Annotated in this window: 48 protein-coding genes and 1 tRNA gene (1 of these 49 only partly in view); 23 read left to right on the top strand and 26 right to left on the bottom strand. The window is 65.1% G+C overall.

Annotated elements, in window-relative coordinates; genetic code table 11:
• Positions 1-29: 29 nt before the first annotated feature.
• Complete coding sequence (locus GEV06_02990; protein ID MPZ16874.1) at positions 30-1,103, top strand: hypothetical protein; 1,074 nt, start codon at positions 30-32, stop codon at positions 1,101-1,103.
• A 26-nt stretch (positions 1,104-1,129) separates the two neighbouring features.
• Here GEV06_02990 and GEV06_02985 read toward each other — a convergent pair whose 3' ends face one another.
• From GEV06_02985 to GEV06_02970, 4 genes are all read right to left on the bottom strand, one after another.
• Positions 1,130-2,122 carry a trypsin-like serine protease gene (locus GEV06_02985; protein ID MPZ16873.1) on the bottom strand — a complete coding sequence of 331 codons (993 nt, stop codon included), beginning with the start codon at positions 2,120-2,122 and terminating at the stop codon, positions 1,130-1,132.
• Complete coding sequence (locus tag GEV06_02980) at positions 2,122-2,775, bottom strand: hypothetical protein (protein ID MPZ16872.1); 654 nt, start codon at positions 2,773-2,775, stop codon at positions 2,122-2,124. The genes GEV06_02985 and GEV06_02980 overlap by 1 nt, the downstream gene beginning before the upstream one ends.
• Positions 2,776-2,784: 9 nt before the next feature.
• A complete protein-coding gene (locus GEV06_02975; GenBank protein ID MPZ16871.1) occupies positions 2,785-3,735 on the bottom strand; it encodes a PDZ domain-containing protein in 951 nt (316 codons plus the stop codon).
• A gap of 75 nt (positions 3,736-3,810) precedes the next feature.
• A complete protein-coding gene (locus GEV06_02970; protein ID MPZ16870.1) occupies positions 3,811-5,946 on the bottom strand; it encodes a dehydrogenase in 2,136 nt (711 codons plus the stop codon).
• 220 nt (positions 5,947-6,166) lie between these two features.
• Here GEV06_02970 and GEV06_02965 point away from each other — a divergent pair, with 220 nt between their 5' ends.
• From GEV06_02965 to GEV06_02955, 3 genes are all read left to right on the top strand, one after another.
• The gene (locus GEV06_02965) at positions 6,167-6,499 is read left to right on the top strand and encodes a cupin domain-containing protein (protein ID MPZ16869.1); all 333 of its coding nucleotides are present in this window, start codon (positions 6,167-6,169) and stop codon (positions 6,497-6,499) included.
• A gap of 45 nt (positions 6,500-6,544) precedes the next feature.
• Positions 6,545-7,111, top strand: a complete 567-nt coding sequence (locus GEV06_02960; protein ID MPZ16868.1) for a LemA family protein — start codon at positions 6,545-6,547, stop codon at positions 7,109-7,111.
• A 108-nt stretch (positions 7,112-7,219) separates the two neighbouring features.
• Complete coding sequence (locus tag GEV06_02955) at positions 7,220-8,203, top strand: M48 family metalloprotease (protein ID MPZ16867.1); 984 nt, start codon at positions 7,220-7,222, stop codon at positions 8,201-8,203.
• A gap of 82 nt (positions 8,204-8,285) precedes the next feature.
• Here GEV06_02955 and GEV06_02950 read toward each other — a convergent pair whose 3' ends face one another.
• The 8 genes from GEV06_02950 to GEV06_02915 all read right to left on the bottom strand — a co-directional run bounded on the left by GEV06_02950 (position 8,286) and on the right by GEV06_02915 (position 17,856).
• A complete protein-coding gene (locus tag GEV06_02950; GenBank protein MPZ16866.1) occupies positions 8,286-9,038 on the bottom strand; it encodes a rhomboid family intramembrane serine protease in 753 nt (250 codons plus the stop codon).
• A gap of 166 nt (positions 9,039-9,204) precedes the next feature.
• On the bottom strand, positions 9,205-10,476 hold the full coding sequence (locus GEV06_02945; GenBank protein MPZ16865.1) for an MFS transporter: 1,272 nt from the start codon (positions 10,474-10,476) through the stop codon (positions 9,205-9,207).
• 83 nt (positions 10,477-10,559) lie between these two features.
• Positions 10,560-12,236 (bottom strand): murein biosynthesis integral membrane protein MurJ, encoded by a 1,677-nt coding sequence (murJ, locus tag GEV06_02940; GenBank protein ID MPZ16864.1) that lies wholly within the window; start codon positions 12,234-12,236, stop codon positions 10,560-10,562.
• A gap of 315 nt (positions 12,237-12,551) precedes the next feature.
• Positions 12,552-13,133, bottom strand: coding sequence for a GatB/YqeY domain-containing protein (locus tag GEV06_02935; protein MPZ16863.1), 582 nt, complete (start codon positions 13,131-13,133; stop codon positions 12,552-12,554).
• 39 nt (positions 13,134-13,172) lie between these two features.
• Positions 13,173-14,216, bottom strand: coding sequence for a GNAT family N-acetyltransferase (locus tag GEV06_02930; protein MPZ16862.1), 1,044 nt, complete (start codon positions 14,214-14,216; stop codon positions 13,173-13,175).
• 256 nt (positions 14,217-14,472) lie between these two features.
• The gene (locus GEV06_02925) at positions 14,473-15,570 is read right to left on the bottom strand and encodes a hypothetical protein (GenBank protein MPZ16861.1); all 1,098 of its coding nucleotides are present in this window, start codon (positions 15,568-15,570) and stop codon (positions 14,473-14,475) included.
• A 301-nt stretch (positions 15,571-15,871) separates the two neighbouring features.
• Positions 15,872-16,579 (bottom strand): glycosyltransferase, encoded by a 708-nt coding sequence (locus tag GEV06_02920; protein ID MPZ16860.1) that lies wholly within the window; start codon positions 16,577-16,579, stop codon positions 15,872-15,874.
• Positions 16,580-16,779: 200 nt separating this feature from the next.
• The gene (locus tag GEV06_02915) at positions 16,780-17,856 is read right to left on the bottom strand and encodes a glycosyltransferase (GenBank protein ID MPZ16859.1); all 1,077 of its coding nucleotides are present in this window, start codon (positions 17,854-17,856) and stop codon (positions 16,780-16,782) included.
• A gap of 178 nt (positions 17,857-18,034) precedes the next feature.
• Here GEV06_02915 and GEV06_02910 point away from each other — a divergent pair, with 178 nt between their 5' ends.
• The 14 genes from GEV06_02910 (at position 18,035) to ftsZ (ending at position 35,413) form a co-directional block, all read left to right on the top strand.
• Positions 18,035-18,475, top strand: a complete 441-nt coding sequence (locus GEV06_02910; protein MPZ16858.1) for a division/cell wall cluster transcriptional repressor MraZ — start codon at positions 18,035-18,037, stop codon at positions 18,473-18,475.
• A 6-nt stretch (positions 18,476-18,481) separates the two neighbouring features.
• Positions 18,482-19,372: a 16S rRNA (cytosine(1402)-N(4))-methyltransferase RsmH gene (gene rsmH, locus GEV06_02905; protein ID MPZ16857.1), complete on the top strand. Its 891-nt coding sequence runs from the start codon at positions 18,482-18,484 to the stop codon at positions 19,370-19,372.
• Complete coding sequence (locus tag GEV06_02900) at positions 19,365-19,781, top strand: hypothetical protein (GenBank protein MPZ16856.1); 417 nt, start codon at positions 19,365-19,367, stop codon at positions 19,779-19,781. The genes rsmH and GEV06_02900 overlap by 8 nt, the downstream gene beginning before the upstream one ends.
• Positions 19,782-19,934: 153 nt before the next feature.
• Positions 19,935-22,274: a PASTA domain-containing protein gene (locus tag GEV06_02895; protein MPZ16855.1), complete on the top strand. Its 2,340-nt coding sequence runs from the start codon at positions 19,935-19,937 to the stop codon at positions 22,272-22,274.
• Complete coding sequence (locus GEV06_02890) at positions 22,039-23,823, top strand: UDP-N-acetylmuramoyl-L-alanyl-D-glutamate--2,6-diaminopimelate ligase (protein MPZ16854.1); 1,785 nt, start codon at positions 22,039-22,041, stop codon at positions 23,821-23,823. The genes GEV06_02895 and GEV06_02890 overlap by 236 nt, the downstream gene beginning before the upstream one ends.
• Positions 23,708-25,243: a UDP-N-acetylmuramoyl-tripeptide--D-alanyl-D-alanine ligase gene (gene murF / locus GEV06_02885; GenBank protein MPZ16853.1), complete on the top strand. Its 1,536-nt coding sequence runs from the start codon at positions 23,708-23,710 to the stop codon at positions 25,241-25,243. The genes GEV06_02890 and murF overlap by 116 nt, the downstream gene beginning before the upstream one ends.
• On the top strand, positions 25,244-26,329 hold the full coding sequence (locus tag GEV06_02880) for a phospho-N-acetylmuramoyl-pentapeptide-transferase (GenBank protein MPZ16852.1): 1,086 nt from the start codon (positions 25,244-25,246) through the stop codon (positions 26,327-26,329).
• Entirely contained in the window at positions 26,242-27,810 is a 1,569-nt protein-coding gene (gene murD / locus GEV06_02875; GenBank protein ID MPZ16851.1) for a UDP-N-acetylmuramoyl-L-alanine--D-glutamate ligase, read from the top strand. Before GEV06_02880 ends, murD begins: the two co-directional genes overlap by 88 nt.
• A 323-nt stretch (positions 27,811-28,133) precedes the next feature.
• Entirely contained in the window at positions 28,134-29,234 is a 1,101-nt protein-coding gene (gene ftsW, locus GEV06_02870) for a putative lipid II flippase FtsW (GenBank protein MPZ16850.1), read from the top strand.
• 69 nt (positions 29,235-29,303) lie between these two features.
• Positions 29,304-30,428 carry an undecaprenyldiphospho-muramoylpentapeptide beta-N-acetylglucosaminyltransferase gene (gene murG / locus GEV06_02865; GenBank protein ID MPZ16849.1) on the top strand — a complete coding sequence of 375 codons (1,125 nt, stop codon included), beginning with the start codon at positions 29,304-29,306 and terminating at the stop codon, positions 30,426-30,428.
• 17 nt (positions 30,429-30,445) lie between these two features.
• Positions 30,446-31,849 carry a UDP-N-acetylmuramate--L-alanine ligase gene (locus GEV06_02860; protein MPZ16848.1) on the top strand — a complete coding sequence of 468 codons (1,404 nt, stop codon included), beginning with the start codon at positions 30,446-30,448 and terminating at the stop codon, positions 31,847-31,849.
• Between the two features lie 16 nt (positions 31,850-31,865).
• A complete protein-coding gene (locus GEV06_02855; GenBank protein ID MPZ16847.1) occupies positions 31,866-32,753 on the top strand; it encodes an FtsQ-type POTRA domain-containing protein in 888 nt (295 codons plus the stop codon).
• Positions 32,754-32,804: 51 nt separating this feature from the next.
• Positions 32,805-34,040 (top strand): cell division protein FtsA, encoded by a 1,236-nt coding sequence (gene ftsA / locus GEV06_02850; GenBank protein ID MPZ16846.1) that lies wholly within the window; start codon positions 32,805-32,807, stop codon positions 34,038-34,040.
• A gap of 41 nt (positions 34,041-34,081) precedes the next feature.
• On the top strand, positions 34,082-35,413 hold the full coding sequence (gene ftsZ, locus GEV06_02845; GenBank protein MPZ16845.1) for a cell division protein FtsZ: 1,332 nt from the start codon (positions 34,082-34,084) through the stop codon (positions 35,411-35,413).
• A 214-nt stretch (positions 35,414-35,627) separates the two neighbouring features.
• Here the strand turns inward: ftsZ and GEV06_02840 are convergent, their stop codons facing one another.
• Both GEV06_02840 and acpS read right to left on the bottom strand, forming a co-directional pair.
• Positions 35,628-35,930, bottom strand: a complete 303-nt coding sequence (locus tag GEV06_02840) for a hypothetical protein (protein MPZ16844.1) — start codon at positions 35,928-35,930, stop codon at positions 35,628-35,630.
• A 339-nt stretch (positions 35,931-36,269) separates the two neighbouring features.
• Positions 36,270-36,653, bottom strand: a complete 384-nt coding sequence (gene acpS, locus GEV06_02835) for a holo-[acyl-carrier-protein] synthase (protein ID MPZ16843.1) — start codon at positions 36,651-36,653, stop codon at positions 36,270-36,272.
• On the opposite strand from acpS, the gene GEV06_02830 reads away from it, so the two are divergent.
• Positions 36,616-37,689 (top strand): hypothetical protein, encoded by a 1,074-nt coding sequence (locus GEV06_02830; GenBank protein ID MPZ16842.1) that lies wholly within the window; start codon positions 36,616-36,618, stop codon positions 37,687-37,689. The genes acpS and GEV06_02830 overlap by 38 nt on opposite strands.
• Positions 37,690-37,691: 2 nt before the next feature.
• Here the strand turns inward: GEV06_02830 and GEV06_02825 are convergent, their stop codons facing one another.
• The 6 genes from GEV06_02825 to GEV06_02800 all read right to left on the bottom strand — a co-directional run bounded on the left by GEV06_02825 (position 37,692) and on the right by GEV06_02800 (position 45,580).
• Positions 37,692-38,183: a reverse transcriptase-like protein gene (locus tag GEV06_02825; protein ID MPZ16841.1), complete on the bottom strand. Its 492-nt coding sequence runs from the start codon at positions 38,181-38,183 to the stop codon at positions 37,692-37,694.
• Between the two features lie 12 nt (positions 38,184-38,195).
• Positions 38,196-38,996 (bottom strand): hypothetical protein, encoded by an 801-nt coding sequence (locus GEV06_02820; protein MPZ16840.1) that lies wholly within the window; start codon positions 38,994-38,996, stop codon positions 38,196-38,198.
• A 78-nt stretch (positions 38,997-39,074) separates the two neighbouring features.
• A tRNA-Ile gene (locus GEV06_02815) sits at positions 39,075-39,150 on the bottom strand.
• A gap of 243 nt (positions 39,151-39,393) precedes the next feature.
• Positions 39,394-41,106, bottom strand: coding sequence for an RNA polymerase sigma factor RpoD (gene rpoD, locus GEV06_02810; GenBank protein ID MPZ16839.1), 1,713 nt, complete (start codon positions 41,104-41,106; stop codon positions 39,394-39,396).
• A 59-nt stretch (positions 41,107-41,165) separates the two neighbouring features.
• The gene (gene dnaG, locus GEV06_02805; protein ID MPZ16838.1) at positions 41,166-42,995 is read right to left on the bottom strand and encodes a DNA primase; all 1,830 of its coding nucleotides are present in this window, start codon (positions 42,993-42,995) and stop codon (positions 41,166-41,168) included.
• Complete coding sequence (locus GEV06_02800) at positions 42,995-45,580, bottom strand: hypothetical protein (protein ID MPZ16837.1); 2,586 nt, start codon at positions 45,578-45,580, stop codon at positions 42,995-42,997. The genes dnaG and GEV06_02800 overlap by 1 nt, the downstream gene beginning before the upstream one ends.
• 305 nt (positions 45,581-45,885) lie before the next feature.
• On the opposite strand from GEV06_02800, the gene GEV06_02795 reads away from it, so the two are divergent.
• The 4 genes from GEV06_02795 to lepB all read left to right on the top strand — a co-directional run bounded on the left by GEV06_02795 (position 45,886) and on the right by lepB (position 51,238).
• The gene (locus GEV06_02795; protein ID MPZ16836.1) at positions 45,886-47,373 is read left to right on the top strand and encodes a glycosyltransferase; all 1,488 of its coding nucleotides are present in this window, start codon (positions 45,886-45,888) and stop codon (positions 47,371-47,373) included.
• Positions 47,374-47,423: 50 nt separating this feature from the next.
• Positions 47,424-48,578 carry a citrate synthase gene (locus tag GEV06_02790; protein MPZ16835.1) on the top strand — a complete coding sequence of 385 codons (1,155 nt, stop codon included), beginning with the start codon at positions 47,424-47,426 and terminating at the stop codon, positions 48,576-48,578.
• Positions 48,579-48,690: 112 nt separating this feature from the next.
• Positions 48,691-50,496 (top strand): elongation factor 4, encoded by a 1,806-nt coding sequence (gene lepA / locus GEV06_02785; protein MPZ16834.1) that lies wholly within the window; start codon positions 48,691-48,693, stop codon positions 50,494-50,496.
• Positions 50,497-50,539: 43 nt separating this feature from the next.
• Complete coding sequence (gene lepB / locus GEV06_02780) at positions 50,540-51,238, top strand: signal peptidase I (protein MPZ16833.1); 699 nt, start codon at positions 50,540-50,542, stop codon at positions 51,236-51,238.
• A 7-nt stretch (positions 51,239-51,245) separates the two neighbouring features.
• Here lepB and GEV06_02775 read toward each other — a convergent pair whose 3' ends face one another.
• The 6 genes from GEV06_02775 to GEV06_02750 all read right to left on the bottom strand — a co-directional run.
• Complete coding sequence (locus tag GEV06_02775; protein MPZ16832.1) at positions 51,246-53,012, bottom strand: carbon starvation protein A; 1,767 nt, start codon at positions 53,010-53,012, stop codon at positions 51,246-51,248.
• Between the two features lie 111 nt (positions 53,013-53,123).
• Complete coding sequence (locus GEV06_02770; GenBank protein MPZ16831.1) at positions 53,124-53,426, bottom strand: hypothetical protein; 303 nt, start codon at positions 53,424-53,426, stop codon at positions 53,124-53,126.
• 5 nt (positions 53,427-53,431) lie between these two features.
• A complete protein-coding gene (locus GEV06_02765) occupies positions 53,432-54,133 on the bottom strand; it encodes a YggS family pyridoxal phosphate-dependent enzyme (GenBank protein ID MPZ16830.1) in 702 nt (233 codons plus the stop codon).
• A gap of 62 nt (positions 54,134-54,195) precedes the next feature.
• The gene (locus GEV06_02760) at positions 54,196-55,200 is read right to left on the bottom strand and encodes a tetratricopeptide repeat protein (protein MPZ16829.1); all 1,005 of its coding nucleotides are present in this window, start codon (positions 55,198-55,200) and stop codon (positions 54,196-54,198) included.
• Positions 55,201-55,317: 117 nt separating this feature from the next.
• Positions 55,318-57,318: a DEAD/DEAH box helicase gene (locus GEV06_02755; protein MPZ16828.1), complete on the bottom strand. Its 2,001-nt coding sequence runs from the start codon at positions 57,316-57,318 to the stop codon at positions 55,318-55,320.
• Positions 57,282-57,671 carry the 3' end of a serine hydroxymethyltransferase gene (locus GEV06_02750; protein MPZ16827.1) on the bottom strand. It continues 882 nt past the right edge of the window, so only the last 390 of its 1,272 coding nucleotides appear in the window; its start codon lies beyond the right edge, outside the window — the gene reads right to left on this strand; it ends in the stop codon at positions 57,282-57,284. The genes GEV06_02755 and GEV06_02750 overlap by 37 nt, the downstream gene beginning before the upstream one ends.

Genomic DNA, 57,671 nt, shown 5'->3' with positions numbered 1-57,671 from the left:
GCGGCCTATTGCGTAGCCTCCACACCATCATGCTCAGGCACGAGGCCAGTCTGCTCGCCACCGGTGTGTCATCTGGATTGCTCGTCGGATTATTGCAAGCCCTGCCGCTTGCCTCTCCACAGGAAGGGCAAGGCGCGGCTGCGACCGAGATGAACGTGGAAAAGGTTTCCTGCCTCAGGGGCTTACCCAACTGCTTACGTTTGACCAACGGCGACGTCGAGGTGGTGGTGACCACTGACATCGGCCCAAGGGTGATTCAGTACGCGCTCGTTGGCGGCGAGAACATCCTGGGCGAGATGCCCGTCGACCTCGACGAGAAGACCCGTAGCGAATGGCAAGCGTGGGGCGGTCACCGGCTGTGGTTGGCGCCCGAGGCCATGCCGTGGTCGTACGCGCCGGACAACGAGCCCATCGAGCACGAGCTCGTCCCTGCCGTGGAAGGCAGGAGCGGAGAAGAGGGCGCGCCGGCCATCCGGCTCATGCGTGGCGTCGAAGAAGAGACCGGGATGGAGAAGGAGATTGTGGTCGCGCTCGACGAGAGCGGTTCTGGAGTGACGCTCACGCACCGCCTGACGAACCGCGGTCAGAAAGCCGTCGACGTCGCGGCGTGGGCCCTCACGATCATGAACGGCGGCGGTCGGGCGATCCTGCCACAGGAACCGTTCAAGTCACATGACGAGGAGCTTCTACCGGCACGGCCGGTGGCGCTGTGGGGCTACACGAACCTCGCGGACCCTCGTTGGTCCATTGGCCCGAAGTTCGTGCAGCTGTCGACCGATAGCACCATCGAGACCCCGCAGAAGATCGGCATCGGCAACAAGCAAGGCTGGGCTGCCTACCTACGCGAGGGAGCTCTTTTCGTGAAGCGGTTCTCTTATCAGGAGGACGCGACCTACCCAGACTTCGGGAGCAACACCGAGGTCTTCACAGAAGCCAACTTCATCGAAGTCGAGACACTGGGGCCGCTCGGTCGCCTCGAGCCGGGCCAGTCGCTGGAGCACGTCGAGCGCTGGTACTTGTTCAAGGACGTCTCGTTTGGCCAGGACGAAGACGCGGTTGAGCGCGCCCTGACGCCACTCCTCGAGCAAGCTTCGGCGCAGTAGGCGTCAGAAGCCGGCTGTCCCCTTTTTCACGCTCGCTCGCCCGGGACGATGGGAATGTGCAGGCGCTCGGTGCCGCGTAAGACATCGAGATGCGTCTCCACGCGCACTCGCTCTTCGGTCAGCAGGCGGTGTAGATCATCGATGCCGCTGATCTCGGCGCCATCGAGACCGACGATGACGTCGCCGCGCCTGAGAGAGGCGCGCGCTGCCGGCCCGTCTGGCTCAATCGAGAGAACCTGCACGCCAGAGTCCGTCGCGAGCTGGTGCTGGCGGGCAACGGCGCGCGGCAACGGCCTATTCTGTCCTGCCACACCTATGTAGCTGCGCCGGATGCGACCATCACGCATCAATCGACTGGCCACGTGGCGCGCGGTGTTGCTGGCGATCGCAAAGGACATGCCTTGTGCCGGCAGAATGATGGCCGTGTTGACGCCGACGACCTCCCCCGCGGAGCTGACGAGCGGCCCGCCCGAGTTACCGGGGTTGAGCGCTGCATCCGTCTGAACCACGTCATCGATCAGGCGGCCCGACCGTGCCCGCAAGGATCGCCCGAGCGCGCTCACAACACCGGCCGTCACGGTGCACTGAAACCCATACGGATTGCCCAGCGCGATGACGAGCTGCCCAACGCGGATGCCTCGTGAATCCGCGAAGCGGAGCGCCGGCAGGGCGTCACGTTCGGAGACCCGCACGAGCGCGAGATCGGTCTCCGGATCGTTTCCCACCAAATCCCCGGCGAGCGTTCGACCATCGGCCAGCTGCACCCGCAGCGCCGCTGCTCCAGAGACGACGTGGCTATTGGTCAAGATGAAGCCGTCTGGCGTGAAGAGAAAGCCAGAGCCGCTGTGAGAAGGCTCGAACGGCTCCGTGCTGCGGCCCGTTCGGCGGCGGGCCTGCTCTCCCTCGATCTTGACCACCGAGGGGGCGACATGGGCGACGGCCCGCGTCACGGCACGTGAGTACGCATCGAGCAGCTCCTCATCCGAGGGTCGAGAAAGCAATGAGTCGGCGACGTTCATTACAGCGCTACCAAACCGCGCCTCAGGGCACGGCGTACGAGCTCGGCGCGACTGCTCGCACGCAGCTTGCCGTAAATGGATGCCACGTGAAATTTGACGGTATGCTCGCTGATACCAAGCGCGGTGCCGATACGCCGATTCGAGAGACCTTCGACGAGCAGGTCCAGCACCTGGCGCTCACGCGGTGTCAACGACTCGTCGACGGGGAGTGTCGTCGAGCCGCGATGCTGGTCGACGTCGAGCGTGAGCTCCGCGATTCCGTTCACTGGGCCCGTTGGCCGACGCGGCACGTCACGTAGCCACCCCGGCAGCACCGTCAAGCCAGCGTCGACCGCCGCAGAAGCCGCGACAATCTGTGCGGCGGATGCCCGAGCAGAGATCACTCCGCGTGCTGCAACCGGCAATTCGAGAAGCACTTCAGCCGCCGCAGGGTCATCATCCAGGACCAAGAGCCGTGCGGAGCGTCCCACCGAGCTCGCAACCAGACGCGCGAGCTCGATGCCGTCGACGATGAGGAGGTCGTCCGCATCGGTCAGCCTCAAGCCCGCAAGGTCGGTCGACCACACCTGGAGCGAAGCGTCGGTCGACGCCACGGCGCTCACCAGCGCCTGTCGACGTGCTGCCGTGGATGCCACGACCACGACCGCTCTCATGTCGTTCGGTTATGCCGCACGACGTCCGCGCTCGCCAACGGTGACCGCGAGCCGAAGCGTCGAGCCGCCACGGAGCAGGTCGAGCTCGATCGACTGGCCGACGCGATCGGGCCGCAGGGCCGCCTGGAGCTCTTCGATGTCGGAGAGCTGTTCGCCGTCACAGCCAACGACGAGATCGCCGATCCGAACGCCGGCGGACGCGGCAGGGCCTTCTTCTTCGACGCCCACAACGAGCAAGGCGGTGCGTTTCCCTTCCGCGACGCGCTGGTCTGCGGGGAGTCGCACGCGCTGCAGTGCAACGCCGACATAACCGCGACGGATGCGGCCATGTGCCTGGAGCTCCTCGAGGGCATGGCGCACGACGGCGGCTGGGAGCGCAACGACGCTGCCGCGTGCGAGACCGGCCGTCGACATTCCCGCGACTCGACCATTCGCATCGAGGATGGCGCCGCCGGACACGCCGCGGGCCGGAAGGAGCGTCGTGCGAATGAGCACGTCGAGGCTGGTGCCTCGCGCCACCCGAAAGGGACCCGGAAGACCGGCGACCACGCTCAAGCCGGCCGCGACGCCACCACGCCAATCGCGCCAGAGCGCGAGGACGATCTCGCCGACTTGCGGAAGCGTTGCGGCGAGTGTCAGCGGTGATCCGCCTAGTCCGCTTGCACGTAGCACCACGAGATCCGATACCGGATCGCGCCCCACGACCGCACCGGGCACCCGCTGGTCGTCCCGTGTGACGGCCAGCTCATCATCGGCCGCTAGCGCATGATCGGCGGCAATGACCAGATCCGGCGCGACGATCAGGCCGGTTGCCGGGCGACCGGATGCCACGTCGATGCGGACCACGCTAGCCGCCGCCCGCTGAACCTGCGCGGCGATGTCGCCTGAAAGCTGTTGCCAAAGAGACTGAGAGCTCACAATGTCGTTCCTCCTCGACTCACGATAGCCAACGCCCGGCATGGATGGATCAGCCGATCGGCTAGGTCTTGGCTCAGTCTTGGCCCAGTCTTGGCTTGGGGCGGGTCTCTCAAACGGTCAGTACTTCGCAACCTGCTGGATGGCGGCGAGCACGTCGGCCGTTTGCGGCAGGATTTCCTCTTCGAGCTCGGGGTAGTACGCGACGGGGGTATCCAGCGCGCCGACGCGCGTCACTGGCGCGTCGAGGTATTCGAAGAGGTCCTGGGCAATTCGCGCGGCGAGCTCCGCGCCGAAGCCGCAGGTCAGCGCATCTTCGTGAGCGACGATAACGCGGCTCGTACGGCGCACCGCGTCGGCAATCGCCTCCCAATCGAAGGGCATCAGTGTGCGCAGATCGATCACGCTGACGCTGATCCCTTCCTTCTCGGCCTGCTGGGCGGCAAGCAGGCTGCGCTGAACGAGCGCGCCCCACGTGATCACGGCGACATCCGTGCCCTCACGCCTCGTGGCCGCCTTCGCAAACGGGATCGTGAAGGCGGTGCCTGGATAAACGCCCTTGTTGTAGGTCTGACGATAGAGATGTTTGTGCTCGAGGAAGAGAACGGGGTCGTCGCAGCGAATGGCCGTGCGCAACAACCCAGCGGCGTCGACAGCGGTTGATGGAAAGACGATGCGCAACCCAGGGCAGTGGGCGAAGATGCTCTCACCCGACTGACTGTGGTACGGCGCACCGCCGCGGAGGTAGCCGCCAATCGGCACGCGAATCACCACAGGACAGGCGAAGTTGTTGTTGGACCGGTACCGCAGCATCGACATCTCGTCGCGAATCTGCATCATGGCCGGCCAGATGTAATCGAAGAACTGGATCTCGACCACGGGCTTCAGGCCGCGCGTCGCCATGCCCATGGCCCGCCCGACGATGTTGGCTTCTGCGAGCGGAGAGTTGAAGACGCGATCGCTGCCATGTTGGCGCTGGAGGCCGTGTGTCACCTTGAACACGCCGCCCTTACCCGGCACCTCGGAGAGCCACTCCTCGTGGCTACAGTCGGCGACGTCTTGGCCGAAGACGACGATGCGTGGGTTCACCGCCATCTCGTCCTTGAGCGTACGATTGATTGCGGCGACCATCGTCTCCGGCTGGCCTTCCGCACTCGCCGCCGCCTCGAACTGGCTCGACGTCGGGTCGACGACAGGAGAGTACACGTAGAGCGCCGCCGAGCTGCGACGCGGCTTGGGGGCCGCCAGCGCACGTTCGGCAGCGTCAGCGATCTCGCGATCGAGCTCTGCAGCCATCGCATCGAGATCGGCTACGGTCGCCAGGCGCTCCTCGAGGAGCAAGGTCCGCAGACGCGGAATCGGGTCCTGCCGCGCCTCGTGCTGGCGGACTTCCGCGGTCTTGTAGAGCCGCTCGTCGTCCGAGAGTGAGTGGGAATACGGGCGGACCACGTGCGCGTGGACGAGAGCTGGGCCGCGCCGTGCACGCGAGTGCTGCACCGCGTCGCGCATCGCGCGGTAGCTTGCCATGAAGTCCGTGCCGTCGACACGCAACACCTTGAGTCCCGGGAACGACTCGACGAGACGCGAGATGTCACCACCCGGCGTCTGGACGTCGACCGGCACCGAGATGGCGTACCCGTTGTCCTCGACGAGAATCACCAAGGGGAGCAGGCGGGTACAAGCCGTGTTGAGCGACTCCCAGAACTCCCCTTCGCTGGTGGCGCCGTCGCCAACGGAGAGATACGTCACCTCGTCTGGGCCGTACAGCGCCTCGCGCCCATCGATGTTACCGATGCGATCGTAGAGGAGCGCCGACTCGGCGCATCCCACTGCCTGTAAGCACTGCGTGCCGGTCGGACTCGACTGCGAGACGATGTTCCATTGGCGGTGGCCCCAGTGCGAGGGCATCTGGCGACCACCGGACGCGGGATCATCCTTCGCGCCGACACCCTGCAGCAGCATCTCATACGGCGTCACGCCGAGCGTGAGACACAACGCACGATCGCGATAGTAGGCGTAGATCCAATCCTTGCCCGGATGCAGGCAGAGCCCGGCGGCCGTGGTGACCGCTTCGTGCCCGGCGCCGCTGATCTGAAAGAAGATCTGACTCTGGTTCTTGAGCTGAATTTCCTTGTCATCGAGCTTCCGCGACAGAAGCATCGTGCGATAGGCGCGGTGCAGGTCCTCGCGGGTGAGGCCTTGGTACTTCGAGGCCGGAGCAGGGGCGACGCCGGTCGTAGCGGCCGATGCTTTCATAGCGCGTTGGTTTCCTCCACCGCGTGGTGAGCGCCATGGTAGGGGTCGGCGAGCGCGCCGTCACGGCCGCCTCGGCGAGGCGGCCCTACCCAGGGCCACCGGGCAATTTATACCAGCCGGCCGGATGGCGCAATTCACGAAGTGTCCACAGATGGTCAAACCACTAGTAGACATCAGCCTGGGATCTGTGTTCATTTGTAGAATATCCGCAGCGGAACCCATGTCCTCATCGCCGCGTCTGTATCAATGGGACGAGATCGCCCTGGAAAAGGTGACCGAAATGGTCGCGCGCAAGGTGGTCGTGGGCGATCGCGAGATGTTGGCGCAGGTGTACTTGAAGCAGGGAACGCTCGTGCCACTGCACGATCACGAGAGCGAGCAGATGACGTATGTTCTGCAGGGTTCGCTCCGCTTCTTGCTCAACGGTGAGGAGATGACCGTACGCGAAGGGGAGGTGCTGCGCATTCCCGGAGGCCTGGCGCATCAAGTGGTGGCGCTCGAAGATACCTTCGTCCTGGGTGTCTTCAGCCCTGTGCGGGAGAAACCGGGATAGAGGCTGTCCGCGCCCGCGTCTGATGACTCTGAGGAGGCTGCATACATGATCACACTCCTGGTTCTCGTTGCCATCGTCGTCGTCGTGGCGGCGTGGGGCGTCATGGCCTATAACCGTCTCGTCGGGTTGCGCAACCAGACACAGAATGGCTGGCGGCAAATCGACGTGCAGCTCAAACGGCGGCACGACCTCATTCCCAATCTCGTGAACACGGTTCGCGGTGCGATGGAGTTCGAGCGCGACACGCTGACCCAGGTGATCGAGGCCCGGAATCGTGCGGCGAGCGCCCGGGGACCGGCGGACGCCGCGCGCAAGGAGGGGGAGCTCAGCCAGGTGCTTGGTCGCCTCTTCGCGCTCGCCGAGAATTATCCGCAGCTCAAAGCAAACGAGAACGTGAAGATGTTACAGGAGGAGCTGGCGTCGACCGAGAACAAAGTGGGCTTCGCGCGGCAGTTCTACAATGACATTGCGACGAAGTTCAACACGGCGCAGCAAGTGTTCCCCACCGTCATCTTTGCACGCCTTCTCGGCTTCGAAGACTCGGAGCTCTTCGAGATCACCGACGAGGCGGAGCGCGCCGCACCCACGGTGGACCTCTCCATGAAGGGCTAGGACACTAGGTAGGGCCGCCTCGCCGAGGCGGCCGTGACGGCGCGTTCACGCCTTCGCGCTCCGCGCTACGGCGGACGAGTCGGCGAACGCGCCCTACCTGGATACTCGATGAACATCTTCGAGCAACAGCGGTCGAACCGTCGTAAGACGTGGCTTGCTCTACTGTTGTTCCTCGCGTTCTTCGCTGTCCTCGGTCTGGGTTTCGATGCGTTTCAGCTCGGGACGATCAATGCGGTGCCACTGCCGGTTGGCACCCTCGCGGCGCTGGGCTTTGGGTCGACGTCCGCGCTCGTGAGCTATTTCGCAGGCGACCGCGCGGTGCTCGCCTCGACGGGCGCGCTGCCAGCGGGCGATGCGATCGCGCGCGCCCCGACGCCGGACGAGACGCTTCGCCTGCGTCAGTTCGAGAACGTCGTCGACGAGATGGCTATTGCCGCCGGCCTTCCTCGGCCGAAGTCCTACGTTGTGCCAGACCCGGATCCCAACGCGTTCGCAACGGGTCGCGATCCGGAGCATGCTTCCATTGCGGTGACGCGGGGGCTGCTCGAAACGCTGAACCGGGAAGAGCTGCAGGGAGTCGTGGCTCACGAGATGAGCCATATTCGCAACTTCGATATCCGGTTGATGACCGTCGTGGCGGCGTTGGTCGGCGCCGTGGCGCTGATCTCCGACTGGGCCGTGCGCGGGATGGGCATGCGTGGCCTGACCGGCAGGAGCCGACGCGGCCACGGCGGCGGCGCCCAACTCTTGTTCGTGCTGGTGTGGATTCTCACCGCGGCCCTAGCGCCCATCGTGAGCCAGATGCTGGCCACCGCAATCTCGCGGCGACGCGAGTTCCTGGCCGATGCGTCGGGCGCCGAGCTGACGCGCAATCCGCTCGCCTTGGCGAGCGCTCTCCAGAAAGTTGACGGTGCCGCGGCGCCAACCAAAGCCATCAAGCGGGGCTCCGCACACCTCTGCATCGCAGATCCCACGGGCCGCCCGCTCGAGCGTCGAGAAGGCCGGCTCGCCGATCTCTTCGCGACGCATCCTCCCGTCCAGCAGCGGGTCGAGGCGCTCCGGAGGATGGCTTATCAGGGGGTTGAAGGGTGACGGGGTGACTGGGTGACAAGGTCACCGTGTCACCCGCTCACCTTGTCACCTTTCCCACCATCCCCCGCCGCTGACCCTTCCATCAATGCGGCCAGCCGCGTCCACCAGGGCGCACGTCGAAGCGCTTGCGCAAGCGATTGATCTTCCACCGCATATAGCGGTACTTCAGCTCCGCCAGTGGACCGCCGCGCCCGCGCGTCAGATAGAGATATCCCGTGACCAAGCCACCCAAGTGTGCGAGGTTGGCGACACCGGCTTGGAGGCCGGTCATCGTATAAAAGATCGCAATCGCGCCGAGAATCATCACGGCGTATCGGGCGGGCACGGGAAAGAAAAGCAACAGGATCAGTCGGTCAGGGAACAGGAGGCCATAGGCAGCGAGGATGCCGTACAGCGCCCCGGAAGCGCCTATGGTCGTTGTGTAGTAGAGCGTGCGACCAAAGTCGAAGGGGAGCAGCGCGACGAGCAGCGTCGCAACGGCAGCGCCGATACCGCACAGTAAGTAGTAATTCACGAACGCGCGCGTCCCCCACGTGCGCTCCAGATCGACGCCGAACATCCAGAGCATCAGCATGTTGAACAAGATGTGGAAGATGGAGCCCGGATCGTGCAGAAACTGGTAGGTGACGATCTGCCACAACCAGGCGCTGCCGAGCACGGCGGCCGGTGTGAGACCGAAATAGGTGATGAGCGGCGGCGCGGCGACCGTGAGGAGGAAGACGACGATGTTGATGATGAGAAGCCACTTGACGGCGAATGTTACGCCGCCAGGTCCGAATCGATAGGTGACGCCTGCGGAGCCGTAAGGATAGCGAGCCACGAAGGGTAAGGCTATTGTGCGTTGAGCGACGCGTCAACCTTTAGTGGTCAGTGATCAGGGGTCAGTGGCCAGCCGGTTCACGAACGTTCGGGGGCTAGCGGCGAATCACCGCTGGCACACGACGCAACCTCCGGCCGGCGGCCCATCGGCTGACCACTGACCACTGGCCACTACTCACTACTCAGGAGTGCGGCTCCGCGACACCGACCTCGGCGGGCATCGCTGGTGCGTGCACGCGTCGATCCTCCGGCAAACGAGCCGCGCAGGCGGCTGCCGCCAACGGAAGCAGGCCTAGCAGGAACAGCATGACGCGCAGGCCAAGTTGATCGGCCACCCATCCTGTGGCCGGCGCCAGGACACCGCCCATGCCCCACGCCGCGCCCATCATCAGTGACGAGACCGTCGCGGCATGCCCGGGAGCGAGCGTTTGTGCGAAGCTGACATTCACGGGCTGGGTCGATTGCAGGAAGCAGCCGCCAACGGCCAGCAGCAGGGTAAACGTCCAGCGCTCGAAGAACGGCGCCGTCAACACGAACGGTGTTGCTGCGACGAGGGAGATGACAATGACGCGGCGTGGACCGAAGCGATCAGCGAGCGTGCCGCCCCAGAAGCCCCCAATGCCACAGGCGAACAAGTACATCGCGACAGCGCGTCCAGCCTGACTGACGCTCATCCCTTGCCCGGTCAGCAGCACTGGCACGAACGTCGCAAACGACAATGTGGCCATCGTGCGCAGCACGACGACGGAGTAGAGCAGCGCCAACGGACGAGCCACCGGCCGCAGCTCCCGGAGCTTGCGGCTGCGTGTTCGGTCGACCGCCGGTAGCGCGGGTGCCTTCCACAAGAAACAGAGAAAGACCAGCAGACCTGGAAACATCAACCAGCCGGTCGCGCGGAGACCGTAGTGCTCGGCCAGCGGCGCAACGACCAGCGGCGCCATGGCAAAGCCGAGGGTCCCGCTCGTCACGAAGACGGACATCGCGAAGCCAGGCCTGGCTCCTCCTGCGCGATAGGCGACCATCGCGCCCGGCGGATGGAACGCAGCGATTCCCAGACCGCCACCGACGAGCAGCAGGCCGAGCTCGAGCGGTGTGCGGGCAAATCCCAGCAAGCTGAGCAACAGCGCCGCCAGTAGGGGGCCGCCCACCAACAAGAAGCGCGGGCGCCAGCGATCTGCCAGCCTGCCAAAGCCGATCTGCGACAACGATGCCGCAACCTGAAACACCATGGCCAATCCGCCGGCGCCGGCCAGTGAGAGGCCGAGCCGCGGAATCAACAGTGGCAGTAACGGCGCGTACATGTTGGAGAACGTGTCCACGGTGAAGTGCGCCGACGACACCAATCCCAATGCGCGCGGATCATCCGCCGTGCCGGTGGCGACTGCGTCGTGCGCTGTCGTGGCTGGAGCTGGTGATGCCGGCTCCGCTACTGCCGATAGTCGTGAGTTTTCCATGCAGTCACGGACGCCTCGGCGAGGCGTCCCTCCCTCCCCTCTGGTAGGGCGCGTTCGCCGAACGCGCCGCGTGCCAGATCCCTTTATCCCTTGATCCGCCGAATCACGCGCCTAAGCGCCTCGTTGAACTCCTCGATTCGGAGCAGCCTCGAGCAGGCAAGCAGAACGGCTATGGCAACCGCAATCGACGCCATCACCCGCGCAAGCTGCAAGACGAGCTGGCGACCTGGGAGCCACAGCGCCAATTGCTGCTCAACGAGCCAGGCGGCAGCGCCCATCGCGATGGAGGCAACCAAGATCTTGATGAACGCCACCGCGATGCGGCGTCCATCGATGCCGCCCAGCCGGCGCCGCAAGAGCCAGAACAACACGCCGCCGTTGACGAGTGACGCCAAGGCAGTCCCGAGCGCGAGACCAGCAAAGCCGATCACGCGCACCAGCGTGATGCTGAAGACCACATTCGCTGCGACCGCCACGGCGCTCACCGTCGCAGGCGTGCGGCTGTCGCGCAGCGCATAGAAGGTCGGTGAGGCGACCTTTACCGTCGAGTATCCGATCAATCCCGGCGAGTACGCCACCAGCGCAAGCGCCACCGCTGCCGTGTCGGTCGCCTCGAACGCACCGCGCTCGTAGATGAGCGCGACGATGGGCGAGGCGAGCGCTATCAGCCCAACCGTTGCCGGGACATTCAGCATCAGCATGAGCCGCACTGCCTGTGAGAGCGTGCGTCTCAGCGCGGCGATGTCCTGTCGTGCTGCATGCTGAGACAGCGTCGGCGTCGCCGCCGTTGCAATCGAGACGCCGAACAGCCCAATGGGCAAGTACATCAACCGGAACGCGTACGCGAGCCAGGACACGGCGCCCGTGCCTTGATACGTGGCGAGCCACGTGTTGACGAACAGGTTGATCTGCGTCGCCGCCACACCGAGGGTGCCAGGGCCGAGCAGCAGCAGAACTTCGCGCATCCCAGGATCACGCGGCGCGAGCTCGAAGCGGAACCGGAAACCTTCCCGGTTCAATAGCGGCGACTGCGCCACGATCTGGGCAAGGCCGCCGAGGAGGACGCCAATGGCGAGGCCCATCGTTGGATGCCAGCCAAAACGGGGCATCAGCGGCACGATCAGAAAGACGCTCAGGATCGTCGCGACGTTGAACAACGCGGGCGACAGCGACGGAACGAAGAAGTAGCCGATGGCATTCAGCATCCCCATCATCGCCACCGCCACCGCCACCAGCGTCAGAAACGGAAACATCACGCGCGTCAGCTGGGTGGTGAGCTCTAGCTTGCCGGGCTCGGCGACGTACGGGCTCGCGTAGAGCCACACGAGCTGATCGGCACACAGTATTCCCACGAGCACGAGCAGCCCCGTGACCACGATGAGCGCGCTCATCACGCGAGCGCCCAGCCGCCATGCCTCGTCTCTGCCGCGCTGTGTGAGGTGACGCGTGAACGTCGGGATGAACGCGGCGCTCATCGCGCCTTCAGCAAACAGATCGCGCACGAGGTTCGGCAGGCGGAACGCCACGTTGAAGGCATCCATGGCGTTGCTTGCACCGAACGCGTACGCAAGGACCTGCTCGCGGACCAGACCCAGCAGGCGGCTGGCCATTGTCGCGAGGCCCACCGAGCCGGCCGATCGGGCGAGCCGCGTGCTGCGCGTCGCGCCTTCCCGTGCGGTCGGGTCATCGCGCGAGGGGTCCGGGCCGGGAGGGGAGAGACGGTGGGTACTCAGTTCTTCAGGGGCCGGTGAGGGCTCCATCGTTCGCCCCAGCGTACCACAGGCGACGTCGGAGGTCAGAGGGGCGCCGGGAGAAGGCAGATCCGACAACCCACGGAATCGAGCCGTATCGCCAGCTGAAACGATCGGTGGGCGACGATGAACAGTGCCAGCGAAACAGTGTGCGAGAGTAGACAAAAATGGCCTCGACCGGGGAGGTCGAGGCCAAAAGGAGGATGGATGAGAGGCTCTTGATCAGCCTTTCACTTACGTAAGACGTTCGAATGCCGGCGAAAGTTTAGGGGTCGCGCGAATTTTTCGTCCCACAGCGATGAGTCGGAGGACTACCCCGCTCCTTCAACTTCCGAGGCGATCGCGCACGAGCTGATTCAGGGACTTGCCATCGACGAGACGACCAGCCAGACGTCCCATGACGAGCTTCATGACGGCGCCCAAGTCACGCGGTGATGAGGCCCCAAGCTCGCCAATAGCCTCATCCACGATGCGCGACACCTCTTCGGCAGGCACTGCCGCCGGGAGGTAATGCTCGAGGACGGCGGCTTCGCGTCGCTCCCGATCGGCGAGGTCCGTACGACCGGCGGCGGCGAATTGGTCGATGGACTCCCTGCGTTGCTTGACGAGGGTGGCGACGACCTGGAGCGCCTCCCGCTCGTCAGGGTCGTGCTTGAGCTCGACGCGCTTGTTCGTGAGTGCGGTCTTCAAGAGGCGCAGCGCATCTGCCGTCCTCTGATCACGGGCGCGGAGCGCCGCCGTGAGATCGGCGTTGACTTGATTGATCATGTCCATGGTGTCCTCGTTAGTGTGGTGTCTCCGACATAGCTTGGCATTCGGCCGCCGCTGCATCCCGGCCAGCGGCGTTGCTCCTCCCTCAAATATGCCCAATATTCTCGGTCGTCGCGCCTTGCTGGCCGGGCGCATCGGCGCCCTCGGTGCACAAGCGATTTCGGAGACACCACACTAGCGATCGAGATCCGCATCGCCGAACGTGATGTGCCACCGATCGGTGTCGCGATAGAACGAGCCGGAAACCGGCCACGCGTTGATCTTGACGACGAAATCGAGCGGCGAGCGGCGCGTGAAGTAGCCGTTGCGCCGCAGGATGCGCTGGAATCCGGCGTGCAGGCAGTGGCAGCGAATCTTGTCCGAGTCCGCCGCGACCGCCTCGCGATCGACCCATCGCAGCAGTGTCTCGAACGCGGCCGTATCATCGGGATCGACGAGGAAGTCCACGAGCAGCGTCACCCGGCTTCGTGCCTCGCGTGTGTGGCGATAGACGACGTAGCCGAGCGGCCTGCCTTCGTCGAGCAGCCCAGCAACCGTATAGCGGACGTGCGGGGGTGCCATGTACTTCCATTGAAGGTACGGCCCATCTCGCTGCACCGCTAGATCCAGCTTCGGTGCTACGCGCGCCCACAGGTCGGTGAAGCTCGCGTCGAACTGACGAATCAACTGGACGTGGTGACCAAGCGGTCGCGCGCGCGCCACACGCCTGATGTACGGAAGCGCCACTGCAGAAACGACCCGATTGACCGGGTCTGGCCATTCCGCTCGCTTGACGGCGCGCCGGCTGAGCGGCTTCACGAGACAAGGAACCGGCCCCAAACGGGGCCACCGCAACTTCTCGAACAGCCGGCGGGAAGAGGGTGAGAGGCCGATGCCCAGCGCGGCGCCAACGTTACGCTCCCACGTCCCAAATAGAATCTCGCCCAGCCCCTGGCGTTGGCGCTCGGGGGCCACCATCACATCGATACCCCAGGACGCATCGATTTGGCGCCCGTGGACCCAGAGTCGCACGGGCATCGTGGCATGCTGGCCCACGATCGATGGGCCTTCCCGCGCCACCCAAATCATTGGCTCGGGTCCGGGACTGTTCGGATTGAATCGGTACTGCCATTCCCAACGCAGCCGGCTGGAGGCCGCCGCATCAGGGCCGAAGACACGTCGATAGAGAGCCGCCGCAGCGTTGCGATCTTCTGGGCGGAGGCGATCGATGACAGGCATGGACGAGTGCAGGCGGGTTATTACCTTCTTACCATTTCTTGGCCTGCGTCGCTAGTGTCTGGACTCTGGTAGGAGGACGCCTCGGCGAGGCGTCCCTACCGCTAAGAGGACCGCCTTGGTGAGGCGTTCCTACCCGCCCGTGGGTAGGGCGCGTTCGCCGAACGCGCCGCCCAGGAAAAAGGGTCGGACCCTTCCGCCGATCCCGTGCGGAAAGGTCTCGACCCTCGACTTCGTGGCACCCTGTGCTGGGCGTGAGCTACTGAGACGGAGGCTTTTGGTTGCTGGGCGACGAGCCCGACTGTCCGGCCTGCTGGCCCGAGGGCTGGTATGGGTTGAAATAGCGACCCTGGTAAGCTGGCGACCCTGGCGGTGGCGCCTGCGACCCGGGAAGCACATCGCTCGGCAAGCCGTAGGGAGTGGTGTTTGCTGGAATCTGACCCGGCGTGCCCGCATCCTGCGCGCCCTGGTTCGGCGGCGGCGTTGCACTCGGTACGGTCGAGCTGCCTGGGACTGTGGATGGCGTCGCCCCCGAGCTTCCCTCGCTTCCGCCGACGACGGTCACGCCGCCGGAGCTCTGCCCGCCCGGGATGTACACGGACCCGGTCTGAGACGTGTCCGCACCGCCGGCGGCGGCCTCGCGCTGTGCCTGCAGGCGCTCCTGCATTTGACGCGCGCGCGTCTCGAAGTATCGCTGCGGATTCGCGTAGTCGAAATCGGTCGACGTTGGCGGGTTGACCTCTTCATCCGGCCCGACGACGGGACTCATCGGCGCAGGTACCGGCGAGGGAGAGGAGGCCGCGGCCTCCGCTTGCTGGCCCTCTGCGGCCGACCCGCCTGCGGCGTCTGCGAACGCTTCCATTGCCTCCGCTTCCGCCGCGGCGTTTTGTTCCTCGAACACCTCGTCGACGCTCACCGGCTCCGCGTTCTCGTTTGGCTGATACGCGTGAGCTGGGACCTGCGGGGCCGTGGCCGCCGCCCTGGTTGCAGCAGCCGGCTTCGGCTGGGTCGGTCGGACGACGATGCGGTCGAACTGCGACTGTCCGGACGCTGGCACCTCACGGTCGACGTACAGACGTCCGGCGGTCCCGCGTAGCACGGCGTCGAGCGCCTCACGCTCCGCCACGTTCTCCAGCCGAAGGGTCAGCGGTGCGCCCCCGAGGCCTTCGAGCCCAACGACCGTGGCGCCCGTCACGCGCTTCCATTCCGCCAGGATCTCCCGCGGAGTGGCATTTTCGGCAATGAGGGTTACGCCGGTCTCGGTGAGTGACAACTGAACTTGACCGCTCTGTGCCGCAACCAGCGCTGGGACGAGCGCAAAGCCAAGGACGAGGCGGCGAACTGTTGAGCCTTTCATGTGCGGCACCTCAATAATCCAAGATTCTGTAGTATACGCCCGATCGTGCCTTAGGACGCCCCGTCGAGGCATTCGGCCGGTGACAGGGTGACAAGGTGACAGGGTGACAAGGTGACCGGGGTGAGGGGGTGAAACCGGCAAAATTGGCCGCGGCCGACCGCAGAGGGTTGCTCTAGCGCCGCCTGCATCAGGTGGCAGGTCTGAGGGACCCTGCCACAGTCGCTCGAGCCCTCTTGTCACCTTGTCACCCTGTCACCTTGTCACCTTGTCACCTTGTCACCCTGTCACCTTGTCACCCCTGTCACTCCCTTCGCCGGAACAGGACGCGCCACGGCATCAGCAGCGACTCGAACAGGACACTTGTGGAGAGCTTGGATTCTCCTTCCCGTCGCTCCACGAAGATGATTGGGACCTCGCCAACGCGGCAGCCCCTCCGGACGGCTTCATACAGCGTCTCGAAGATAAACGCGTAGCCGTCCGAGACGATGCGGTCCAACGGCACGCGACCTAGCGCTTCCCGGCGCCAGCACCGGTACCCCGTTGTGCAATCTCGCAGAGGCAACCGTGTCACGGTCCGGATGTACCAGTTGGCAGCGGTGCTGAGTATCAGCCGCCGTAGCGGCCAGTTCACCACGCTGACACCATGCATGTACCGTGAGCCGAGCACGAGATCGTAGCCATTGCCGAGCGCGCGCACGAGGTCAGGCAGGTAGCGAGGATCGTGTGACAGGTCCGCATCCATCTGACAGATCACGTCCACCTCCTCCTGCATCGCACGCTGGAGGCCCTCGATATACGATCGACCGAGTCCGCGCTTGCCCGTTCGATGCAGCACCGCCACCCGACTCTTGAACTCGGCCGCGAGCGCATCGGCAACGGCGCCTGTCCCGTCCGGCGAGCCATCATCGACGACGAGCACGCGGTACCCCTCGTGGACCATGATCGCGCGGACGAGAATCGGTAAGTTCTCCCGCTCGTTATAGGTCGGCACGACGACGAGGACACGCATTGGTGAAGAAGGATCAGGGATCAAGGGATCAAGAGATCAAGGTAGGGCCGCCTCGCCGAGGCGGCCGTTGTCTCGCCGAGGCGTCCGGACGTCGCGTTCCGCCTTCGCACTTAGCGCTACGGCGGACGAGTCGGCGAAACGCGCCCTACCAACGCTGACCTTTGCCCTAGGGCCCTAGACCCCTAGAGCCCTAGATCCCTTTACCCCTTCGTTCCTGTCTCTGACAGCGGAGATCCCGCTAGGCTCTCCGTGAGCTTGTCGATGACGCCATCCCACGTGATCGCGCGTGCGCGCTCTCGCCCGGCGTCGCCGAGCGATGCCGCGAGCGCCGTGGAGGCGGCAAGTTGGCCGAGCGCGTCAGCCAGTGCTTCCGGATCGGGCGCGCAGACAAAGCCGTTGATACGGTCGCGCACCAGCTCGAGCACGCCGCCGCTGTCCTCGGCGGTGACGATCGGCTTGCTGGCGCCAAAGGCCTCGAGCGTCACGTATCCGTAGTCTTCGTCATACGGCGCAAACAGCACGGCGCGGCAGCCGGCATAGAGGTCGAGCAGCTCTTCGTCGGCGACGTTACCCAGAAAGCGGACGCGATCGGCGACGCCGAGCGCGACAGCAAGCTCCTCCAAACGGTCACGATAAGTGCCCTCGCCAACGATCAGTAGTCGAAACGGCTCCGGCACGTGGACCATCGCACGGATCGGCAGATCGACGCGCTTCACGATCTCGAGCCGGCCCACTGACAGGAAATAGTCGCCGTACGGGCCGGAGCGCAACCGGGGGCTGAGGCGCGAGGGGTGGTACAGAGGCGTGGCGGTGAGCCCATTGTAGCGCTCGAGTCGGGCGGCCGTGGTGGCCGAGATCGCATAGCGGACCACGCACTCGCCCAGCATGCGCTGATCGAGCTCGACGAGCCGCGCGCGCAGCCCGACGTCCAGATCGGTGTGGTCGAACTCGCTGTACGGCGTGCCGCAGAGCTCGTACGCCGCGCGGTACTGATGCAGCAGCCAGACGACCTTGTGCGGATGCCGCACGAAATAAGTGGGAAACTTCGTGGCGATCACGAGATCAACCGGCCGCCCGCCGCTCTCGCTCAGGTCCACGAGCCGCCAGGCCGCCGCGTGCCCGAGAATTTCCTCCTTTGGATACCATTTGAACGGCACGCTCGCCCGATCCGCTTCGAACCCGCGCGCCCGAAGCTGCGCGACGAGCTCGCGCACCAAAGACTCGGCGCCGCCTTCCACAAACGGCACCTGAGCTTCACAGACAAGAACCCTACGCATCCTCGACCTCGAAGACCGTACAGACCAGCCTCACATCAGCGCAAGCGAACATTAGACGAAACTCACTGAACCGTAATGATTTCTAGCATTTGGTTGTTGACATCACCGGGTGGGAAGCCTACCATCGCCGTGGAGTAAAGTGGAGTCAAGTGGAGTCCGATAACTCACTTGAGTGCATATGTCGCTCCGAGGCTCGATCAAGGCCCGCATCGATGACAAGGGCCGGCTCAAGATGCCGACGGTCTTCCGCGCGGCCGTTGAGAAAGACCATGGAATAGGCCTGTATATCACGAGCCTCAACTCCGCCGGGAATCACGTGCGGATCTACCCGCTCCCGGTTTGGGAGGAGATCGAAGCGAAGCTCAACGCGATGAGCGCCACGCATCCGGTCCGCAACAAATTTCTGAAGGTCACGAGCTTCTATGGGCAGCTGGCGGAGCTCGATTCGCAGGGGCGGGTGCTCATCCACCCGCGGTTGCGCGACACGGCGGTAATGCTGGGCGACGTGGACGTCGTCGGAGCGCTGAATCACCTGCAGGTATGGAACTACGAGCGCTTGCTCGCGGAGATCCATGCCGAGCCGCTGACCGACACCGAGCTGGGCGACCTGCCAATTTAGGAAGGCATGCTCGAGCACCAGCCGGTGATGGTTGCGGAGGTCGTCGCGCAGCTGGTGCCGGAGCGCGGCGGGTGCTTTGTCGATTGCACGGTGGGTGCTGGCGGGCACAGCCGTCGGTTGCTCGAGGCTGGCGCGACGAGGCTGATCGGACTGGATCGGGACCGTGACGCGCTCGCGGTCGCCGAAGTGAGCTTGAAGGCGTGGGCATCGCAAGTCGAGCTGGTCCATGCCGACTTTCGCGATCTGGGCGAGCTGCTGCGCACGCGGCACATCGAGGCGATCGACGGCATCGTGGCGGACTTGGGTATTTCCTCGATGCAGGTCGACGCCGAAGGACGAGGATTCAGCTTCCGGCGCGACGAGCCGCTCGACATGCGGATGGATCAGACGAGCGGCCCCGACGCCCGCGCGCTACTGGCGACGTGCGGTGAACGTGAGCTTGCTGACGTCATCTATCGCTACGGCGAGGAACGCCACTCGCGTCGCATCGCCCGCGCGATCGTGGCGACGCGGGCACGAGCGCCCATCGAGACGACGGGCCAACTGGCGTCGATCGTGAGACGTGCGATGCCCGGCGCTCGGGGGCGCATCGACCCGGCGACGCGAACATTTCAGGCGGTGCGCATTTGGGTCAATCGCGAGCTCGAGGGTCTCGACGGGTTCTTGCGCGAGGCGGTCTCTTGGCTTCGGCCGCACGGACGCCTGGTGGTCATCGCCTTTCACTCGCTCGAGGACCGCATCGTCAAGCAGACGTTGCGCCAGTTGGCGACCGAGGCACCGCGCCAGTTGGTGCTGCTGACCAAGCGCCCGCTGGTGCCCAGTGATGAAGAGATTGGACGGAACCCGCGAGCGCGAAGCGCGAAGTTGCGCGCCGCGGAGAGGATGACGCATGAATGAGCGTCGGCTCGACCGCCGGTTAGGTCATCTCGAGTTCGCGATGAAGACCGACGTGCGAAATGCACAGGTCGTCCGCGAGCTCGATCGACAGCGCCAGCGCGAGCTGTGGCGCGCTGCGCTCGTCGGTATTGGGCTGGTCGTCTTGGTGCTCTTTTCTGCGTGGCAACACTTCGAGCTGCGGCGATTGCACTACCAGACGCTGCAGTTGCAGCAGGAACGTACTGCGGAGCTGATGGCTCGTCGCCATCTGCAGCTGGAGATTGCGACGCTGAAGTCTCCGCGGCGCATCGAGGAAGCAGCGACGACGCTGCTGAATATGACCACGCCGGCCCAGACGCACGCGGAGGTGATCGAACGGGTGAAGGTGGACCCGCCGCCTCGCAAGTCCGTCATCGCGTCACGGCATTGAGTCGGGTGGTTCGTTGCGTCGGAGTCACGGCACTGAGTTGGGTAGTGAATGAGAGCCGTAGCGCAGGCCTTTAGGCCTGCCCGGCACGTTGTCCGCAGTGGGTTCGGCAGGGCTAAAGCCCTGCGCTACGTTATCGAGACGTGAGCAAAAAACGTGGCTGACTCGAACAAGAGACGCGAGGCGTTTGCCGCCGCGCTGAACATCCGCCATCTGATCCGCGACGCGCGGCGCGCGGCGGCCGCCGATCGACCGCGCCCAGCGCGTGCATGGCGCGATCTGGTTCGGAGCCGAGTCGCTGTGCTGGCGTTCTTGCTCGCCTTCTGGGCGGCCGCCATCGAGGCGCGGCTGGTCTACCTTCAGGTCTTCGCGCACGAAGAGCTCGTGGCGCTTGCCGAGCGGCAGCAGAACCAGACGGTTGAGGCTCCTGCAAAGCGCGGCGAGCTCGTAGACCGCAACGGCCACGTGCTGGCCTACAGCGTGGACGGCGACACGATCTACGCGGTGCCCAGCGATATCGAGGATCCGGAGCAGGCCGCAGCGCGGATCTGTGCGGAGCTCAATGATTGCGGGCCTGAGGGGCGCGAGGACCTTGCCCGGCGGCTCGCTCGGGACAGCGCCTTTGCCTACGTGAAGCGCCGGGCGTCGCCCGAAGAGGCGAGGCGGGTAGCGGCGCTCGGCATCGACGGTATCGGCTTCCACAAAGAGAGTCGCCGCTACTACCCGAACCGCGAGCTTGCGGCGCAGCTCATTGGGTATGTCGGGGTAGACAACGTGGGTCTCGCGGGCGTGGAGGCGTCGTACGACAAGGTCATCCGCGGCAGGCCGGGCCGCCTGATCTTCCAGCACGACGCCCGGCGGCGAGCGCTCCTGAGTCGTATCGAGCGCCCCCCAACGGCGGGGGCGACGGTCGAGCTGACGATCGACGCGTCTCTTCAGCACATCACCGAGCGTGAGCTGCGGGCAGCCGTCGAGAAGCACGGCGCGAAGGCGGCCACGGCGGTCATCATGGATCCGCAGACGGGCGAGATTCTCGCCATGGCCAGCGCGCCGACGTTCAATCCAAACGCGTTCCGTCACGCATCCAAGGAGGCGCTCCGGAACCGCATCGTCCAGAACATCTATGAGCCGGCCTCGACATTCAAGGTCGTGACAGCGTCGGCAGCGTTGACGGAACAGAAGGTCAGCTTGGACGAGATGATCGACTGCGATCCCGGCTACATCCTGATTGGCAGGCGCCGCATCGACGATGAACACCGCTACGGCAGACTTTCGTTCGAGGACGTCATCGTCAAGTCGAGCAACGTCGGTGCCATCAAGGTGGGCCTCCGACTGGGGGCAGAGACGCTCGGGCGCTACGCGCGCCGCTTTGGCTTCGGCCGTGTGACGTCGAAAGATTTCCTGGGCGAGGAGCCGGGCATCGTCTGGGCGCCGTCGAAGCTGACTGACAGCGGCTTGGCGTCGATGTCGATGGGGTATCAGGTGAGCGTGACGCCGCTGCAAATGGCGACCGCGGTGAGCTCGGTTGCCAACGGTGGCGAGCTGCTCAGGCCGCGCCTCGTCCGCGCAACGGTCGCAAACGGCCGGCGCCGCGAGACGACGCGCCAGGTGGTGCGGCGCACGTTGACGCCAGAGGTTGCTGGGCAAGTCACCACGGTCATGGAGCAGGTTGTCGAGCGCGGCACGCTTGCGCATTTCGCACAAGTGGATGGGTACACGATCGCTGGGAAGACTGGAACTGCACAAAGGGTCGAGAACGGTCGCTATAGCGGCGCGCACAACCCGGTTGTCGTTGGGTTCGTGCCCTCCCGCAACCCACGCTTCACGATCCTTGTCTTGGTGGAGGCACCAACCAAGGGCGGGTACTACGGGGCGGTCATCGCGGGGCCGGTCTTCAAGCGCATTACCGAGGAGGCCCTTCGGGCGTACGGCGTGCCGCCCGATATCGACCCTTCTCCTCCGCTGCTGGTGGCCCGCGACAACTCTTCACCTGAGGCGGAGGCTGTTCTCGCGTCGACGACGTCGGATGTACCAAGGGTGATTGCGGCGTCCGTTCGCAAAGGCGTAATGCCGGACCTCGTCGGCATGAGCGCGCGAGACGCGACGCGGACGCTGGCCTCCCTCGGTTTGCTGGTACGCCTGCGCGGCGACGGAGCCGTGCTGCAACAGAGCGTCGAGGCTGCGCAGGCGGTGGAGCGTGGTGCGCTGTGCACGCTCTCGCTCGGGCGCATGCCGCCCGAGCGAGAGCGTGCGGAGCCCGTTGCCGAGACGAGAATGGCCGACGCTTCTGTTGGTGGCGATGCGGCAGCGCGGGGCTCCCGCCGTCTTCGCGCTTCGCGCTCTGGCGGACAGGTCAGCCCCGCCGGGGATAACGTACGCAGCGCGGGCTCAGAGGGCGCCCCTAATGCGGCGCCCGACCGTGGCTCCCGTGATGCGGAATACCGCAGCCTCGCACAGGAAGGCGGTGGCGGTGACGCTGGGCGAGATCCTCGCTAGTGTGCCGCAGGCGCTCGGGTGGCGCCTGGCCGCCGGCGCCCCTGGCGCGGCAGGGAGCGGGCGTGTGGGCGACCTCGTCGTTACGGCTGTTGAGCACGACTCTCGGCGGATCAAGCCGGGGGCGCTGTTCATCGCCCTTCGAGGGCTGAAGATGGACGGCGTCGCGTTCGCGCCGCAAGCCGCTGAGCAAGGAGCTGTCGCCGTTGTCGCCGAGACGGAGCCACCTGGCGGTTGGACGACGCCCTGGATTGTCGTCACGAACGCGCGTGCCGCGCTGGCTGCGCTTGCGCATGTCTTCTTTGGGCGTCCGAGCGAGCATCTGCTCGTTGTCGGCGTCACGGGCACGAACGGTAAGACGACGACGACGTATCTATTGACCGCAGTGTTCGAACGGGCCGGCGTCACGTGCGGACGCATCGGCACCGTGGGCTACCGAATCGGACGCGAGGAGCGTCCAGCCGCACGAACCACTCCGGAGGCACCGGACGTGCACCGCATGCTTCGCGACATGGTCGATCAGGGATGTGGCGCTTGCGCCATGGAGGTGTCATCGCACGCGCTCGATCTCCGGCGGGTGGACTTCTCACGGTTTGCGGCGGCGATCTTCACGAATCTGACGCGCGACCATCTGGACTATCACGGGGACATGGAGCGTTACTTTCTGGCCAAGAAGCGGCTGTTCGACATGTTGCCCGAGGGCGCGCCGTCAATCGTGAACGTCGACGACCTGCGGGGGGAGCAGTTGCTGGCGTCGGTGAAGCGCCCGGTGACGTATGGGATCGACCGTCCTTGCGACGTACATCCGCAGCGCGTGGAGCTGTCGCTCGCGGGTGTCAATGCGGAGGTGGACACCCCGCGCGGGCGGCTGTCGCTGCGCAGCCATCTACCGGGTCGGCCGAACCTGAGCAACGTGCTGGCGGCCATCGGCACGGGGGTCGCGCTCGACCTCCCGCTCGGCGCCATCGTGGACGGTATCGGTGACGTCGAGCGGGTGCCGGGTCGCTTTCAAGTGGTCTCGTCGTCGGGAGACGAGGTGGATGTCATTGTCGACTACGCCCATACGGACGATGCGCTCAAGAACCTGCTCGAGACGGCGCGTCCGCTCGCGAAGGGTCGCTTGATCACGGTGTTCGGGTGTGGCGGCGACCGGGACCGGACCAAGCGCCCGCTGATGGGGGCCGTGGCTGCGCGACTGAGCGATCTCGTGGTGTTGACCTCTGATAACCCGCGCTCCGAGGATCCGGCGCGCATCATCGAAGAGATTAAGAAGGGGATTGTGCGGCCCGAGCGGCCGGAGCGACGCGTCTCGCCGAAGCCTGGCGAAGGCGGACCGCAGACGCCTCTTTCCGCCACGCCATACGTCGCGGTGGTCGACCGTGAGGAAGCCATCGCACGTGCAGTGAAGGAGGCAGCGCCCGGCGACCTCGTGGTGATTGCCGGGAAGGGGCACGAGACGACGCAGGAGATTGGCAGCCGCGTCACGCCGTTCGACGACACGGTGGTGGCGCGTGCGGCGCTCGCGCGGCGGCGCCAGGCCACCTCGGTATGAAGCAGTGAGCGTCGCGCATTTCTCGGTCGCGGCTGCAGAAGCCGCCGCCGCGTGCGGTGGAAGGCTTGCAGCCGGACGCCAGGACCTGGTCCTCGGCCAGGTGTCGATCGATTCGCGGACGCTGCGACGTGGCGAGCTGTTCATCGCGATCCGTGGCGAGCGCTTCGACGGTCATGACTTCGTGGCCGCCGCTCTCGCCGCGGGCGCGATGGGCGTCGTCGTTGACAAGGCGCACGGCGCGCCGATGGTTGCCGGCGATGAGCTGGTGATTGTCGTCGACGACACGACGCGCGCGCTCCAACGTCTCGCGTCGCACGTTCGGCGCCGGTCGAGGGCTCGCGTCGTGGCCATCACGGGGAGCGTAGGAAAGACGACGACCAAGGACATCACGGCAGCGTTACTGGCCATGCGATACCGAACGTTCCGGAACGAAGGCAATCTGAACAACCACATCGGGTTGCCGTTGTCGTTACTCGAGCTGACGTCGGGTCCGGATGTTGCGGTGGTGGAGCTGGGGATGAGCGCGCCCGGCGAGATTCGCCGCCTCGTGGAGATATCGGAGCCGGACGTGCGCGTCTGGACCAATGTGGGTGCTGCGCATCTCGAGTTCTTCGACTCGGTGGATGCGATTGCAGACGCGAAAGCGGAGATCGGCGAGCAGGCCGCGCCAGACACCGAGCTCGTCGCGAACGCAGATGACGCGCGTGTCATGGCGAGGGTTGTCGGGTTCCCAGGCAGGATCATCACGTTTGGGTTGGACGAGCCGGCCCGCGTGCGGGCGACGGCGATCGAAGACCGCGGCTTGCAGGGGATGCGGGCGAGCGTGGACGTCGGCGGCCGGTCCCTGTCAATCGAGACGCCGCTCATCGGGCGGGGCAACCTCGCGAACCTGCTGGCCGCCATCGCTGTCGCCGACGCGTTCGCGGTTCCACTGGCAGACGTCGCGGAGCGTGTCCGAACGCTCGCGCCTGCGGCGCACCGCGGCGAGGTGTTCACGACCGGATTGGGCGTCACTGTCGTTGACGATGCGTACAACTCGAGCCCACTCGCGCTCGAGCGGGCCTTGCTGACCATTGGCGCGGAAGCGCGGGCGACGCGGAAGATCGCGGTGCTCGGCGAGATGCTCGAGCTGGGCGAGGCGAGCGACGCCCTCCATCGGGCGGTTGGTGGCCTCGTCGTGGCATGCCATATCGCGCGGCTGATCACGGTTGGAGGACGACCGGCGCGCAGCCTTGGCGAAGCGGCGGTCGAGGCCGGGTTGGCGCGCGATGCGGTCGCACACGCGTCGACGAGCGACGAAGCCGCGGAGCTGGTGGTGCGCTGCGTGGCACCGGGCGACGCCGTGCTGGTCAAGGGATCGCGCGGCATTCGGCTGGAACGTGTGGTGGAGCGACTGAAGGGGAGCAGCGGAGCCTCGTGAATGCTCTACCACTTGCTGTACTCGTTCCATGAGTACGCCTCGGTGTTGAACGTCACGCGCTACATCACGTTTCGCACCGCGGCGGCAAGCATCACGGCGCTGTTTTTGAGCTTGGTTCTCGGGCCATGGGTTATTCGCAAGCTACGGGAGTTCCAAATCGGCCAGGTGATTCGACACGAAGGCCCTGCCAGCCATCGTCCGAAAGCCGGTACGCCGACCATGGGCGGCTTGCTCATCTTGACGTCGGCGCTGGTGCCGACGCTGCTCTGGGCGGATCTCCGCAATCCCGACATCTGGGTCGCGGTCTTGAGCACTGCAGCCTGCGGTGCCATCGGCTTTGTCGACGACTACTTGAAGACGACGCGACGTTCGCACCATGGGCTGCAGCCGCGCTACAAGCTCGGCGCGACGGCACTGGTTGGCGCGCTGGTGGGGGTCTCGCTGCTCGTGATGGCGAGCTACGACTTGTACACGACGCGGCTGATCTTCCCGTTCTTCAAGTGGTTGATTCCAGACATCGGCTGGTTCTACGTGCCATTCGCGATGTTGGTGCTCATGGGAGCCTCCCATGCGGTCAACCTCACCGATGGTCTGGATGGCCTGGCCATCAGTTGCTTTGCAGTCGCGGCGGCGACCTATACGGCGCTGACCTACGTCACCGGCCACAGGGAGCTCGCGGAGTACCTGTTGTTGGTGCATTTTCCGCAAGTGGGAGAGCTCACGGTGTTCTGCGGTGCGCTGGTCGGCGCGGGCCTTGGCTTCTTGTGGTTCAACTGCTACCCGGCCGAGGTCTTCATGGGCGACGTTGGATCGCTCAGCCTGGGCGGCGCGCTGGGCACGGTTGCGCTCCTCATCAAGCAGGAGCTGCTGCTGCTGATCGTCGGCGGCGTGTTCGTGTTGGAGGCTTTGTCGGTCATCGTGCAGGTCGGGTCGTTCAAGCTGACCGGGCAGCGCGTCTTCAAGATGGCGCCGCTCCACCATCACTTCGAGCTGGTGGGATGGAGCGAGCCGAAGGTCATCACGCGCTTCCTCATCGTGGCGATCGTCTGTGCGCTCTTCAGCCTGACGACACTGAAGCTCCGGTGAGCGGTCAGGGCTTAAGACTCGAGATTCGCGATTCGAGGCTGCGAATGGACATGAGCGTGGCAGGTCGCCGGGTGCTGGTCGTCGGCGCCGCGCGGAGCGGTCTCGCGGCAGCTGATTTACTCGTCGACCGGGGCGCGCATGTCACGCTGACCGATGTGAGAACGAGCGTCGAAGCGGCCGATGCCCTGCGAGCGCGCGGTGTCACATTGGAGCTCGGAGGGCACCGGATCGAGACGCTGCGCGAAACGGATCTGATTGTGCTGAGCCCAGGCGTGCCACCCACGCAGCCCCTGCTCCGGACGGCACGCGAGTCCGGCGTGCCCATCGTGGCGGAGCTCGAGCTGGCTTCGTGGTTCCTTCGTGGTCGGGTCGTGGCGGTGACCGGCACAAAAGGGAAGTCGACGACGACAACGTTGATCGGTCACATGTTGGACGAGAGTGGGCTTTCTACGATGGTGGGCGGAAACATCGGCGTGCCGTTGTCGGCGCAGGTGGCCGACTCCATGCCGGAGACCGTGCACGTCGTCGAGGTAAGCAGCTTCCAGCTCGAAAGTATCGACACGTTTCATCCGTGGGTGGCGGTGATGCTCAACTTCTTTCCAGATCACCTCGACCGCCACGCCACGGAGGCGGACTATGCGGAAGCCAAAGCGCGCATCTTCGTGAATCAGACAGCGGACGATTGGGTCGTCGTGAACGCAGACGACGAGCATGCCCTGGCGCTTGCGGCGGGCGGCCGCGCCCGGCAGTTCACGTTCGGTCTGGATGAGGAGTTCCGGCAAGGGGTTGGCTTGGTCGGCGATTGGTTGGTGGCCCGGCTCGGCCTCAGCGAGCGGCGGCTGGTACCGCTGAGCGCCGTCAAGGTGAGAGGCCGCCACCTGCTGAGTGACGTAGCTGCTGCGGCGGCAGTAGCCACGCTCTGCGGAGCGGATGCGGAGGCGATGGTGCGCGCGGTCAGGCGCTTTACAGGCCTCGAGCATGCGCTCGAGCCGGTGGGCGATGTCGGCGGCGTGCGCTTTGTCAACGATTCGAAGGCGACCAACGTCGAGGCGACGCGTCGCGCTATCGAAAGCTTCGATGGCCGTGTCGTGGTCATCATGGGCGGCCGCTTCAAGGGTGGCGACCTGCACGAGCTTCACCCGGCGCTGACGTCACGTGACGCGAGTGTGGTGGCCATTGGCGAGGCCCGGCCACTCCTCCACCGCGCGCTCGACAGCGTCGTGGATGTACAGGACGTGGCTGACATGCGGGAGGCGGTGCGCGTCGGCCATGCCCTGGCTCACGGTGCCGGAACCGTGCTCCTGGCTCCCGCGTGCGCGAGCTTCGACATGTTCGACGATTACGCGCACCGTGGCCGGGTGTTCAAGGAAGAGGTGGAGATCCTCGCCCAGGACGAGGGGCGACGTGCCAGGGGCAAAGAGCAAGGGGGTGGGGCGAGCGACGCGCGGTCTGAAGACCGCGCGCTCCGTCGAAAAACATAGACGGGCCGGGCCGGAACGATCGGCCCAGACCCTCGGCGGATGGACAGGTAGCAAGGGGCCCCTTCGACAAGCTCAGGGCCCCTCGGAGGGCACGAAGCCATGAAAGAGCGCAGCGAACACGTGAGCGGTGAGCAGTCATCAGTCGCTTGCGGCGAGGGAAGAGCTGACTGCTGGGAACGCAGGCTGCCCCGGTCTGCGAAGTCGGTGTCTCCTTCCCCAGGTCGACTGATGACTGCTGACCGCTCAGGTTTCGCTCGTGCACTCGGCCGCGCCCGTGGTTTCGGGCGTAGCGCCGAAGGACTTTAGGGCCCGGACTTTCTAGTATGGCGCGGAAGCTGAAGTCGGACAAGCTGCTGTTCCTGGCCATCGTGGTGCTCGTGGCCCTGAGCGCGGTCATGGTGTACAGCGCCTCGACCGGCACGGCCATCGACCAGACCGGGCCCTCGTACCAGCTCATGTTTCGCCAGCTCACCTGGGCGGTGATCGGGTTCTTTCTGCTCGCGATTACGATGCGGCTCGACTACCGGACATGGCAGTCACCGGCCGTCATCTGGACGGCGGTGATACTGGTCACTGCAGCGCTGGTTGTGGTGCTCTTCGGCCGCGAGATCAACGGCACCCGCCGCTGGTTCGCCGTCGGCGGGATCGGAATCCAGCCGTCGGAGTTCGCAAAGCTGGCGGCCATCTTGTTCACGAGCGACCTGCTCGCCCGGCGGATGGAGCGGGTCAACGACGTGGCTGGGACGCTCGTTCCCATTGGGCTCATGACCGGGCTGTTCATGAGCCTCATTCTGCTCGAGCCGGACTTCGGCACGGCCATCACGCTCCTCGTCATCGTGAGCATGATGCTCTTTGCCGCCGGGCTCGACTATCGTTACCTCTTCGGGGTCGGTCTCGCAGCGCTGCCGGCCCTCTACATGGCGCTCGTGAGCGCCGACTATCGACGCCGACGCCTGTTCGCGTTCCTGGATCCGTGGGACGACCCGCTCGACTCCGACTTCCAGCTGATTCAATCGCTGATTTCCGTCGGCACCGGCGGCTTCACTGGGCGAGGCTTCATGGAAGGCGTCCAGAAGCTCTCGTATGTCCCTTTTCCACACACCGACTTCATCTACGCCGTGATCGGTGAAGAGCTCGGGTTGGTTGGTGCCACAGGGGTGCTGTTGTGCTTCAGCGTGATCGTGTGGCGCGGGTTGCGCATCGCCATGTCGGCGCAGGACCACTTTGGTGCGTTCCTTGCTGCCGGCCTGACCGCGTTGGTGGCGGCGCAAGCGCTCGTGAACATGAGCGTCGTTCTCGGTCTCTTGCCAACGAAGGGCATTCCGCTGCCGTTTGTGAGCGCCGGCGGCTCGTCGCTGGTCGTCAATCTGATTGGCATGGGGATCCTGCTCAACGTGTCGCAGCACGCGTCGCCCGACGGCTAGTGGAGGTTCACGGTAAGAGGTAAGAGGTGCGAGGCAAGAGGTTCAAGACAAGAGGTTCGAGGTGCGAGGTTGGAGGATTCGCGTGAGAGCCCGACCGAAGCGGCTCGGGTCGTCGTCGCGGGCGGTGGCACCGGGGGCCACCTCTATCCCGGCATCGCCGTGGCGCGCGAGTGGCTCCGCCGAAGGCGTGATGCGCGGATCACATTCGTCGGCACGGCGCGCGGGCTGGAAGCGCGCATCGTGCCGCGGGAGGGATTCGAGCTGGACACGATTCGCAGCGCGGGGCTCATGGGTCAGACCGCCGGAGCCTTCATCCGCGGCCTGGCGCTGCTGCCTCTGAGTGTGTTGGATGCGTGGCGTGTCCTTCGGGCCCGTGCGCCCGACCTCGTCATTGGAGTTGGTGGGTACAGCTCGGGGCCGGTGGTCTTGTTGGCCTCGTGGCGCGGCGTGCCGACGATGCTCCTCGAGCAGAACGCGGTGCCGGGATGGACGAATCGTCTGCTCGCGCATACCGTCCGAGCTGCCGCGTTGAGCTTCGAGCAGTCCCTACCCTACTTTCCGGGGCGTGGGTTCGTCAGCGGCAACCCGGTTCGAGCGGAGTTTCTGGGCGTGAGCGAGCGGCCGCCGGTGAGCGGCTCGCGGCGCGTGCTCGTGTTTGGAGGTTCGCAGGGCGCGCGCGCGATCAATGAGGCGATGGTGGAGGCGGCGCCGTACCTCGCGCGTGTTGGTGAACGGACGTCCATTGTGCACCAGACGGGGCAGCGGGACTTCGAGACGGTGACTGAGGCATATCGCCGCGCTGGGCTGGAGGCACGTGTGGAGCGATATCTCGACGACATGCCGCGTGAGATGGAAGCCGCGCACCTGCTCGTGTGCCGCGCCGGCGCGACGACCATCGCGGAGATCGCCGCGGCCGGTCGAGCGGCGGTCCTCATTCCGTTTGCGCGGGCCACCGACGAGCACCAGCTGCGCAACGCGCGTGCGCTCCAGCAGGAAGGCGCAGCGGATGTGATCGAAGAGTCTGCGTTGTCGGGCGAAGCGCTCGCCGCGCGGATCGCAGAATTGATCGCTGACGAACGACGACGTGAGTCGATGGCGCAGGCGGCGCGGAGCCTCGCTCGTGCCGACGCGGCGAAGGTCATCGTCGATCGGGCGTTGGAGTTGGTCGGTCGCCGAGAGGGGGCCAGGGGCTGAAGGGCGCCCGAATCGCGATGTTGGGACGCACGCGCAGCATTCATTTCGTCGGGATCGGCGGCATCGGTATGAGCGGTATTGCCGAACTGTTGGCGAATCTCGGCTATCAGGTGAGTGGCTCCGACTTGAAGACATCGGATGTCACGCGTCGACTCGCCGAGCTCGGCGTTCGCGTTGGCGAAGGGCACGACGCGTCGCATGTCGGCGCTGCCGATGTGGTCGTGGTGTCCTCGGCGGTTCGAGCGGACAATGTGGAGGTCGTCGAAGCGAGGCGCCGTCGCATTCCTGTCATCCCACGCGCGGAGATGCTCGCCGAGCTGATGCGACTGCGATACGGCGTTGCCGTGGCCGGCGCCCATGGCAAGACAACGACCACCTCCATGATCGCGGTGATGCTCGAGCGACTCGGTCTGGATCCCACGGCCGTGATCGGCGGTCGGCTCAGCGTCTTCGGCAGCAACGCCCGGCTCGGTCGGGGCGAGTACATGGTGGCAGAGGCGGACGAGAGTGACGGCTCGTTTCTGACGCTTTCTCCGGTCATTGCGGTTATCACCAACGTGGACCGGGAGCATCTCGACTACTACGGATCATTCGAAGCGCTGCTCGAGGCCTTTGTGACGTTCGCCAACAAAGTGCCCTTCTACGGTGCCGTGGTGCTGGGCGCTGACAACGAATCACTCAGAGGACTCATGCCGCGCCTGCAGCGGCGTGTCGTGACATACGCGCTCGACCGTGAGGATGTGACGCTGCGCGGCGTCGACGCACGGTGGGCGGGTACCGACACCGTGTGTACGGTGCTGCACCGGTCGCGTGACGAGGAATCGCCGCGGACGCTTGGCGAGCTGCGCGTTCGCCTGCCTGGACGGCACAATCTGGCCAATGCGCTCGCAGCCGTTGCGGTTGGCCTCGAGTTAGGGCTCGCGTTCGAGCGCACGGCAGACGCGCTCGCGGCGTTTCGCGGTGCGGAGCGTCGATTTCAGGTGCTTGGCAGCTCGAGCGACGTGACCGTTGTGGACGATTACGGGCATCACCCGACCGAGATACGTGCCGTGATCGACGCGGCGCGCACAGCATGGCCGCAGCGCCGTCTCGTCGTCGTCTTCCAACCGCACCGTTACACGCGCACTGCGGCGCTGCTCGACGAATTCGGCGCGACGCTCGCGGCTGCGGACGAGATCCTCCTCGTGCCTATTTACGCGGCCGGCGAAGAGCCCATCGAGGGGCTCAGTGTGCACGCAGTGGCGGAGGCGGTTCGGCACCACACGAGTGCGCCCGTCGAGGCTGTCGGCGATCTAGAAGAGATCGCTGGTCTTGTCGTGCAGCGGGCGAGGCCAGGCGACGTTGTGATCACGCTCGGAGCCGGATCGATTGGAGCCACGGGTCCACGGATTTTGCGAGCGTTGGCGGATCGCGCCGCGTGAGGCCGGAGACTGATTCATGGCAGTTCGGGCGCCAGCCGACAAGCGGTTTCGTCGCGCCAGGGTGAAACCGGCGCGGAAGAGCCGTGTGTACCTGAGGCGACTCGTGGTGGGCGTGAAACTGCTCATGGGAATCGCATTCGTCGGGTTGGCGGGCGAACGAGGGTACGCGCTCGCGACGAGCAGCCCCTTGCTGCGTGTCCAGCGCGTGGAAGTCACCGGCACGCACTATCTCGCAGAGAACGAGATCAACGCCGTGGTCGATGGATTGCAGGGCCGGAACGTGTTGTTGGTGAACCTGAGCGCGTGGCGTGAGCGGCTTCGATCGGCGTCGTGGGTGAAGGATGCTCAGGTCCGGCGCGTATTCCCGTCGACGGTTGCCGTCGCGGTTCGCGAGCGCCGGCCCATTGCGCTCGCGCGCCTCGACGGCGAGCTCTTTCTCATTGATGAAGATGGTGTCGTGACAGACGAATTCTCGCCACGCTACGCGGAGCTCGACCTGCCCATCGTGGACGGCTTGACGATCGTGTCACGCGACAGCGGGCTGCTGGTCGATCCAGAGCGTGCGCAGCTGGCGGCGCGGGTGACCGCTGCGCTGGCCGGCACGCCACTCCTCGACCGGCTTTCACAGCTCGACGTGTCGGACAAGCGGGACGCGGTAGCGCGTCTCACCGGCGACCAGGCTGTTTTACGCCTCGGAAGCGAGCGGTTCGCCGAGCGGCTGCGGTCGTATCTGGAGCTCGTGCCGCGGCTGAAGGCGCGTGTCGAAGACATCGAGTATGTCGATCTGCGCTTCGATGAGCGTGTGTACGTGCGGCCGGTAAATCCGGAGCGCGTGACAGCGCGGTTGGAGGAGGAGGGGCGTCTGGCGGCAAAGCGGCGCAAGGCGAATCACGCGAGGCGTTGAGGATGGAGAGGGCGGTCGGGGGCCTGGGCCCGGCGGCCGTTGGAGGCTTAGGTGCCACGCAGGGAACGATATCTGGTCGGATTGGACGTCGGCACGTCGAAGGTGGCGGCCATTGTCGGCGAGGTATTGGACGACGGCCGGCTCGAAATCATCGGCTTGGGCGTGGCTGAGGCGCGCGGGCTCCGCCGAGGAACCGTCGTCAATGTCGACGCGGCGGTCGAGTCGATCAAGAAAGCCATCGAGGAGGCGGAGCTCACAGCCGGCATCGAGATCGATTCGGTGTACCTGGCTTTAGCCGGGGCACACATCAAGGGGTTCAACAGCCGCGGTGTCGTTGCCGTCGCCGGCAAGACACGCGAGATCACGCCGGACGATGTCCGGCGAGCCGTGGAAGCGGCGCGCGCGTTCACGCTGCCCAGTGGACGCGAGATCTTGAGCGTCCTGCCACAGGACTTTGCGGTTGACGAAGAGGAAGGCATTGCCTCGCCGATTGGGATGACCGGCTCGCGCCTCGACGTCAACGTGCACATCGTGACCGGCAGCACCGCAGCGGTTCAGAACCTCACCGCCTGCGTGAATCGAGCAGGTGTCGAGGTCGCGGGGATGGTGCTCCAGCAGCTCGGGGCGGCAGAGGCCGTGCTGACACCGGATGAGCGTGAGCTCGGTGTCGCGCTCGTCGACATCGGCGGCGGATCCACGCACTTCGCGGTCTTCGAGCGCGGCAGCCTCTGGCACACGGGCGTGCTGGCCATTGGCGGCGACCATTTCACCAACGACATTGCCGTGGGGCTGCGCACGCCGGTCCCGGATGCCGAGAAGGTGAAGCGGCGGTGGGGCTGCGCCCTGGCCGCCATGGTGGCCGAAGACGAGACGATTGAGGTCGCGAGCGTCGGCGGGCGGAAGCCGCGCATCATGTCGCGGCGCATCCTCGCCGAGATTCTCCAGCCGTTGGCCGAGCGGACGTTCCACATGCTATGGGACGAGATTCGCAAGGCAGGATGCGAGAAGTCGCTGCATTCCGGGTTGGTGCTCACCGGCGGCTGTGCGGCGTTGGACGGGATGGCGGAGATAGCCGAGCAAATCTTCGATCTACCGGTCCGCCGTGGCTATCCCGCCAACGCGAACGGCCTGGCGGACTACGTGAACAGTCCCATTTTTGCGACGGCGGTGGGATTGGTGATGTATGCCCATCGAAACTTGGCAGACCCGGCGGCGCAAGCCGTGAGCGTAGGAGCGTTCGGACGGGTGGCGAGCCGATTACAGCGGTTGTTCCGAGAATTCTTCTAACGAAGATTCTTCTAACCAGCGAAGCCGATTGGAGGCGAGACGTGGAAAAAGGGCGAGCAGAGCGTGGGACACAGACCCGCAAGGAAGAGACGACGGCTTCTGAGCGCGACAAGCTCCGGCTAACGCTCGAAACCGAGGTACGCGCCGGCGCACGCATCAAGGTGATTGGCGTGGGCGGCGGCGGCAGCAATGCGGTGAACAGGATGGTCTGCTCCGGCTTGGGCGGCGTCGAGTACATCGTGGCCAACACGGACATGCAGGCGCTGCAGCAGAGCGCTGCGCCAACCAAGATCCAGATTGGCAACAAGCTCACGAAGGGGCTTGGTGCCGGTGCGGATCCCAACGTCGGTCGCAACGCGGCGCTGGAAGACACTGACAAGATCATCGAGGTGCTGGACGGTGCCGACATGGTCTTCGTTACCACGGGGCTCGGCGGCGGCACCGGTACCGGTGCGACGCCCGTGATCGCAAGCCTCGCCACCGAGCTCGGTGCCCTCACCATTGGCGTGGTCACCAAGCCCTTCAAGTTCGAGGGCCGGCGCCGTCAGGCACAGGCCGAGCGGGGGCTCGCCGAGCTCCGTGACTGTGTCGACACCGTGATCACGATACCCAACGAGCGGCTGCTGGCGACGATTGACCGGCGCACACCGCTCACCGAAGCGTTTGCCGCAGCCGACGACATCCTGCGTCAAGCGATTCAAGGCATCTCAGACCTCATCTTGATGCCAGGTCTCATCAACCTGGACTTCGCCGACGTGAAAGCCATCATGTCCGGCATGGGCTTCGCGATCATGGGCACCGGCCTCGCCGACGGAGACAACCGGTCGATCGAGGCGGCAAATCGCGCCATCTCGAGCCCGCTGCTGGAAGAGGCGTCGGTCAAGGGTGCACGCGGCGTCATCATCAACATCAGCGGCGGTTCCGACTGCTCGCTGCTCGAGGTGAATGAAGCTGCCTCCATCATCCAGGAAGCCGCACACGAGGACGCCAACATCATCTTTGGTGCTGTCGTCGATCCCGAGCTCGAGGGCAAGGTCAAGATTACCGTCATTGCCACCGGCTTCGACAGGCCCACACCGGCCATCCTGCAGGGGTCGGCGGCTGGTCAAACGCCCGTCGATCTGTCGTCCTTTGCGAGCTGGCAGACCGAACGGCCCACAGAGCGGCCGGCCGCCGCGCCGGCGCCGGCGCGGGTTTCCATCAGCCGCCGGGGCGCCATCGATCTGCCAGCAGGCCCGGTGCGTCATGGGCACAACGCCGATGAACCGGCCGACGCTGAGGCAGACTCACTCGAGCGCGGCGTCGCCACGGGCACAGATGGCGCCGGCGCCCGTGAGCTCCCCGCGTTCCTCCGCCGACAGCACGAGGATTGACGCGGCGGGGCTCGATTGACGTCGTAGAGCAAGTAGATCCAGCGGACACGTGAGCGGCGGCGTCTGAGCCGCAAACACCGCATGATTGGTACACAGCTGTTGTCGGGTTCCATGATTGCGCTCCTGGGTAGCGATTGAACGTGCCCGGACTCGTCTCGCCTGTCTTCGGCACGGCCTCGGCCGTGCCGACCGCTGGACCAGCGCCTGACCTGACCTACTTGGCGACGGCCGCCTCCGCTTCGTGGTTGGCGTACGCCTCCAAAATCAGCTCGCGCAGCTGTTCTTGCGCCGTGAGGTCGGTTACGGGACGCAGCAACGCGTAGCTTCGGCGCTCACCGCCCACCGAGTACTGACGGGCCGGAAAGGTCACGTTGCGTCCCGGCTTGCCTCGCCGTTCCCAGATGGCAAAGCCAATCAACTTGAGACCGATCAGCGGCTGCTGCTCGAAATGGAGCTCCACATCGGCCAGCTTGCCAGGTGGGTTGTCCGAATCGTTTGGTAGGATCTTGACGACCATGGTTCCTCCCGTCGGAACGCCGAAGACGAGCGAGAACGCCGCCTCGATGTCGACTACGGTGCGCCTCTCATGCTGGCTTGCAAGGTCGACACCACCATCAGCAAGATCCGGCGCGTCAGCGTAAGTCGCTGATAGATTGACAGATGCGTGAACGTGTTGCCGTGGGCTCGACTTGGAGGAGCGCGAGCGGTTGAGAAGTGCCAACTGGCGTTAGCGGGCCGGAACCCTTGAGAGCCGTAGCGCCGCGCGCGTCGGGGCGCGGCCGGAGTCTGCAGCACGCGAGAACGTGCAGCGCCGCTCGGTGCGATACGCGCCGGCGCGCGCCTCGCCGGTGCAGAATCAGCCGCGGCCTAGGAGAATGACGTGCGCCAGTGCCAGATCGCGTGCGTGGGTCAGCGTCAGCACGCTCTTGATGCCGCCAAGCGTGGCGAATCGCGACGCTGCGGCGCCGTGTAGTTGAAGCCGAGGGGGGCCATCCGTTCGGACGACCTCGACGTTATGCCAGACGACGCCGAGCGCGTGACCGGTGCCGAGCGCCTTCATCGCCGCTTCTTTGGCTGCGAACCGAGCGGCGAACGACGCGGCGGCCGTACGGCGTTGCCGGCAGTAGGCGATTTCTCCATCCGTGAACACGCGATGGACGAAACGGTTGCCGTAACGCTCGATCACGTCGGCGATCCGTCCGATGTCGGTTGCGTCGATCCCGATGCCAACGATGTCCATTGACGAGCCTCTCGCGCCCGGGCGACAGGGCGCGCGTCACACTCGGCATCCGTTCCGCGGACGCCCGGAACGGAGTCGAGGGGCGAGTAGCCACCAGGATAACCCGCTCCCTCCCGATCCTGCGCCTGAGGTTGGATTCTACTGGAGTGAGGTGCCGTGGGGCCGTGTCGTACGGTGTGCTGCGCTCGATCCATTTGCGGACCACTTCTTCTCGGCTCGCGGTCTCGAGCCATTGGCTATCGATGTGCCTCCGCACCCGACGGCAAACCAGCCGCCGTCGACACGTCTCCTTGCGGAGTACCTCGACGCGTCGGCTGGCAACGTTTGGCGTGTGCGTCAGGTGCACGGCGCCGCTATTTGCACGGCTGCCGCAACGCCGCGCGTGAACGAGGAGGACGAGTGGCCAATGGCCGACGCGCTCGTCACTGACCGGTCGGATCTGGTGCTCACGGTGAGAACAGCCGATTGCGTTCCGCTGTTCCTGGTGGATTCTGTGCGCAACGTGGCCGCCGCCGTGCATGCCGGGTGGCGCGGTCTGGCGTCTCGGGCCATTGCCGCCACTGTCGCCCATCTGCAGTCGTACTACGAGGTGCGTGCCACGGACATCGTTGCTGCGGTCGGCCCCAGCATCGGACCCACGCGTTACGTCGTGCGAGAGGACGTGCCTCGTGCGTTCCTGCACGCAGGACACGATGAAGCTTCCTGCTCACGCTGGTTCCGGCCAGTTGCCGAAGCCGCCGAGCAGGAGGACACCTTTGAAGCGGAAGCGCTCACTGACGCTGCGCCCCTCACGATCGGTACCGGTTCCGCGACTCCCACAGAGCGGTTCCCAGCCGGTGAGTACCTCTTCGACATGTGGCAGATCAGCCGCGAGACACTCACGACCGCCGGCGTCCTTCCTGCGCACATCCACGTTGCCCGGCTCTGCACGGCAACGCATGTCAACGTGTTTCATTCCTACCGCGTGGAGGGGGCTGGCGCGGGCCGCATGATCAATGCGATTCGTCCCAACAAGCTCCTGCGAGACGTTGCATGAGATCAGGAATCAGGAAAAGGGGACAGGCCCTTTTTCGTCGGCGTCAGTTCTGAAAAGGGGCCTGTCCCCTTTTCCTGACTCCTGCTTCCTGCTTCCTGATTCGCTTCGTCCATAGCCAGGTTCGCGAGGCGATCCGCCTCTCGGTTGGCCTCGCGAGGCACGTGCTCGAACCTGACGTGGTCGAGGCGCGCCGCCAGTGCCACCGCCGTCGCGTAGAGCGGCTTGAGGTTGGGATGACGGACCTTGTATTCACCGCGCATCTGACGCACGAGAAGCTCGGAGTCCGATCGCACGGTGAGCGCCGGATGTCCGTGCGTCGTTGCCCACGTCAGGGCGGCGAGGAGGCCGTGATACTCCGCGACGTTGTTGGTCACGACGCCTAGTGGCTCGCCGAGCTCGGCCAGGAGCTCGCCGCTCTCCGACTCGATGCGCACGCCGTAGCCCGCGGGGCCAGGATTGCCGCGCGCTCCTCCATCCGTGTAGGCAACGATCATGAGAATCAAGCGCTATTGCTGCGACGCGGGCTCGGTTGCCGGGGTCGGCGCGCGGACATAGAGGATACGGTTACAAATGTCGCACTGGACGGGCCGGGCGCCGCGCCGCGCTTCTTGATAGATGACCGGCCGCAGCCGCACGTGACAGGCCGTGCAGTGACCATCGCGTGCTTCGGCAAGCGCCTGGCCCTGGCGCCGCTGCGCGACCCTCGTATAGAGCGCCAACGCTTGCGGGTCGATTTCCGCCACGTGGCGTGCGCGTTCCGTCTCGGCGGCGCTGATCTCCTGCTCTATTTGTGCTGCTTCCGCGGTGCGCGCGACACGTTCACGTTCGGCAAAGGAGCGCGCTTCGTCGAGGCCCGCTTCGGCCGCCTTCGCGCTGGCAGCCAGCTCGTCATGGGAGACGAGCCGCTCCAAGAGCTGGTCCTCGAGTGTTCGCACCTCCTCCTGTACAGACGCAATCTCGTGTTGCATCGCGTGATATTCGCGGTTGGTCTTGACCTCCATCAGTTGGTCTTTGTACCGCGAGAGGCGACTCTGGGCGGCTGCCAGGTCACGCTCGAACCCGCGGCGAGCCACCTCGTTCTCGGTTGCCCGCTCCCGGGCCGTCGCCAGCGCTGCCTCGGCTTCCCCTACCGCCATGTCGCACGCGGCCAGCCGGTCGGGCAGCGCTGCCACTGTCTGCCGCCGCCGAGCAATGCCATCGTCCAGTTCTTGGAGACGGACGAGGTGTTCGAGACTTGGGTCCATGAAGGCGGACGTATGACAATCGTAGGGGCTGTTCGAGCACCGCTGCCGTTGACGAACGTGCATTCTACGTGCGCGCTCGCTGAGGAGCAGAGCGAACCAATGCAATCTTGCCGCAGATTACCACAGCAGGCGAGCGAAGGCTGGTGGGCCCACCAGGATTCGAACCTGGGACTGGCCGGTTATGAGCCGGCGGCTCTGACCGCTGAGCTATGGGCCCATTCTAGGTTGGAGGTTCGAGGTTCGAGGTTTGAGGTGGTGGCAGGGCACAGCTTCCGAGGCTTAGCCGACCTGCGTCCGGGCAGAAGCGTCGTGCATCGAGGTTAAGGCTCGACTCCAACTTCGGACTTCCAGCCTTTGAACCTCGACCCTCCTACCCGGCTAGCCGATGTCGACCCCAACCGTTGGCCCTTCCACCTTGAACCTTGAACCTCGAACCTTGAACCTTGAACCTCGAACCTCCCTACGGCTGTCGCCCCTCGAGGAACGGCCGGAGCTTACGCGCGCGTGAAGGGTGGCGCAGCTTCCGCAACGCCTTCGCTTCGATCTGGCGAATGCGCTCACGCGTGACGGCAAAGTTCTGACCCACTTCCTCGAGCGTGTGCTCCGAGCCGTCCGCGACGCCAAAGCGCATCTTGACAACCCGTTCCTCGCGGGGTGTGAGCGTCTTGAGCACGTCCTCGGTCTGCTCCCGGAGATTCAGATTGATGACCGAGTCTTGAGGTGACGTGATGCTCTTGTCTTCGATGAAGTCCCCGAGGTGGCTGTCTTCCTCTTCACCGATGGGCGTTTCCAGCGAGATGGGCTCTTGCGCGATCTTGAGGACCTTGCGGACCTTCGAGACCGGGATGTCCATGCGCTGCGCGATCTCCTCGGAGCTGGGCTCGCGGCCAAGCTCCTGCACGAGCGCACGGGACGTGCGAATGAGCTTGTTGATCGTCTCGATCATGTGCACGGGGATCCGGATGGTTCGCGCTTGGTCGGCAATCGCACGCGTAATCGCCTGCCGAATCCACCAGGTCGCGTACGTGGAGAACTTGTAGCCCCGGCGCCACTCGAACTTGTCGACCGCTTTCATCAAGCCGATGTTGCCCTCCTGGATGAGATCCAGGAACTGCAAGCCGCGGTTCGTGTACTTCTTTGCAATCGAGACGACGAGCCGGAGGTTCGCCTCGACCAGCTCTTGCTTGGCCTCTTGCGCTTCGTACTCACCGCGTTGAATCGTCTCCAGCGTGTGCACCAAGGACTCGGGGGTGTCTTCGAGCTGCTCGCTGAGCTCGCGGAGCTGGCCCTTGGTGTCTTTGTGGCGCTTGATGAGCGCCTTCCGCTCTTCGTCACGCAGCTTTGGTACCCGGCGCCCCTTGGCCGGCTTCGGCGGATGCAGCTGCAGATCCACCTGACCGAGCTCGCGCTGGCGCCGCTGGACGCGCTCGACCTGCTCTTTGATGTCATCGATGAGCTTGCGCTTGATCGCCTCGGTGAACTCGATGCTGCGAACGAGGCGCGAGAGCTCCACGCGTGCGCGGAAGGCCCTCCACTTGGCCCGCCGCCACGCGCCAACCGGTCGCTTCGATGTGGACTGGAACTTGACGTCCCGCTTCTTCCAATCCTGCCAGGCCTTCTTGACCGCCTCGATCTGCCTGAGGAAGTCCTTGTGGCGCTGCTCGATGCGCTGATCCGTGACCTCTTCGTCCTGAAAGACGGTGAGCTCGCGAATGGTGCGCTGGCCAGCCTTGAGCTGCTCGCCCAGCTCGATAATCTTGCGTGCAATCGTCGGCGTCCGCGAGATTGCCTTGATGACCGTGAGCTTGCCCCGCTCGATGCGCTTGGCAATGGCCACCTCGCCCTCGCGGGTCAGCAGCGGCACCGTGCCCATCTCGCGGAGATACATCCGCACCGGGTCGTTCGTCTTGTCCAGCGCGCCCGGGGTCAGATCGAGCTCGAGCTCCTCCTCCGGTCGATCGAGCTTCTCTTCGCGGTACTTCTCCTCCGAGTCGACGATGTCAATACCTGCGTTGCCGAACGTGCTGAACAGATCGTCCAGGTCGTCCGGAGACGAGGTGATGTCCGACGGCAGGAGCTCGTTGACCTCGTCGTACAGCAGATATCCCTTCTCCTTCCCGAGCGTGATCAACGTCCGCACTTCGTCGTACTTGTCTTCAATTGACAAAGTCATTCCTCCTCGGCCAGACCCCTTGAAGTCCGTGCCGGTAGATCTTGCCATTATAAAGCCTTTCACGTTTCCAATGCTTCGATGCGCCGCCCGAGCTCTACACTTTTATGCATCAAGCGCTGGAGCTCGGCAGTATCCGCGCCCACGCCAAGCTCTTGCAGGCGGTCGATTTCGAGTCGTGCGGCGGCCCGTTCCCGTTGATAGCGCAGCAGTCGCAGGGTGCGCACGCAGTCGGCTGGCGCCGAAGGTGCCCCCAACCGCGCGGCCAGCCCGGTCAGCATCTGGGCGTCCTCATTTGTTAGACGCTCCAGCAAGGCGGTTGGTATCGCCTCTGGGGGAAGTTCTTGCAACTCCAGCGCCTCCCGGACGACGGCAGCCGAGGCGAGCCCCACCAGATCCTCCGGTTCGACCGCCGCCAGCGCGGCCATGGCCTCCGTGGGGCTGGTCAACAGGCCGGCAAGCAGCTCCCGTTCCGCCCGCTTCAGCCCGCCTGCGGCCCCGCTTCCCGCCCGGCCAGCCACCCCGCCCGCCCCTAGTTGGTGCCGAGTCTCACCGGGCAGCTTCGTCTGCCGGGTAACCGCCGCCTTCCGGATCTGCTGGCGGACGACTTCCTCACTTATCCTGGCGCGATGCGCCACCCGGTCGGCAAACTGGTCACGTGCGGCGGCGTTGGGAACCCGCGCCGCCACCGCCAACAGCTCGTCGAGAAATGCCAGACGACCCTCGGGGGTCGCCATGTCGACGCGCGCCGCGGCGCGATCAGTCACGTATTCCAGATACGGCCGCGCCTCGCGCAAGGTCGCCGCATAGGCGTCGCCGCCGTGCCGCCGCACGAAGGTGTCAGGGTCCTCACCAGGAGGCACGACCGCCACTGCTACTTGGAACCCTTCCGCGACCAGGAGGTCACATGAGCGCAGCGCCGCCCCATGGCCGGCGCTATCGGCGTCGAAGTTCAAGATGATGCGTGACGTGAAACGACGGAGTAGCTGCGCCTGCGTCACCGATAGTGCCGTCCCGCATGTCGCCGCGATGGTGCGCACCCCGGCCTGCCACGCCTGGGCGAAATCGAAGTACCCCTCGACCAGCACCGCCGCCTGCGCCTTGCGGACCTCTGCTTTGGTCAGGTGGAGACCGTAGAGCACCCGGCTCTTCGTGTAGAGCGGCGTCTCCGGTGAGTTCACATACTTGGGAAGCTGCTCCGCCGCCATGGCACGCCCGCCAAACGCCACGACCGAGCCGCTCTCGCGGCAGATGGGAATCATGAGGCGGTTGTGGAATCGGTCGACGAACGTGCCGTTGTCACGCGCGACCACCAGGCCGCCCTTCAGCAGGAGTGACGTCGGAAAGCCCTCTCGACTGAGGTGCGCCAGCAGCGTGCCGCGTCCGGGCGCGTACCCGAGACCGAGAGCCTCCGTTGTCTCCGGTGTCACATCACGCTCAGCAAGCAATTGTCGCGCCGCCCGTCCCTCGGTTGATTGGAGCCGTTCCTGAAAGAACCGCGCCGCGACTTCGTGGGCGCGCAGGAGCTCCTCACGCTCACTGTCGGCCTGTGCCGAGCCCACCCGCGTCCCCGCGCGGCCTCCGCTCGCCTCCTGAACCTCCGGCACCGTCACGCCGAAACGCGCCGCAAGCCGCCGAACGGTCTCGGGAAACCCGAGCCCTTCCTGGAGCTCGACGAACTTGAACACGTCTCCGCCGACACCGCAGCCAAAGCAATGGAAGAACCCGCGCTCGCGATTGACGCTGAACGAGGGCGTCTTTTCCGCGTGAAACGGGCACAGGCCCACGTAGTTGGCCCCCGTTCGCTTCAAGGCGACGTAGTCCTGCACGACGAGCACGATGTCGGCGTGCATCCGCAGCTCGTCGATGAAGGACTGGGGGAAAAGGGCCACTACTCCTTGAGCTCCACCACTGTGACTGCCCTGCCGCCGTGCTCGTCAGCCGCCGGGCCGACGCCGGTCACCAGCGGGTGTTCCTTGAGAAATGCACGGAGGGCCTCGCGTAGCCGGCCCGTGCCATGTCCGTGGACGACACGCACGACCCGCGTATCCGCCAGGATCGCCTGATCCAGGAACTTATCGGCTCGGTCCAGCGCCTCGTTCACCGTGCAGCCGATGACATTCAGCTCGGTGGCCGTTGTCTCGGGCGATTCGAGCGTCACCGTGACATGGCTGCTCGCGCCTCGATCCAGGTCGTCCCGCGCGGTACGCCCCTGTTCGCCGCGCGCGACTCGACCCTGCGTGCGGGCTGGGCTCGAGACGAGATGCAAGTCGCTGAGCGCCGCTCGCAGGCGCTTGCCTCTGACATCGACCTCGGCCTCCCCGCGCGGGGAGAGCGACTGCACCGTGCCCTCGACACCAAGCGGCGCTACGACGACCCGGTCGCCGACGCGTGTGTCCCTCGAGTGTTCTAACGCATCAGCCCCCTCTGTTGTTACATGCGGCTCGCTGTTTCGCTGTGCTCGATCGGACAGTTCCTCGAGTCGGGCGCGGGCGTCGCTGCGCAGCCCGCCCAGCTCGCCCGTCGTGACCGCGACCAGTCGCGGCGCTGCGCGCCGGCGGGCGTCCGTCTCGATCTGCGCCGCCTTCGCCTTGAGGTCTGCCACGACGCGGTCGATTTCTCGCCGTGCGTCGCGAAGTCGTTCGTTGAGCGTCGTTTCCAGCCGTCGCCGTAGCTGTGCCTCTCGCTCTCGGATCGCTGCCTCCCGCACGCGCGCTGCGGCGAGCTCCGCTTCTGCCTGCTCACGCGTGCGCCGCGCCAGCCGTTGCTCCTGGTCGAGAGCCTGCAGGTCCCGATCCATTCGTGCAAGACGTTCGGCCAGTTGTGCCTGCTCCCCCGTGCGGTGTTGGCGCGCACGGTCGACGATCTCAGGATCCAGGCCGAGGCGCGTCGCAATTTCGAGCGCGAGGCTTGCACCGGGCGACCCGTACAGCAACCGATACGTGGGCGCAAACGTCTCGGGCTCGAAGCCGAAGGCTGCCGCCGTGACGCCTTCAGTCGTCAAGGCGTACGACTTGAGTTGATCGTGGTGTGTGGTCACGATGACGAGCGCACCGCGTGTCCTGAAGTGATCGACGATCGCCACGCCGAGCGCCCCGCCATCGACAGGATCCGTGCCGGCTCCCAGCTCGTCGAGCAGCACGAGACCCGGGAGCGCGAGCGCGCGATCCATGGCCGCGATATTCGTCACGTGGCCCGAGAACGTGCTGAGGTTCGCCGCGATCGACTGCTCGTCGCCGATGTCGGCGAAGAGGGACTGGAATACGGGCAGCTGCGTGCCCTTGTCAGCCGGCACGAGCAGGCCGGCTTGCGCCATGAGCGGCAAGAGGCCCGCCGTCTTGAGCGCGACCGTCTTGCCGCCGGTGTTGGGCCCCGTGACGACCAGCACACGCGTGGGCGGGATCACGAGCAGGTCGACCGGTACGGGCTCCAGTACGTTCCGCTCGGCGGCGTCGATCGAGCCGATCCGGTCCTGACGCTCTTCGACGAGCTCGGCGCGCCCGTTGGCCCCGCCATCCTCGAGCCGGTGGCGAACAGCCGCCATGAGCAACGGATGTCGCGCGCCGCGCAGCTCGAGCCGCCCATCCGCAGCAAGAATGGGCTCGACGCCCTTGATGGTTTGCGAGAAGCGCGCTTTCGCCTGGGCCAGGTCGAGCGCTGCCGCCGCGTCCAGTGTGTCCCGCAGATCCGAGGCGCGCGCGCGGAAGCGATCGCTGAGCTCGCGTAGGATGCGCTGGATCTCCTCCGTTTCTTGGTCCTCGAGTGCGGCGATGTCGTTGTTGATGTCGGAGGAAGCCAACGGCTCGAGAAACAGGGTCGCGCCGCTCGCCGACGCTCCATGGACGAGCCCCGGGATGGCGTGGCGATGCTCCGCTTTCACCATCAACACGAACCGGCCGTTGCGCTCGGTGACGACCGGCTCCTGTAGGTAGCGAGCGGTCTCTCGTCCGCGCAGGTACGCCTCCAGGGTCGCGCGCAGCTGTTGACGCTGCCTGCGCAGGCGAGCTCGAATCTTTCGAAGTAGGTCACTCGCGTCGTCGAGGAGGTCGCCCGAAGGGCCAATTGCGCGCCGTACCGCCGCGATCTCCACCGTAAACGAGGCCAGCCCTTCCGCAAGCGGACGGAGGTGTGGCCAGCGACCTCGTTCCCGCTCCAGCACGAGCACACGCGTCTGGCCAGTGCTGTCGAGGAAGTCGGCGAGCGCGAGCAGTCGCTGGGGCTCGACGGCCCGGCCAACAATCTTTAGCGCCGCGAGCGCCTGATCGAGACCCTCGTTCGCGCGCAGCGGGAAGCCGCCAGCCTCATCGTGAAACGCGACGACCTCGCGGGTCAGGGCGAGGCCGCGCAGTACCTGAACGGTCTCCGTAGCAGGTTGCAGCGTGGAGACCCGTCGGGCGCCAAGCGGCGTCAGCGCGAATGTGCGGACGACCTGGACGATACGGTCGAACTCGAGGGTGCGCAGCGTTCCGGGGCTCATGGAGCTAAGATGCAGCGTACAGCAGGTTGGGGCTGCTGGGGTGACAGGGTGACAGGGTGAGGGGGTGACGGCGGTTCGAGCACTCGGGCACGCGCCGAACAACCTAGAAACCTACTCGACGTAACCCGTCGTCTCGGATCGCCCGGTGACCTTGTCACCCGGTCACCCGGTCACCGTGTCACCCCACGTCGATACCCCCCCAACGCCGGGCCTGCCCTGCCATTACGGCAGAGCTGCATTGACTGCCCAGAAGCGGCCGGCTACACTGAGAAATTCGTGTGGCTGGTCGCGACGTGAAGTAACCTATGTTGGAAACCTCCGTCCTGGCGGCCTATTTCTTTGTACTTTCGATTCTGGCCCTCTACGGTTGGCACCGGTATTTCCTGATATTTCTATACCGGAAGCACCCCCCGAAGCCTGGGCCGGAGTCCCTTCCGGATCCGCTGCCACGGGTCACGGTTCAGCTGCCCATTTACAACGAGATGTATGTCGTCGACCGTCTGGTCGACGCCGTGTGCGCGCTCGACTATCCGGCCGAGTTGTTGGAGATCCAGGTCCTCGACGACTCGACGGATGAGACACGCGAAATCGCGGAGCTCGCCGTCCGGAGGCACGCCGCCCAGGGCGCGAATATCAAGTACTTTCACCGCAGCAACCGCATCGGGTTCAAGGCGGGTGCCCTCGAAGAGGGTTTGAAACAGGCGCAGGGGGAGCTTGTTGCCATCTTCGATGCGGACTTCGTCCCAATGCCGGACTTCCTGCAACGGACACTGTCTCAGTTCACCGATCCCAATGTCGGCATGGTGCAGGCCCGATGGGGACATCTCAACGCAGATTATTCATTGCTGACTCGTGTGCAGGCCATCATGCTCGATGGGCACTTCGTGCTCGAGCACGGCGGCCGCAACCGGTGGGGCTGCTTCTTCAACTTCAACGGTACGGCGGGGATCTGGCGGCGCACGACCATCGAGGATGCGGGCGGTTGGCAGCACGATACGCTCACCGAGGACCTGGACCTCAGCTACCGCGCGCAGCTCCGGGGCTGGCGGTTCGTGTTCCTCGAAGACGTCGTCGCGCCGGCGGAGCTGCCCGTTGAGATGAACGGCTTCAAGTCGCAACAACATCGCTGGGCGAAGGGCTCCATCCAGAACTGCCGCAAGCTGCTGCCGCGGGTGCTGGCGTCGGATCTTCCGTTCAAGGTCAAGCTCGAAGCGTTCATGCACCTGACGGCGAACTTCAACTACCCGCTGATGGTGGTGCTCTGCATCTTGATGTTCCCGGCGATGTACATCCGCTACAACATGGGCTGGCACGAGATGATGCTGATCGACGTGCCCCTGTTCGTCGCGGCCACCGCATCCATCGTGAGCTTCTACGCATTCTGCCAGCGGCAGCTCTATCCGGATTGGCGGCGGCGCCTCAGGTACGTGCCATTCTTGCTGTCCATCGGGATTGGCCTCTCAATCAACAACGTCCGCGCGGTCCTCGAGGGGTTCTTCGACAAGGAGAGTGGTGAGTTCACGCGCACGCCCAAGTATGGGGTCGAGCGCACCACCGACGACTGGATCAGCAAGAAGTACCATCAGAGCATGCTCGCCCAGCCGGCGCTGGAGGTTGGGTTGGGGCTGTACTTCACTGCCGCGGTCTTCTATGCGCTGGCCAATCAGATCTACGGCACGCTGCCATTTCTGCTGCTCTTCCAGGTTGGATACCTCTACACGGGCCTCCTTTCGCTCGTCCAACAATTTGGCGGCAACGACATGGCGCTCACCACCCAGGTTGCAGGAGAATAGTCAGGAATCCTGAATCCCGGCTCCTGAACCCCGAATCCGGAATCCTGAGAATGTCCACGACTGCAGAGATCAAGCCGAAGTCTGGTCTGGAGGATGTAGTGGCCACCTCGTCGGCCATCTGTTACATCGATGGCCAGCAGGGCGTGCTGGCTTATTGCGGCTACGATATCCACGACCTGGGCCAGCATGCGACGTTCGAGGAGGTTTGCTTCCTGCTGTGGCACCGTCGGCTGCCGACGCGTGCCGAGCTGGGCGACCTTCAGTCGGCCCTCGCCGCCGCGCGGCCGCTTCCGGAACCGCTCATCCGGCTGATGCGCTCCCTGCCGCCATCCGATGACGGCCAAGGCGGCATGGACGCGCTGCGCACGCTCACGTCGGCGCTCACGCACTTCGACCCGGCACCCTCGACGCGCGGCTCTACGCGAGAGAGCTACGACCAGGCCGTGCGCCTCACCGCGCAACTGGCGAGCATTGTGGCGACGTGGGGGCGGATCAGCGCGGGCGGCGCGCCCGTCGCGCCCGATCCGGCGCTGAGCCACGCGGCGAGCTTCCTCTACATGCTCACTGGGGATCGCCCGCATGCCACGGCCGTGCGCGCCTTCGATATCGCCCTCATCCTCCATGCGGACCACGAGCTGAACGCCTCCACGTTTGCCGCGCGGGTCGCCGCCGCGACGCTCACCGACCTCTATTCGAGCATCGTCGCAGGGATCGGAGCGCTCAAAGGGCCGCTGCATGGAGGGGCGAATGCGGACGTGATGCACCTGCTGCTCGAGATTGGCGAGGATGCGAGCGACGAGCGGGTCGAGACCGTGATTCGCGCCAAGCTCGCACGCAAGGAGAAGATTCCCGGCTTCGGTCACCGCGTCTATCGGACGGAGGATCCGCGGGCGACGCACCTGCGCCGCATGTCGCGCGAGCTTGGTGAGCGTGCCGGCCACCCGCGCTGGTTCGAGATGTCGCAGAAGATCGAGGCGCTCGTCCGCGCCGACAAGCCGAACCTTTACCCGAACGTCGACTTGTATTCGGCGTCGACCTACTACACGTTGGGCATTCCTATCGATCTGTTCACGCCCATCTTCGCCGTGAGCCGGGTATCGGGCTGGACGGCGCACGTGCTCGAGCAGTACGCCAATAATCGACTGATCCGTCCGCGCGCCGATTACATCGGTCCGACCTATCCGCAGACATTCAATCAGCGGTAGAGAAAAGGAACCGGGTACCTTTCCGCGCCCGAAAAGGTACCCGGTTCCTTTCCTCCCCGCCGTGAGTCTCGGCGTCAAGTGCGCTAGAATAATGTGTTTTGCGGCGTCCCCGATGTCCCAGCAGTTGGTGAGGAACTTCTCAGTCATCGCTCATATCGACCACGGCAAGTCGACACTCGCCGACCGCATCCTCGAGTTAACCGGTGCACTAGAGGCGCGAGAGATGGAGGCCCAGGTCCTCGATAGCATGGATCTGGAGCGCGAGCGCGGCATCACGATCAAGGCGCACGCCGTCCGGCTCGCTTACGCCGCCGCCGACGGGCAGACCTACGTGCTGAATCTCATCGACACCCCGGGGCACGTGGACTTCTCGTACGAGGTGACGCGATCGCTGGCGGCCTCTGAAGGGGCGCTGCTCTTGGTCGACGCTTCGCAAGGTGTCGAAGCGCAGACACTGGCGAACGCCTACCTCGCGGTCGACTCCAACCTGGAGATCATCCCCGTTATCAACAAGATCGACCTGCCCGGCGCACAGATCGAGGAGACGCGGCGCCAGATCGAGGAGATCGTCGGGCTCGATGCGAGCAGCGCCATCCTCACAAGCGCCAAGGAGGGCACGGGGACCCGAGAGCTTCTCGAAGCGATCGTCCAGCGCGTGCCAGCACCGAAAGGCACGCTCAACGCGCCGCTGAAGGCGCTCCTCTTCGACTCCTGGTACGATGCTTACCGGGGCGTCGTCATCCTGGTGCGTCTCGTGGACGGAGTCCTGCGGCCGGGCACCAAGGTTCGGTTGATGGCCACCGGTCAGACCTGCGACGTCGAGCAGGTCGGCGTTTTCACGCCCAAGCCCGTGGTCAGGGATGCACTGTCGGTGGGCGAGGTGGGCTTCGTCATCGCCGGTATCAAGAACGTCGCCGATGCGAAGATTGGCGACACGATCACCGACGCCGTACGCCCGACCGCCGAGCCCTTCCCTGGCTTCCGCGAGATGAAGCCAATGGTGTTCGCGGGGCTGTATCCCGTGGAGGGCCACCACTACGCCGAGTTGCGCGATGCGCTCGAGAAGCTGCGGCTGAACGATGCGGCCTTTCACTTCGAGCCGGAGACCTCGGCGGCGCTCGGCTTCGGCTTCCGCTGCGGCTTCCTCGGTCTACTCCACATGGAGATCGTCCAGGAGCGGCTCGAGCGTGAGTTCGACGTCGACCTGGTGACCACGGCGCCCGGTGTGCTCTATCGCGTGATCACGACGGACGGCCAGCTGCACGAGATCGACAATCCGGCCCAGCTCCCCGAGGCGGGACGCATCACCAAGTTCGAAGAGCCGGCGATCACCGCCATGATCATCACACCCGCGGCGTTCGTGGGCGGGATTCTCCCCCTGTGTCAGGAGAAGCGGGGTGTCCAAAAGGGCCTCGAGTACCTGGCGGCAGACCGTGTGCTCGTGACCTACGAGCTGCCCTTCAACGAGGTGGTCCTCGACTTCTATGATCGCCTCAAGAGCGTCTCCCGCGGGTACGCCTCTCTGGACTACCACGTCAGCGGTTATTGGGAGTCGCCGCTGGTCAAGCTCGATATTCTCGTCAACGGCGAGCCGGTGGACGCGTTATCGGTGATCGTCCATCGTGATATGGCGTACGCGCGCGGGCGGGCGCTGGCCTCGAAAATGCGAGAGCTCATCCCACGCCAGATGTTCGAAGTCGCGATTCAGGCCGCCATCGGCGGTCGGATCGTCGCACGAGAGTCGGTCAGGGCGCTCCGGAAGAACGTCTTGGCCAAGTGCTACGGTGGGGACATCACGCGCAAGCGCAAGCTGCTCGAGAAACAAAAAGAGGGGAAGAAGCGCATGAAGCGCGTCGGTCGCGTGGAGATTCCGCAAGAAGCGTTCCTGGCAGTGCTGAAGGTGGGAAGCGAGAGCTGAAGCGGAAAAGGGGCCAGTCCCCTTTTCCGCGTTCGGGACGAACATGACGACAACGTTCAAGAAGTCGACGATTCGCGAGTACTTCGAGTCGATTGTCATTGCCGTGATCTTGGCGCTGTTCATCCGGACGTGGGTGTTCCAGGCGTTCAAGATTCCAACGGGATCGATGGAGAACAATCTGCTCGTCGGCGACCATCTCGTGGTCAATAAGTTCGCATATGCGCCCACGGCAATGGGGCTCGAGCGTGCGATCCTGCCAATCGGGACGATTGCCCGCGGCGACATCGTCGTCTTCAAATACCCTCAAGACCCGGAGCGCGACTTCATCAAGCGCGTGATCGGCCTGCCGGGCGAGACCGTCGAGGTGCGTAACAAGAAGGTCTACATCGACGGCCAGCCGCTCGACGAGCCGTACGTGCATTTCCTCACACCTCCAGCGTCGGGCCCGTCGGAGATTATCGGCTTCGATCTCCGTGAGCAGTATTCACCCCAACAGGTGCCGGACGACCACTACTTCGTCATGGGAGACAACCGCGACAACTCACAGGACAGCCGCTATTGGGGCTCCCTGCCGCGCAACTTCATCAAGGGTAAAGCGATGATGATCTACTGGTCCTACGAGAGCAGCCCGCAGCTCTATCAGGACGAAGGCGTCGGTGCAGGCGCACGCAGCTTCTTTTCCACGCTCACACACTTCTTCACGCGTACCCGCTGGAGTCGATTGGGACATCAAATCCACTGACCACTGATCACTGTTCTGCGGTGACCAGCGGTTTTGGCACCTCTGCTTGCAGTGCCTGTACGAAGCGCGTGACGCCGACGACCACGACGCCAACGGCCAGGATGAGCAGAGCGACTGCCGTCACGCCGAGCACCGCATTGACCCCGGCGAGGTTCACGCGGGCCAGCAGCGCGAGGGCTGCGATCGTGGTAGCGATCATGAAGATAGCGGGCACCAGGGCAAACAGCGTGTGCCGCGCCCGTTGCGCCAGCCAGACGCTGACCGTCACCAGCGCGAGGGCGCCAATGAGCTGGTTGCCGGCGCCGAAGATCGGCCACATCTGTCGGACTGTGCCGCTCACGGAGAAGAAGAGCATGAGCGCGACCGCAATGCCGGTGTTCACGTACACATTGCGAAGGACCGTCGGAACCGCGCCTTCGAATCCAAAGTGCCAGAACTCCTCCAACAGATATCGGCAAAGGCGCACCGAGCTGTCGAGCGTCGTGACGACAAAGCCTTCCACCATCAGGATGCCGATAACCACCGCGATTGCCACCGGAATGATCGGAAGAGCACTGTGTATCAGGCGTCCCGCCGCGACCGCAAAGCCCAAGATCGGGTTTGTCGCCGCATCAGGTGGATACACTATGGCGAGATACTCGCTGCGCGGAAGCATCGAGGCCACCGCCACCATCACCAGCACCGCCAGAAAGCTCTCGACGACCATCGCTCCGTAGCCAACGCGGCGGCAATCGCTCTCCTTCGGTAACTGTTTGACGGTCGTGCCGCTCGCCACCAGGCTGTGGAACCCACTGATGGCACCACACGCCACGGTGATGAACAAGAGCGGCCACACACCACCCTTGAGGAGCGCGTTCCCTTCGGCAATCGCAGCAGCCGGGGCCTGGATCGTTGCGCCACTCGTACCAGCGACGATCACCGAGACGAGCAGCAGGAGCTGCCCCCCGTACAAGATTTGAACGTTCGTGAAATCACGCGGCTGCAGAATGAACCACAGTGGCAACGCGCACGCAAGGAATACGTAGGCCGTCATGACATAGCGCCATACTTCTCCTTCGACGCGGACCGGGAAGGCGAAGCCGAGCGCGATGCTCACGATGCAAATGACGAACGCCACACCGTAGGCCGCATGCGTAGAGAGCCGATCATGACGGATCAGCCACCCAATTGCTGGTGCGCACAGCGTGATCGCGATGACCGATGTGGTGGCGATGCCACCGATGTGCGCCTTGACGATCCCGCCTTCCACGACGGTGTTGAGCAGGGTCTGGTCTGGCGCCAGATTGAGCGCCGCCGCGGGATAGATGGACGTCAGTGCCGCAATGCTCAGGTTGAGGAAGATTGCATTGATCAGCGTGAGCACGAAGAGGAGCACGAGAATGAAGAGCACATAGCCGGCCGGTCCCAGGGCACGCCTCGCGATCTCGCCGATCGTCTTCCCCTGCTCGCGCACGCTGGCAAAGAGCGACGACATATCGTGCACGGCTCCAAAGAAGATGCCTCCCAACAGAATCCAGAGCCAGACAGGCTGCCAGCCAAAGGCCAGTGCCAGTGTCGGTCCGACGATAGGTCCTGCGCCAGCGATGGTGGCGTAGTGGTGACCGAAGACAACGTGCGTCCGACTGGGGACGTAATCGACGCCGTCGGCCAGTCGTTGCGAGGGGACCCCATTCTTGTCGTCTTCCATGAAGACGCGCGCGATGTATCGAGGGTAGATGCGATACGCGATCGCGAGCCCAATCAGGGCCACCGCGGTCGGGACCAGAATGTTCATACTCACTCACTCGGACGCTTGCCTTCAGCATCCCCCCCACACGCTGGCCACGTCAAGAAAAAGGAACCGGGTATCTTTTCGGGAGCGCAAAGGTACCCGGTCCCATGTCCGTTAGAGGCGGCGCGCCACGTCGGCGGCGGTGAGGCCTCTGAGCGCGATACGCTTGCTGCGGCCGCGCCCGCCTGCCACGATCGTCAGACGCTCGCGGGGGATATCCAGGCGCCTTGCCAGGAGCTCCAGCAGCGCGACGTTGGCCGCTCCCTCGACAGGGGCGGCGCCGATGCGGGCCAGGAGCGCGCCGGCCCGTTCGCCGGCGATCTCGGTGCGACCGGCCCGCGGGATCACCCGGACGGTCAGCACGCAGCCCTCGGACGTATCGGTCAGCCAGTCGGGCAAGGGCGACCCTCGAGTCATGAGCGCTACGCGCCGGGAGGTTCCCGTGGCGGCGGGCGCTTGCCGAAGATGGCCGTTCCAACGCGGACCATCGTGGCGCCCTCCTCGATTGCCACCTCGAAATCGTGGCTCATGCCCATCGACAGCTCGCGGAGCATCTCTGCAGGTACGCCGCGAGCCCTGAGAGTCTCGCGCAGCTCGGCGAGCTTGCGAAACCATGGCCGCACGGCTTCTGGATCTTCGAGCCACGGCGGCAGGAGCATCAGGCCGACCACGCGACTCGTGGAGCGGTCTGCCGCCTCGAAGATCGCATCCAGCTCTTCGAGCCGCGCCCCGTGCTTGGTCGGCTCCCCCGCGAGATCGACCTGGACCAAGAGCTCAGGCGCCGCCTCCCGCCCGGAAGCGGCGCGCTCCACCTTTTCCAGGAGCTCGATGCGATCGAGGACGTGGATGTACGCAAACGCAGGTGCGTTCTTTGCTTTGTTCGACTGCAGATGTCCGATGAGATGCCAGCGCAGATCGAGGTCGCGAGTGCGATCGATCTTCTGGAGCGCCTCCTGCACCTTGTTCTCGCCGAAGTCACGTTGACCGGCCGCGGCGGCGGCCCGGACGTCCTCGGCAGCGAACGTCTTCGAGACGGCGATGAGCCGGATGGCCCCAGCGTCGCGTCCGGCGCGGCTGGCGGCAGTCGCCAGGCGCGCACGAACCGCCGCCAGATTGGCACTGATTCCTGCTTGACGATCGGTGGCAATCGAGCCGGGGTGAGATGGCACGTGCGCTCGACGAAGGTTTACTGCTTCAGCGTGGCGAGCATGCCCTTGGCTTGCTCCGCGTTCTTGCCGTTGGGCTCCAGCTGCAAATAGGCTTCGAGCGCCTTTGCCGCCTCATCCGTCTGGCCCTTGTTGAGATACCCGAGGCCCAGCTGATAGTGGGCCGCGGCATGCTTGGGGTCGGCCTTGGTGGCCTGTTCCCACGCCTGTATGGCCTCGTCTATCTTGCCGGCGTTCCATAGGTTGACGCCCTGATCGAACAAGGCCTCCCCACCGCCGCCGCCACCGCCTGCTGCGCCACCACCGAGCTCGTTGGCCTTGGTGCTCATGGCCGCGGCCTCGTCGAATTTCTTCTGGCTGCTGTAGAGGGCGGCGAGCCGGCCGTAGGGCTCGGATTTCTTCGGATTCGCCTCGATGGCCTTCTTGAACGCCGCTTCGGCCTGATCCGCCTCGTTCTTACGCATGTGCGCCAAGCCGATGTTGTAGTGGCACTCGTAGCAGGACGGCAGCAGCTTGGCTGTCTCGGTGAATTTCTGAACCGCCTCGTCATCCTTGCCGGCGTTGCTCGCGGCAACGCCCTCATTGAAGAGCTTCGTTGCTTCTTCCGCCTTCTTCTGATCTTCCGGCGAGGGCGGCGCCTCGTCGCCGGCGCCGAGCTCGAGATCCACCTGCGCCGTCTGGGCGACCCGGACCGTCACCTCCTCTGTCCGCGAACCGACGCCCTCCTTCGATGCGGTGACGACGTAGGCGCCTGGCTGTAGCCCTACCTGTATGTACTCGCCCTTGTTGTTCGTCTTCGTCTGGAGCTTGCGGCCGGCCATGTCCTTGAACTCGATGACGACCTGAGCATCCTGGACTGGCTTGCCACTATCGTCGACCACCTTGCCCTGGATCATGCCAGTCGTTTGAGCGGCTCCCGGCGCCGCCCATATTGCTAGAGTGAGAGCCAGTGCCACACGAAGGAGTTGCTGGCCGACAGAGCTGCGGATCATCGCGGTCCTCCTGGGATGGGAGCAGAAGGTCATGGATTACTCAAGTTTACACTGTCAGGCGCAATGCAGTTCATTTAGCACGTAGCGCAGGCCTTTAGGCCTGCCAATAACGGCGCCAAAGCGGGCACCGGGCAGGCCTAAAGGCCTGCGCTACGACTGGCTCAAGAAGCGAGCGATGTCGTCGAGCGTGTGGATCACTGGCGCCGGCGGCAAGGCATCGAGGAATCGCCGCCCATAGCCCATGGTGCGCAGGCGCGGATCGAGAATCGCAAGGACACCGCGGTCGGCGCGGGATCGAATGAGCCGCCCGAGCCCTTGGAGAAGCGTCAAAATGGCCAACGGCACCTGATAGGTGCTGAAGGGATCTTCACCGCGTTCCCTGAGAGCGTCGATACGTGCGGCCGTAATGGGATCCGCTGGCGAGGCGAAGGGCAGCTTGTCGATGACCACACAGCTCAGCGCCTCGCCGACGACGTCGACACCTTGCCAGAAGCTGCTGGTTCCCAGGAGGACGGCGTTCGGCGTCGCACGAAATTGCTCCACGAGCCGAGATCGTGGCGCGGTTCCCTGCACGAACAGCGGGTAGGGCAGGGCTGTTGCGACCCGGGCCTGCACCTGGCGCAGCGTGGCGTAGCTCGTGAACAACACGAACGCTCGTCCTTCCGTCCGCCGCAATATCTCGACCACTTCGTCGCCAGCTCTCGCGGCGAATGCGCCCGATCGAGGATCGGGCAGGCCTCGCGGCAAGTACAGCGTTGCCTGCTGTGCGTAGTCGAACTCCGACGGCAGCCGAAGCGCCTCCGCCTCATCGATCCCTAGCCTCGAACGGACGTACTCGAACGAGCCGTCAACGGCAAGGGTGGCTGACGTGAGCACGGTCGCATGCATGCGGTCGAGCAACAGCTCGCGGATGATGTGCGAGACGTCCACCGGCGCGGCCCGCAAGAACACTCCACGGCCGCGTCGCTCGAGAAAGTACACGAAGCTCTCATTGTCTGCCTTCAAGAGAAAGGCGAGCTGCTCTCGGAGCTCGGTCGCGCGATGGGCAATTGCGCGAAGCTCCTCTGGGGCGTCAATCACGTCACCGAGACCCGACGCCAGCGCCGCGAGCGCACCTGCGAGCGCATACCCCGGCTCGTGAATCGACGCCAGCGAGTCCGCTGTCACGCGCACACGATCGGGATTCCCTGGCCTGTCGCCAACCCGCGTGCGATCGAGCGCGCCAAAGAGCTCGCGGGATCCGGCATCGACCTCCTCTAGCGCGTGCGCGAGGCGTTGGCGCTCCGCGGCAGGCACGCGATCGGCCTCGCTCGTGCCGGGGTGCGCCGGCGCAACGAGCGCCCGGCGGGCGTCTCGGACGATCTCTTCGAGGCGGTAATTGCTGATGCTCACACCAAAGTGCTGCGTGGCCACGTCTTCGAGCTGGTGTGCCTCGTCGATAATGGCGACGTCGCACTCCGGGATGACCTCGCCAAACGCGTGCTGGCGCAGCGCGGCATCCGCGCACAGCAAGTGATGGTTGACGATGACCACATCCGATTCCGCGGCGCGTTGCCGCATGCGCGTGATGAAGCACTCCTGGTACTGCGGGCAGGACGTGCCCAAGCATTGCTCGGATGTTGCGGCAATGTCGCTCCAGAACGAGATATCGTCGGGCAGCTCGTCGATCTCGGCGCGGTCGCCGGTCTCCGTATGGGCGGCCCAGTCCTCGACGAGCGCGAAGTGGACGCGGTCGTCCGGCAGCAACAGGCCTTCGGCCGTGAACTGCTCGAAGCGATGCCGGCACAAGTAGTTTGTCCGGCCCTTCAAGTACGTCGCGGTGAAGGGTACGCCGAGGGTGCGTTGTAGCAGCGGCAGATCCTTGTGGAAGATCTGCTCTTGGAGATTCTTGGTGCCGGTCGACACGAGGATGCGTCGGCGGCTCAAGATCGCGGGAATGAGGTAGGCAAGCGTTTTGCCCGTGCCGGTGCCTGCCTCGGCCAGCAGAACGCCGCCGCTCGTCAGCACGGCCGCGACGGCGACGGCCATCTCGCGCTGGCTGGGGCGTGGCTCGAAGCCCGAAAGCGTACGAGCGAGCGGGCCGTCGGATGCCAGCCTGGCGCTGGTGGCATCCGTCAGGCTGCCGGCGGGTACAGCGGGAACCTCCGACACAGCGCTTCCACCTCTCCACGCACCGCCTGCAGCACACGGTCGTCTTCAGGGCTTGCGAGCACACGGGCGATGTACTCCGCCATGAGATCCATCTCCGGCTCGCGCATGCCACGCGTCGTCACGGCGGGTGTGCCGATCCTGACGCCGCTTGCCACCATCGGGGGATTCGTGTCGAACGGGATCGCGTTCTTGTTGACGGTGATTCCTGCCTTGCCGAGCGCTGCCTCCGCCGTCTGACCGGTGATTCCGCGGGAGAACACGTCGACGAGCATGAGGTGGTTGTCCGTGCCGCCGCTGACCAGGCGAAAGCCCGCGGCAGCGAGACTGGTGGCGAGCCGATCGGCGTTGACGAC

The organism is Luteitalea sp., assembly GCA_009377605.1.
GTDB lineage: Bacteria > Acidobacteriota > Vicinamibacteria > Vicinamibacterales > Vicinamibacteraceae > WHTT01.
This window is presented reverse-complemented; position numbering and strand designations above follow the sequence as displayed.

Excerpts from the sequence above, each read along its gene's own strand:
- GEV06_02935 (MPZ16863.1), bottom strand. The coding sequence starts at position 13,133 with ATGCGCCCGGCCAGCAAGGCGCGACGACCGAGAATATTGGGCATATTT.
- GEV06_02760 (MPZ16829.1), bottom strand. The coding sequence starts at position 55,200 with ATGACCTTCTGCTCCCATCCCAGGAGGACCGCGATGATCCGCAGCTCT.
- GEV06_02900 (MPZ16856.1), top strand. The coding sequence starts at position 19,365 with ATGAATGAGCGTCGGCTCGACCGCCGGTTAGGTCATCTCGAGTTCGCG.
- GEV06_02775 (MPZ16832.1), bottom strand. The coding sequence starts at position 53,012 with ATGAACATTCTGGTCCCGACCGCGGTGGCCCTGATTGGGCTCGCGATC.
- GEV06_02770 (MPZ16831.1), bottom strand. The coding sequence starts at position 53,426 with ATGACTCGAGGGTCGCCCTTGCCCGACTGGCTGACCGATACGTCCGAG.
- rsmH (MPZ16857.1), top strand. The coding sequence starts at position 18,482 with ATGCTCGAGCACCAGCCGGTGATGGTTGCGGAGGTCGTCGCGCAGCTG.
- lepB (MPZ16833.1), top strand. The coding sequence starts at position 50,540 with ATGACGACAACGTTCAAGAAGTCGACGATTCGCGAGTACTTCGAGTCG.
- GEV06_02860 (MPZ16848.1), top strand. The coding sequence starts at position 30,446 with ATGTTGGGACGCACGCGCAGCATTCATTTCGTCGGGATCGGCGGCATC.
- GEV06_02965 (MPZ16869.1), top strand. The coding sequence starts at position 6,167 with ATGTCCTCATCGCCGCGTCTGTATCAATGGGACGAGATCGCCCTGGAA.
- GEV06_02840 (MPZ16844.1), bottom strand. The coding sequence starts at position 35,930 with ATGGTCGTCAAGATCCTACCAAACGATTCGGACAACCCACCTGGCAAG.
- GEV06_02880 (MPZ16852.1), top strand. The coding sequence starts at position 25,244 with ATGCTCTACCACTTGCTGTACTCGTTCCATGAGTACGCCTCGGTGTTG.
- GEV06_02925 (MPZ16861.1), bottom strand. The coding sequence starts at position 15,570 with ATGAAAGGCTCAACAGTTCGCCGCCTCGTCCTTGGCTTTGCGCTCGTC.
- GEV06_02960 (MPZ16868.1), top strand. The coding sequence starts at position 6,545 with ATGATCACACTCCTGGTTCTCGTTGCCATCGTCGTCGTCGTGGCGGCG.
- GEV06_02855 (MPZ16847.1), top strand. The coding sequence starts at position 31,866 with ATGGCAGTTCGGGCGCCAGCCGACAAGCGGTTTCGTCGCGCCAGGGTG.
- rpoD (MPZ16839.1), bottom strand. The coding sequence starts at position 41,106 with ATGACTTTGTCAATTGAAGACAAGTACGACGAAGTGCGGACGTTGATC.
- GEV06_02800 (MPZ16837.1), bottom strand. The coding sequence starts at position 45,580 with ATGAGCCCCGGAACGCTGCGCACCCTCGAGTTCGACCGTATCGTCCAG.
- GEV06_02830 (MPZ16842.1), top strand. The coding sequence starts at position 36,616 with ATGTCGGTTGCGTCGATCCCGATGCCAACGATGTCCATTGACGAGCCT.
- GEV06_02975 (MPZ16871.1), bottom strand. The coding sequence starts at position 3,735 with ATGCCGGGCGTTGGCTATCGTGAGTCGAGGAGGAACGACATTGTGAGC.
- GEV06_02930 (MPZ16862.1), bottom strand. The coding sequence starts at position 14,216 with ATGCCTGTCATCGATCGCCTCCGCCCAGAAGATCGCAACGCTGCGGCG.
- GEV06_02990 (MPZ16874.1), top strand. The coding sequence starts at position 30 with ATGCTCAGGCACGAGGCCAGTCTGCTCGCCACCGGTGTGTCATCTGGA.
- murJ (MPZ16864.1), bottom strand. The coding sequence starts at position 12,236 with ATGGAGCCCTCACCGGCCCCTGAAGAACTGAGTACCCACCGTCTCTCC.
- GEV06_02985 (MPZ16873.1), bottom strand. The coding sequence starts at position 2,122 with ATGAACGTCGCCGACTCATTGCTTTCTCGACCCTCGGATGAGGAGCTG.
- GEV06_02910 (MPZ16858.1), top strand. The coding sequence starts at position 18,035 with ATGTCGCTCCGAGGCTCGATCAAGGCCCGCATCGATGACAAGGGCCGG.
- lepA (MPZ16834.1), top strand. The coding sequence starts at position 48,691 with ATGTCCCAGCAGTTGGTGAGGAACTTCTCAGTCATCGCTCATATCGAC.
- GEV06_02790 (MPZ16835.1), top strand. The coding sequence starts at position 47,424 with ATGTCCACGACTGCAGAGATCAAGCCGAAGTCTGGTCTGGAGGATGTA.
- GEV06_02955 (MPZ16867.1), top strand. The coding sequence starts at position 7,220 with ATGAACATCTTCGAGCAACAGCGGTCGAACCGTCGTAAGACGTGGCTT.
- acpS (MPZ16843.1), bottom strand. The coding sequence starts at position 36,653 with ATGGACATCGTTGGCATCGGGATCGACGCAACCGACATCGGACGGATC.
- GEV06_02915 (MPZ16859.1), bottom strand. The coding sequence starts at position 17,856 with ATGCGTAGGGTTCTTGTCTGTGAAGCTCAGGTGCCGTTTGTGGAAGGC.
- GEV06_02825 (MPZ16841.1), bottom strand. The coding sequence starts at position 38,183 with ATGATCGTTGCCTACACGGATGGAGGAGCGCGCGGCAATCCTGGCCCC.
- murD (MPZ16851.1), top strand. The coding sequence starts at position 26,242 with ATGGAGCGAGCCGAAGGTCATCACGCGCTTCCTCATCGTGGCGATCGT.
- ftsW (MPZ16850.1), top strand. The coding sequence starts at position 28,134 with ATGGCGCGGAAGCTGAAGTCGGACAAGCTGCTGTTCCTGGCCATCGTG.
- GEV06_02920 (MPZ16860.1), bottom strand. The coding sequence starts at position 16,579 with ATGCGTGTCCTCGTCGTCGTGCCGACCTATAACGAGCGGGAGAACTTA.
- GEV06_02980 (MPZ16872.1), bottom strand. The coding sequence starts at position 2,775 with ATGAGAGCGGTCGTGGTCGTGGCATCCACGGCAGCACGTCGACAGGCG.
- GEV06_02795 (MPZ16836.1), top strand. The coding sequence starts at position 45,886 with ATGTTGGAAACCTCCGTCCTGGCGGCCTATTTCTTTGTACTTTCGATT.
- GEV06_02970 (MPZ16870.1), bottom strand. The coding sequence starts at position 5,946 with ATGAAAGCATCGGCCGCTACGACCGGCGTCGCCCCTGCTCCGGCCTCG.
- GEV06_02945 (MPZ16865.1), bottom strand. The coding sequence starts at position 10,476 with ATGGAAAACTCACGACTATCGGCAGTAGCGGAGCCGGCATCACCAGCT.
- GEV06_02820 (MPZ16840.1), bottom strand. The coding sequence starts at position 38,996 with ATGCACGTTCGTCAACGGCAGCGGTGCTCGAACAGCCCCTACGATTGT.